The following is a 49,825-nucleotide window of genomic DNA, read 5'->3' as shown; positions in this document are numbered from 1 at the left end:
CGGTGATGCTGACGATGGTGGACAGCGTCAGCGATGCGCCGCTGTTCAGCACCGTGTGGCCGGTGACGGTGACATTGTCGTTCAGCAGCAGGTTGCCGTCGGTGAAGACCAGGTCGGACGCCAGGCTGATGGCGCCCTGGTTGGTCAGGTTGACGCCTGTCAGGGTGCCGATGGTGGCGCCACTGCCGCCGCCGATGCTCAGCGCCCCGGCGCCGCGGCCAGATATGTTGCCGGCGATGGTGCCGCTGTTGATCAGCGCGCCGATGGAACCGAGGCCCAGGTCCAGGGCACCGCTATGGCCGTTGATCAGCCCGCTGTTGACGACGGCGCCGATGGTGCCGGCATTCAAGAGCCCGACGCCGCTCGCCCCCCCCTTTATGGTTCCGCTATTGGCGATGGTGCCGATGGCGCCACTGTTGACGATACCGCCATAAAGGGTGCCGACCACGGTGCCGCTGTTGACCAGCGTGCCGACACTGGCGCCGACCGTGTTGACCAGGCCCGTCATGCCAGCGATCAGGCCGCTGCCGCTATTGGTCAGCGTGCCGATGGTGCCCCGGTTGATAAAGCCGGTGTTGGCCCCCAAGAGGGAGCCACTGTTGCTCAGGCTACCGATCAGCCCCCTGTTGAAAACGGCGCCGGCGGTCGAGCCGAACATGATGCTGTTGTTCAGCAGCGCGCCGATGGTGCCAAGGTTGTAAACGCCGATATAGGCGGAGATGGAGCCGCTGTTGACCAGCGTGCCGACACTGGCGCCGGCCATGTTGACCAGGCCCGTCATGCCAGCGATCAGGCCGCTGCCGCTATTGGTCAGCGTGCCGATGGTGCCCTGATTTCTGACCGCGGCGGTGAACCCACGAAGGGTGCCGCTGTTGGTCAGCGTGCCGATGGTGCCCTGATTTCTGACCGCGTAGGTGTTCCCAAGAAGGGTGCCGCTGTTGCTGACCGTGCCGACGCTGCCGTTCGTCGCGATGAAAAGCGCGGTTTGGACGCCGCCGATGCTGCCGGTGTTGTCCAGGCTGGCCAGGGTGCCGCCGACGTAGTCGTTGGTAACCGTCAGCAGCAGGTTGTTGCCGCTGACACCGGCACCGGCACCGGCGACGCCCGCCACGGTGACGACACCAAGGCTGGCACCGGAATAATCACTGCTCGCCCCTGCGCTGACCAGGGTGGTGGAGGTCCCCACCAGATAGTTGCCGGTGCTGGACAGGCTGGCCACCACGCTGCCCGCGATGGTGGCGGCGCCGGACACCAGCAGTTCCCCACCGGCCAGGACCAGGGTGCCAGCCGACTGCGCGACTGTGTCCGCGGTCACCGTGACCACGTTTGTCAACGTCAGCGACGCGCCGGTGTTCAGCACCGTGTGGCCGGTGACGCTGTCGTTCAGCAACAGGTTGCCACCCGCGAACACCAGGTTGGCGTTGCTCCAGATGACGCCCTGGTTACCGGTGTAACCCGTCAGCGTGCCGACCGTCCCGCCCGTGCCGCCGCTGATGGTCAGGGGCGTGCTGCCCGTATCGGTGATGGCGCCGGCGATCACGCCGCTGTTAACCAGCGTGCCGATGCTGTGATAGATGAAAACGGCACCGCCGGAGGCGCCGCTGATCGTGCCGGAATTGATCAGCGTGTCCATGCTGCTGAAGCTCAGGACAGCGGCACTGTGGCCGTTCATCGTGCCGCTGTTGATCAGCGTGCCGATGGTGTCGACATTCACGGCGCCATTGCCGCCCTGAATCAAGCCCGCGTTGATGAGCGTTCCGACCCGGACCGCACCGTAGACGCCGCTGGAGGCGCCAATCACCGTGCCCGTCGCCCCGATGGACAGCAGGTTGATGGAGCCCCCACTGGACGAAATAGCGAAACCGGCTTGTATCAGCCCGGTATTGACCAGCGTGTCGATGGTGGAAGTGTTTCGGATGCCGGTGGCGCCGGCACTGATGACGCCGCTGTTGAGAATGGAGCCAACGCTGCCGGCGTTGATGAGGGCGTACGTGTCCCCGTGGATCGTACCGCTATTGACCAGCGTGCCGATGGTGCCGCCGTTCTGGTTCTTAAAGCCGGCGTCGGCGCCACCACTGAGGGTTCCGCCCAGGCTGTTGACCACCGTGCCGATGGAGCCCTGGTTATAAAGGCCCGTGGCGACGCCGTGGATAAGGCCGGCATTGGTCAATGTGCCGATACGGCCGGCATTGTAGAGGCCGGCCGCGCTGGTCCCCCCGCTCACGGTGCCGCTGTTGTCCAGGGAACCGACGCTGCCGCTGTGGGCGACGTAGATGCCGTAGACCGTGCCGCTGAGCGTGCCGGCGTTGGTCAGCGTGCCGACCGTGCCGGTGCCTGCCACGCCGATCGCGGTGTAGGCGCTGATATTGGCGGTGTTGCCGATGGAGGCCTGGGTGTCGCCGATATAGTCGTTGACGGCGATCAGCACCAGGTTGGTGCCCAGGGTGCCAACCCCCATCTGAATGCCGTTGACCACGTTGCCGTCGATGGTGGTCGTGATGCCGGCATAGCTGGAACCGGTGCCGCCGGCCACCAGGGCATCGCCCACGGCGGATCCAGCCAGATACGTCGCGTTCGTCGACAGGTTGTTGGCGTCGACCGCCACCGTGCCACCCGACAGGCTGGCCGTCCCGCTGACCACCAGCCCGCTGGCGCCCGCGCTCAGCGCCAGGGTGCCGGCGCTCTGGCTGTAGTTGCCGGTGATGCTGACGATGGTGGACAGCGTCAGCGACGCGCCGGTGTTCAGCACGGTTTGGCCAGTGACGTCGATGTCGTCGTTCAGCAGCAGATCGCCCGACGCGAACACCAGGTTGGACTGGGTATTGTCGATGAAGCCCTTGCCGGACAGGCCGGTCAGGGTGCCGATGGTGCCGGACGCGCCGCCGGTTATGGTCAGGGAGGTCGTGGACCCATTGTAAATGGTGCCCTGCACCAGGCCGCTGTTGCTGAGGGTGCCCAGCTCGCCGCTGTTATAAATGGCGGCATTGACCCCGTTGATGGTGCCCGTATTGGTCAGCGTGTCAATGATGCCGCTGGTCCGAATGCCCTGGGGACCGGTGATCAGGCCGCTGTTGGTCAGGGTATGGATGGTGGCGCCACCACCGTCGACCCGCACGGCGGCGGACGTGCCGCCCTGGATGGTGCCGCCGACCGTGTTGTCCAACAGGGTGATGACGGCATTGGAATTGATAAGGATGCCAATGTTGCCAGCAACCAGGCCGCTGTTGCTGATGGTCGCCACGGCGGCGGTATCGCCAACGATCAGGCCGGCGTCGCTTTCACCGATGGAGGCCGCGATGGTGCCGGCGGCCTGATTGATCACCGTGCCGACACTGCTGGCGCCGTTGATCTGAAGGCCCCGGCCGTGGCCGTAGATGGTGTTGCTGTTGTCGAGGACGCCGACCGTTCCACTGTTGATTTCGATGCCGGTGGCGTCGGAGGAGATGGTGCCGCTGTTGCTGAGGCTGCCCACGGAGCCGGTGATGGCGAGACCGCGGTAGCTGAGGGCGCTGATCACGCCCTGGTTGTCCAGGACACCCAAGGTGCCGGTCACGCTGGCGCCGGTGTGGCCGCCAAATATGTTCCCCGAGGCCTGATTGATCACCGTGCCGGCCGCGCCGACGATGACGAGGCCGATATCGCCCGAAAGGGCGGCGCTGTTGACCAGCGTGCCCAGGCTGCCGGTGCTGGCCACGTAAATCGGGGTGGCGGCGCTGATCGCCCCGGTGTTGCCCAGGCTGGCCAGGGTGCCGCCGATGTAGTCGTTGCCGATGGTCAGCAGCAGGTTGTCGCCGGCACCCGTGACGCCGGCCACCAAACCGGTGGCCACGGTATCGCCCAGGACGACGGAGCCGTAGTTGGCCCCCGACCCGCTGGCCACCAGGGTCCGGTTGCCCACGGTGTAGTTGGCGGTCGTGGACAGGCCGGTCAGGACCGTGCCCGCGACGGTGGCGGCGCCGCTGGCCACCAGTTCGCCGCTCTGCCCCAGGCTCAAGGTTCCCGAGGCGCCCTGGGTGTAGGCGCCGGTGATGCTGACGATGGTGGACAGCGTCAGCGACGCGCCGGTGTTGGCCACCGTGTGGCCGGTGACGGTGATGCTGTCGTTCAGCAACAGCTTGCCACCCGCGAACACCAGGTTGGCGTTGCTCCAGATGACGCCCTGGTTACCGTTGTACCCCGTCAGCGTGCCGACCGTCCCGCCCGTGCCGCCACTGATGGTCAGGGGCGTGCTGCCCGTATCGGTGATGTCGCCCGCGATCAGGCCGCTGTTGAGCAGCGAGCCGATGGTGCGGAAGTCGAGGGCGCCAGAGGGACCGCTGATCGTGCCGGAATTGATCAGCGTGTCCATGCTGGTGAATCTCAGGACAGCGGCGCTGTGGCCGGTCATCGTGCCGCTGTTGATCAGCGTGCCGATGGTGTCGACATTCACGGCGCCATTGCCGCCCTGAATCAAGCCCGCGTTGATGAGCGTTCCGACCCTGCCGGTGCTGTAGACGCCGCTGGAGGCGCCAGTCACAGTGCCCGTCGCCCCGATGGACAGCAGGTTGATGGTCCCCCCATTGGACGCGATAGCGAAACCGGCTTGTATCAGCCCGGTATTGACCAGCGTGTTGATGGTGGAAGTGTTTCGGATGCCGGTGGCACCGGCACTGATGACGCCGCTGTTGAGAATGGAGCCAACGCTGCCGGCGTTGATGAGGGCGACCGTGCCTCCGTGGATCGTGCCGCTGTTGACCAGCGTGCCGATCGTGCTGGTGTTATTGATCGCGGTGCCGCCGCTGATGGTGCCGGCATTGCTGAGCTGACCCAAGGTGGTCAGCACGACGAGGCCGCCGACAGCGCCGCTGATCAGCCCGTTGTTGGTCAGTTGGCTGAGCCCCTGGCCACCGACGCCCACCGCGGTGCTGTTGGTGCTGACAATGGTACCGGTGACGCTGTTGACCAGGGTGCCGACGGAACCGAACAGGCCCATGCCGGCCGACGTTACGCCACGGATCACGCCGCTGTTGACGATACGGTCAACGCGGCTGCCGTCCCCCATGTAAACGCCCATGGATCCGCCGGAAAGCGTCCCGGCGTTGCTGAGCGTGCCCACGGACGCGCCGAGGGTGATTTCGGCGAAACCGCGCACGCTGCCGCTGATCGTTCCGCTGTTGGTCAGGGTGCCGACCGTGCCGGTGGCGGGGATGTAAACACCGGTCGCAACACCGCTGATGGTGCCGGTGTTGCCCAAGGACGCCAGCGTCCCGCCGATATAGTCGTTGCTGATGGTCAGCAGCAGGTTGTTGGCGCCATCGCCGCCGATGGTGGCGGCAAGGCCCGTCACCGTGTCGCCAAGCACGGCGGTATAGTTGGATCCGGTGCCGCCGGCCACCAGGGTGCCACCGCCGCCGACGGTGTAGTTGCCCGTGGACGAAAGCCCGGCCAGCACCGTGCCCGCGATGGTCGCCGCGTCGCTGACCACCAGCTCACTGGTGCCCGCGCCCAGCGACAGGGTGCCGGATGCACCCTGGGTGTAGGCGCCCGTGATGCTGACGATGGTGGACAGCGTCAAGGACGCGCCGGTGTTGGCCACCGTGTGGCCGGTGACGTTGACGCTGTCGTTCAACAGCAGGTTGCCGCCGGCGAACACCAGGTTGGACAGCGTGTTGACGATGCTGCCCATGTTGGTGACGGTCTGTCCCGTCAGCGTGCCGATGGTGGCGCCGACGCCACCGCTGATGGTCAGGGCGTTGGCGGACGCATTCACGATCTTGCCGGCGATCAGGCCGCTGTTCGTGACCGGGCCCAGCGTGGCGCCGGACGCGACAAACAGGGCGCTGGCACCGGTCACCGTGCCGCTGTTGTTGATCTTGCCGACGCCCCCGCCATTGATGGAAATGCCCACCTGCGTGCCGACGATCCGACCGCTATTGGTGATCGTTCCGATCGTACCTTGGCTGTAGATGCCCCCAGTATTGCCGCTGATCAGTCCGCTATTGGTGATCTGCCCAATCGAGGCGTCGCTCACATTATTCCCGATGCCACTGCTGGCGCCGCTGATGATCGTGCCGGTGTTGACGATGGTGGCGACGGCGCCGCTATTGGCGATGCCGCCAGCTATATACCCCCCCCCGACGGCCTCTATGCGGCCCTGGTTGGTGATGGTGCCGACCTTGGCGCCAGAGTCCAGATAAATGCCCCTGGAGTTCCCGGACAGCGTGCCGCTGTTGCTGAGGCTTCCCACCGACCCGGTGGTGGCGATGGCCACGGCGGACACCACACCGCCGATGCTGCCGGTGTTGCCCAAGGACGCCAGCGTCCCGCCGATATAGTCGTTGCTGATGGTCAGCAGCAGGTTGTTGCCGCTTGTCCCCAGGGTGGCGGCCAGCCCGGCCACCGTGCCCAGGACGGCGGCGGTGTAATTGGACTGTGCGCCGCCCACCACCAGGGTGCTGCCGCCAACCGTGTAGTTGCCGGTGGACACGGCGCCGACCACGCCCGCGATGCTGGCCGCGCCGCTGACCACCAGCCCGCTGGTGCCTGGGGTCACCGCCAGGGTGCCGGATGCCCCCTGGATGTAGGTCCCCGTGATGCTGGCGATGGTCGACAGCGTCAGCGACGCGCCGGTGTTCGCCACCGTCCGGCCGCTGGCGGTGATGTTGTCGTTCAGCAGCAGGTTGCCGGACGAGAACACCAGGCCGCTCCCGGTCAGGCTGATGGTGCCCAGGACAGTCTGGTTGGAACCGGTCAGCGTGCCCACCGTGGCACCCGACCCACCGGAAATCGTCAGCGTGTTGCTGCTGGAGTATAGGATGGTGCCGGCGATGGTGCCGCTATTACTGATGGAATTGATGACGCCGCTGCTGTTTTGAATAGCATAACTGCCGCCCTCAATCAGGCCGGTATTGATGAGGGTCCCGATTGTACCGTAAGTCAGGATGGCGGTTCGTTGACCGCTGATCCTGCCGCTGTTGACCAAGGTACCGATGGAACCGTCATTGCTGAGCGCCGTGCTGCCAGTCCCACTGCTCAACGTGCCGCTGTTGATAAGGTTGGAGATTGTCGAATTGTTGGTGAGGCCGGGGGCGATCGCCGCTTGGTTTTGGTTGAAGCCGCCGGAGACAACCACGCCGGATGCGATGGAATAGGTGGTGACAGGGGAGTCGTTGCTTAAAAAGCTGCTGGAAGACGTGATGGTGACGTCGGCCCCATGGGCGGGGCGGGGCGCGGCCGCCAGCGCGACACCCATCGCCAGCAGGGAAGAACCGGCCAGCAGCGCCTTCGTGGACTTCACACGCGTCATCGTCATTCCCCGCTTCCCCACCATGCCAGGCCCAAGGTGTGGCGCGGGACGGAAACGGTATGGCCGTTAGTGCGGGAAGGGCCCCCAGTGCCCCACCGCCAAACACCCCCACCGCGCTTTCCCAACCGCCGGCACCTGGACCCAAACCCAACGTCCCAGGCAGGCACACCTATCCAAAAGGTAGTACCCCACACCGTTTTTGGGGGAGGGAGCCATTCCTGTCAATCACATGATCATGGGATGGGGTCCGTTATTTCAGCACGCGAATGATCGTTATCCGACGAAGTCGTTTTGTTGCGCCGCGCCTGTAATTTGAGCATCAGGAAGCCATTGTTCAGCATCAGGACTTCCAGGAATTTCCCAGCCGCACGCAAGCGGGCGCCGCCCAGACAATATCCGATGGAGTAGGCGGCGACTATTATTTGCATAGATGCAATCTGTAGGCGCGCACCCAACCCCAAATCGGGTGGAGACCTACCCGAAAGGATATATGCAGCCCTCAACGCCAAGCGTAATTGAAGCTGAGGGAGATGCGTTCCTCATCCGCCCGGTTCAGCGCCACCTCATGCCGCAGCCAGCTTTCCCACATCAGCAGGGTGCCGGCCTGGGGCTGAAGGGCGATGGTGGGCTGTAGGGCGCGGTCCGCCTTCGCCTTGCGCGGCGGCGCGCCCATCATGAAGGCCAGGCGCGGATCCTCGAACTTCAGGACCGAGGCGCCGGCCGGCACGCGCACATAATAGGTGCCGCTGATGACGCTGTTGGGATGGATGTGCGACCCGTGGAAGCCGCCCGGGTCCAGCACGTTGATCCACAGGCTGTCCAGTTCCAGCTTGCGCCCGCCCAGGTCCCAGTCCTGCACCTTGGCGAAGGCCTTGGCGTGGCGGTCCAACTGGGCCTTCAGCTTCTTCAGGATGGGGAAGCGCCAGATCAGGTCGTCCAGCGAGGCGTAGCTGGTGTACCCGGTGTAGCCGTGCTTGTCCGACCAGCGCCGGCCCGCGCCGTCATCCTCCGCCGCCGTCAGGCAGCAGGCCGCCATCTCCCCGTTCAGGGGCAGCATGTCGTCCAGTTCCGCCCGGTAGACGCGGGTGACGAACAGGGTGTCGACCTGGGCGGGCGCGGGCCCAGGGGTGGTTCCAGAGGCGGGCGCGGAGGCGGGGGTGTCGTCGGTCATGCCCAGGGCTTTAACCGGGCGGTGGCGGGGCGTCAATGGCCAGCCAGGCGCGGGTCATGCCCGGCGGATTGTCCAGCCTGACCGACACGCGGACAGGGTATGGCAGTATCAGGGAAATCGATAAGCGGCCCGCCATACCCTTGGGTATAAAGGAACCGGCCGGGGCGCTTCACCGTTTCCCCATCCCGCCCCCCTTCCCCGCCACATCAACGATAAGACCGGCCCGAACGGCCGGCGCCCACCGAAGGCGCATCCCATGCAGTTGGCCCCCGACGCCGTTCCGCCGGACGTCCCCAAGAACGACCCGCATGGCGGGGTCGGCTTCACCGAATTCGTCCTGATGGTGTCGGCCATGATGGCGATGAACGCCCTGGGCACCGATGCCATGCTGCCGGCCCTGGGCCAGATCGGCCGGTCGCTGGGCGTGGTGGAGGAGGCGCGCTGGCAGTGGATCGTCACCGCCTTCCTGCTGGGCTTCGGCGGGGCGCAAATCCTGTACGGCCCGATTTCCGACCGCTACGGCCGCCGGCCCATCCTGCTGTGGGGCATCGTCTTCTACGCCCTGGGCAACCTGGCGGCGGCGCTGGCGCCCAGCTTCAGCCTGCTGCTGGCGGCCCGGGTGGCGCAGGGCGTTGCCGTCGCCTCAACCCGCATCGTCGTCGTCTCGGTCGTGCGCGACTGCTATGCCGGGCGGCAGATGGCCCGGGTCATGTCCCTGGCCTTCATGATCCTGCTGGCGGTGCCCATCCTGGCGCCCAGCCTGGGGCAGCTGATCATGCTGGTGGCGCCGTGGCAGGCCATCTTCGCCTGCCTGGCGGCCTACGCCCTGCTGGTGGCGCTGTGGCTGGCGCGGCGCCTGCCGGAGACGCTGCACCCGGAATACCGCCGGCCCATCAACGTGCGCAGCATCATGGCCGCCGTCCGCCAGACGGTGACGGCGCGGCAGGCCATCGGCTACACCCTAGCGCAGACCCTGATGATGAGCGCGGTGTTCGCCTACATCAACAGCCTGCCCCCCATCTTCGACGACGTGTTCAAGGCGCCGGCGCTGTTCCCCCTGGTCTTCGCCCTGACCGGCATGGCGCTGGCCGTGTCCGCCCTGCTGAACTCCCGCATCGTGGTGCGGGTGGGCACGCGGCGCATGTCGCACACCGCCCTGCTGGGCTTCATCTTCTTCGCCGCCGTCCACACCGGGATCGCCCGGCATGGCGAGGGACTGGTGCTGTTCACCGTCATGCAGGCGCTGACCATGTTCTGCTTCGGCCTGGCGGCCAGCAACTTCGGCGCCATGGCCATGGAGCCGGTGGGCGCCATCGCCGGCACGGCGGCGTCGGTCCAGGGCTTCATCAGCACCGTGGTGGGGGCCATCGTCGGCTTCGTCATCAGCCAGCACTTCGACGGCACCACCCTGCCGCTGGTGGGCGGCTTCCTAGCCTGCGGCCTGGGCGCGCTGGTCATCGTGCTGATAACGGAGCGGTTCCAGCTGTTCCATCCCCGCATGGGGAAGTGATACGTGGCATGAGGCTGAGCCTCATGCCGCTGATTTATCCCATCAGTCCACCCGACAGCCGAAAGTCTCCGCCACCCAATCGGCGATGTAGTCGCGGGAGATGGTGCCGTTGTCGGCGCCGCAGTGCTCCACCTCGTAATCCGTGGCGCGGAAAACATGCAGGTGGCGGTTGGGGCTGTTCACCGCCTGGTCGTAGGACTGGTGGGCGTATTCCAGGGGGATTTGGCGGTCGCCCTCGCCATGGGTGACCAGGAAGGGCACGCGGATCCTCTCCACCACCCCGTCCAGGCACATATTCGGCGCCCAGGCCATGAAGCTGTCGATGTCCGGCTTGCCGAAGACCCACATCACATGGTCCCAGTAGTGGGGCACCGGGTTCTCCCCTTCCCGCTGGCGGCGGCGCTTTTGCATCTCGCCCCAGTTGTGGTTGGCCCCCATGACGGCGCAGAGGGCGAAGCGCGGCTCCATCGCCGCCGCGCGCGGCGCGTAGTAGCCGCCCAGCGACAGGCCGAACATGCCGATGCGGGCGGGGTCCACATCGTTCCGCGTCAACAGATAATCCAGGGCGGCGGACGCCCAGCGTTCACTGTCGTGCACACCGTGCAGGCCCCGCAGGCGCAAGGCCTCCCCCGTGCCAGGCTGGTCGATCAGCAGGGTGGAGACACCCCGCTTCAGGAAGGCCGCCGGGTTGCCGGCGTAGTAGATCTGCTCCTTCATGCTGTCCAGGCCGTTGCAGCTGACCAGGCAGGGGGCCGGGCGGCCGTCGGGGCCGGGCGGCGCCTTGATGAACAGGCCGGTGAAGCTGGCGCCCTCATAGGGGATCTCGACGAATTCGCAGTTCTCGCGGCCCAGGCGGACGCGCTTGGCGAACAGGTCCAGCCCCCGGGCGTAGGCGGCCTTGCGCGGGGCGTAGTCGCGGGCTTGCATGCGCTCCGCCGTCAGGTAATAGGTCGAGGCGCGGCCGTACTTCTCCGCCGCCGACAGCAGGCGGCCAGCGGCCTCGTCGGCTTCAGCGTTCCGTTCCACCTGCTGGGCCACGGCCAGCCAGCTGTCGAAGAAGCGGGCGGTGCCCGCGTCCTCCCCCCTGGCCGCCGCCTCGCGGATGGGGCGGCAGGCGGCGTCGATCTCGCCAATATTGCCGCCGCACATCAGCGCCAGGTTGGTGGACAGGTTCCAGACGTAGTTTCCAGGAAACGGCTCGTACATGTTCGTTTTCCTCAAGCGCCGGCGCGGCCGTCCGGCCGCTTGGCTATCCTCAGTTTCCAGTCCACCGCGTTCCCCGGAAACTTCCGGCGGATGCAGTCGCATCCTAGAAGGCGGGGGGTTGCGTCCAAGGTCGCTTACTTGTGGTCCGGCTTGTCTTCGGCCAGGGGCTGGCCGTCGTGCAGGTAGGGCGGCGCCTCGATCAGCACGAAGACGATGCGGCAGACCGTGGTGGCGCTGGGGTTGCGCCACAGGTGCATGGTGCCGCGCTGGATGATGATGCCGCCGGCCCCCACGGTCTTCTTCACCCCGTCGTCCAGTTCCAGCTCCACCTCGCCGGACAGGACGATGCCGTAGTCGATGCTGTTGGTGCGGTGCATGGGCGAGGTGCCGCCCGGCAGCATGTCCACCACCCGGATGACGGACCCGTGGTTCAGGGTCAAGCCGGCCTCGCGCAGGCGGCCGTCGGTCTCGTCATTGTTGTCGGCCGGGACCGTGGGCGTGGTCCAGATCAGGGTGAAGGCGGCATCGCCGGAGGGGATGCGCCGGGTCGGGAACGCGTCGTCCGACTTGAAGATGGCGCGGGCGTCGGCGTTGTGCCCCGTCACCACGCGGCGGACGGCGGGCAGGCCGGAATCACTGGTCCCGGAATCGCTGGTCATGGTTGTCGTTTCCTTGGGAAAAAGCGGATCAGATATCGGCCAGCAACGCCGCCTGCGCCTTGGCCATCATGGCGCCCATGATCTCGGGCGAGACATGGTCCTGCTGCGCCTTGCCGATGGCGATGCTGCTTTCCACCACCAGGCGGCAGCGTTCGAAGCGCCGGTCGGTGAAGGCCCGGAAGGCGGCCGGGATGTCATTCGGCTGGCGCTCCAGCTCTTCCGCCAGGACCAGGGCGTCCTCCACCGCGATGCCGGCGCCGGACGCCAGGTGCGGGGTGGTGGCGTGGGCGGCGTCGCCGATCAGGATGCTGCGGCCCTTCACCCAGAATTCCTTGGGGAGCATCGTCGCCTCCAGCGGGCGGACGTTGACCAGGCTGTCGGGACCCAAGCCGTCCCGCACCGCCGCAACCGGGCCGCCAAAGGGCGCCAACAGTTCGGCCAGGCGCTTGTAGGCCGTGGCCTCATCCACCCAATGCATGGTGGGCCTGTTTTCCAGCAGCCACATGTACATGCGGTCCTGCGTCACCGGCACCAGGCCGCAGGTCACCGGCGCGCCGACGAAGAAGTGGGAGCGGTCGATCTCCGGCGGGCGCTTGGCCACCACGCGCCAGCAGTACTGCCCGGTGTAGGTGGGCTTGGGCGCGTCCGGGAACAGGAAGGTCCGCGCCTTGGAAAAGGCGCCATCGGCGGCCACCACGAAGTCATAGGTGCCGGTGCTGCCATCGCTGAAGCGCGCCTCGACCTTGTCGCCCACGTCCATCCATTCGGTGGCGGTCAAGCCCAAGCTGACCTTGACGCCGGCGGCGCGTGTCAGGCCGGACAGGATGGCATGCAGGTCGGGGCGCATGATACCGCCGGACACGGGCAGGTCGGGCTGGATGGGCCGGTCCTGCAAATCGGCCACGGGCGTGCCATCGGGCGCGCACAGGCGCCCGCCCTCGGTCACGTGGAAACCCTGGGCCTTCAGCTCGTCCAGGATGCCCAGGGTTCGGAACGCCCGGTAGGTGGGTCCGGTCACGGTGATGCCGGCGCCATAGACGCGCCAGTTGGGATCGGCCTCGACCACGTGCACGGGCCAACCGGCGCGGCTGGCGCTGATGGCGAAGGACATGCCGCCGACGCCGCCGCCGAGCACTAGGATGGGCCGCCCAGCCCGGCTTTGAGGGGCGCGATCATCGCGCACTGAGGTCTGAGGCATCGCCTGCTTCTCCGTTTCTTCCCTGATGCGCACTCTCAACGGGTACGTCACGGCCGATCCTAGGGGCGCCTCAGCTATTGTTAAAATTGATTTGGAAGATATCTTGGCACCTGTCCGGCAAATGGATCGCCGGCGCAACCGTTGCTATCGGGGCGGAAAAGTGATGCGTTTCAAGGGCCTGGATTTAAGCCGGTGGAAAGCGCCCACGACGCCATGATGGGCCACCCGGTCTCCGCCAACCGCCCGGCCACGCGGCTGGCCACCCGGCTGGCCTTCCTGGCCGCCGGCTTCAGCCTGTCCTGCTGGGCGCCGCTGGTGCCCTACGCCCGCGCCCGCCTGGGCGTGGACGACGCCACCCTGGGCCTGCTGCTGCTGTGTCTGGGCATCGGGTCGGTGGTGGCCATGCCGGCGACCGCCCCCTTGAGCGCGCGCTACGGCACGCGGCCCGTCATCCTGGGCGGCGGCCTGGGCATGGCGCTGGCCCTGCCGGCGCTGGCCACGGTCGACAGCCTGGCCGGCGCGGCGGCCGCCCTGCTGCTGTTCGGGGCGTCGCTGGGCACCCTGGACGTCGCCATGAACGTGCACGCGGTGGAGGTGGAGCGCGATGCCGACCGGCCGCTGATGTCCGGCTTCCACGGGCTGTTCAGCGTGGGCGGCTTCGCCGGGTCCGGCGGCATGACCCTGCTGCTGGCCGCCGGCCTGGCGCCCTGGGCCGCCGCCTGTCTCGGTGCCGCCCTGGTGCTGGTGATGCTGGCGCTGGCGGCCCCCCGCCTCCTGCGCGCCCGCCCGGTGACGGCAGGGGCGGAGGGGAAACGCGCGCCCCTGTTCGTGCGGCCGCGCGGCATCGTGGCGCTGTTGGGCGTCCTGGCCCTGGTCACCTTCCTGGCCGAGGGCGCCCTGCTGGACTGGGGCGCCCTGTTGATGACCGACCACCGCGGCGTGTCGCCAACCCAGGCCGGCCTGGGCTACACCCTGTTTTCCCTGGCCATGATGGCGGGCCGCCTGACGGGCGACCGTGTGGTGGCGGCGCTGGGCGGGCGGCGGGTGATGCTGTGGGGCGGCCTGACGGCCATCGCCGGCTTGGCCGTGCTGCTGCTGGCGCCCCAGACGCCCTCCGGGGTGTGGTTGGCCTTCGCGGGCTTTCCGCTGATCGGCGCCGGCGCGGCCAATCTGGTGCCGGTGCTGTTCAGCGCCGCCGGACGCCAACGGGTCATGCCCCCGGCCCTGGCCGTGGCGGGCATGACGGCCATCGGGTACGCCGGCATGCTGGGCGGCCCGGCGCTGATCGGCTTCATCGCGCGCGGCATGGGCCTGCCCACCGCCTTCGCCCTGCTGACGGCGCTCATGGCGCTGGTGCCGCTGTCGGCCGGACCGGTGGGCCGCGTGGGGGATCAGCCGGCGGCGTCCTGAGCCGCCGCGGCCCAGACGTCGCGCACCACGGTTTGCAGCTGCCGGCCGAAAACCGGCTTGTAAAGAATGGCCGCCGGGTGATCCATGTTGATGCGCTCCAGCGTCGCCGGTTCCCGCGACGCGGTGATGAAGATAACCTTGGAGCCCACGGATTCATGGATGGCCAGGGCCGCGTCCACCCCGTCGCCAGCACCCTTCAGGCGCATGTCCATCAACACCAGCCGGGGGCGCTGGGCCTTGGCCATGGCGATGGCGTCGGCGGCGGTGGCGGCGGTGCCGCACACCGTCAACCCCATGTCCCGGATCTGGATGCTCAGCGTCTCCGCGATCAGGAATTCGTCGTCCACCACCAGGACGCAGTCTTCCAACGTGCTCATGGCGCCGCCACCGGCGTCGGCAGGATGATGTCCGCCCGCGTTCCCGTGTCAAACCGCATCGCGATTGTTCCGTCCAACTGTGCCACCAGGCCCTTCACGATGGCGCCGCCCAGGCCGCGCCTGTAGCCGCCCGTCCTTCCCTCCGCCGCGCCATTCTTCGCCGCCCCGCTTTCCATCAGGTGCGCCCCGCCGTCGCCGTCGTCCGCGACCACCAGCAGGACGCCGCCTTCGTCCCGCCGCCGCATCGACAGGGTAATGGTGCCGGTGCCGTTGGGAAAGGCGTGTTTCAACGAATTGGTGATCAGTTCGGTGACCAGCAAGCCCAAGGGAATGGCGAAATCCAGGTTGACGATCAGGGGACAGAGGTCGAGGTCCAGGGTGATCCCCACCTCCGCCCCGGACTGCAGGATGTTGCTGGCCAGTTCCTCCAGGAAGGGGGCGATGTCGAAGGTTTCCAGGTCGGGCGATGTCATCAATTGCTGATGCACCAGGCCCAGGGCATAGACACGGCTGCGCAGCCCCATCAACGCCTGGCGGGCCTCAGGATCCGACAGTTGCAGGGACTGCATCATGACCAGGCCATCGATGACCTGCAGGTTGTTCTTCACCCGGTGATAGACCTCCCGCAGCAGCAGGTCGCGCTGTTTCAACGCCGCGGTGCGTTCAACCACCACTTGCTCCAGGTCGGCCTTGGCCACGCGCAGCGCCGCCTCCGCCTCCGCCCGTTCGGTCACGTCGATCAACACGCCGGTGGCGCGGGTCGGCGTCCAGGTGACGGGGTCGCGCGCCACGATGGCGCTGCGGTGGGACAGCCAGATCCAGGGGGCGCGATGCTCGCCTGCATCCCCGGGCGCGTCCCCGGGCGAGTCCAGGCCGCCATCGGCGCGGCGCACGCGGTACTGCATCTGCACCAGTTCAGCCGCCCCCATCTGAAGCAGGCGCAGGCCGCCGGCCCGCTCCTCCCGGTCATCAGGATGGATCCAATCGGCCCAGGCGGCGTATTCCGGACCGTCCAGGGAAAACCAGGTTTCCGCCGGCAGCGTACCGCCCGTCATCGCCGCCGTGCGCCGGTCCACCCAGCACAGACCCCGCGCCAGGTCCATTTCCCAGACGCCCAGTTTGGCGCCCTCCGCCGCCAGGCGCAGGCGCGTCTCGCTCTCCTTCAGGGCTAGGGCGGTCTTGTGCATGGTGTCGATATCCTCCACCACCGCCAGCAGCAGGGGCGGCAGCCGGGCGCTGGCCTTGCGCACCAGGGTGGCGGACACCCGCCCCCAGACGGGGGAGCCATCCCGGCGGCGGAAGCGCAGCTCCCGCACGTAGTCGTTGGCCTCGCCCGACATCAGGCGCGCGAACTCCACCCCCTCCGCCGCGCGGTCCTCCGCCCACAGCAAGGCCCGCCAGTCGACCTGGCCGGCCAGGTCCGCTGGCGCGTATCCCAGCATCCGGGCGAACGCGTTGTTCACCCGCAGCAGGCGCCCTGTCTCCGGATTCACCTGCACCTTGCCCACGGCCGCCGCCTCGAAGCTGGCACGGTACTCCGCTTCGCTGTTGGCCAGGGCCTCCAGCGCCGCCGCCCGTTCGGCCAGCACCTCCGTCAGCTGGGCGTTGGCGGCGCTGAGTTCCGCCGTGCGCGCCGCCACCCTGCGCTCCAGTTCGGAGTTGGCGGCCAGTACCCTGGCCTCGCTTTCCCGCAGCAAAGCGGCGGTGCGTTCCTGTTCCTGGATCGTGCGGGTCAGCTCCACATTCAGGCGGCTCAGCTGCCCTGGCGTGGGCAGGGCCAGGACGCGCGGCACCACGGGCCACAGCATCGCGGCGGTGGCCACCGACAGCAGTGCCGTCACCGCCTTCACCACCCCTTCCGCCCCGTAGGCGGGGACCCACAGCGTCATGATGGACAGCACGTGGGTCAGACCGCAGGCCAGGATGAAGGCCACGAACAGGTGCCCCACCCAGCGGTAGGCCAGATCATTGCGCCGGCGCACGAACCAGGCCAGCGTCAGGGGGATCGAAAAATAGGACAGGCCGATGACGGCGTCCGAACCGGCATGCAGCCAGATGAGACCGGGCAGCCAACTGAGGCAGAACCCATGGGGCGTCAGGCCGGATGGATCCAGCAACCAGTCGGAAATGGTCATGCGCCCGCCCTCCACCGCCAGGACGCCGCCCAGGCAGGGCCCGGAGGCCACTAAACCTTGGCGAGCAGTGAACGGTGGCGCGCCGCGCAAGGCCCGTCAAGTCGCGCTTTGGATGACGCGGCCGCCGTCCTGCACGCAAAAGGTGAGGGTCAGCCGGCGGCCTCGGTCACCTCCCGCCGCACCAGCTTGTCCAGCAGGGGGAACTGGGGGTCGCCCAGCCAGGCGCGCACGGCGGCCACGTCGGCCAGGGCGTGCAGGGCGGCCGTCGCCTGTTCCGCCTTGCCCACCTTCACCGAGATGCCGCCCAGGCCATGCACGCTTTCGAACGCGTGCTCGTCCGGCACGTCATCGCCGATGAAGATGGGGCGGCGGCCCTTGAACGGCTCCACCGTCATGAAGCGGTGGACGGCGTCGCCCTTCAGCGCCTGGGCCGGCATGAGTTCGACCCCGACGTTGCCCTCCACCACGCGATAGCCCTGCGGCAGGCTGGGCAGCGCCGCCTTGGCCATGCGGGTGATGTGGTCCAGGCTGTCGGGATGGGGGCCGGTGTGCAACGCCAGCACCGGGCCCTTGCGCTCGATGACGATATTGGACGCGGTGGCGAATTCCGCCTGCGCCCGTTCCGCCAGGGCGGCCAGGGCCGGCGGCTCCTCCGCCGCCACCGCGGGCTGGTCGGGTGACAGCCGCATTTCGATGCCGAACAGTCCGCCGGCGCGCAGCACCATGGGCTGGAACAGCGTGTCGATGGACGCCAGCGACCGGCCGCTGATCACCGCAAGGGCCCCCCCCAGACGTTCGTCCAAGAGCTTCAGCAGGTCACGCAGCTCATCATCCACCACCACCCCGGTGGGGTCCTTATGGTGTTCCAGCAGCGTGCCGTCGATGTCCAGGAACAGGGCCCAGCGGTCGCCAGCGGTGGGCGCCAGCCCCGCGTTCGGCCCGGCGTACGGTCCCACGTTGGGCATGGTTTCAGTAATGGCTCGGCTCAACGCTCTTTCCTTTCCCCATGCTGACCAGGCGCACCACGTTGCGGCCCAAAGGCGTGCGCCCCAGGGAGCCGCGCGCCGTATGTTGCTTCGCCAGCTTGGCCGTGACATGGGCGGTGTGGTGGCGCTTGCGCAGGCGGGCGCCGTCCAGCAGCATGTTGCCCGCCCAGCGATAGATGTTGTTCTCCCGCACCGTCTCGCGCATGCGGCGCATCCGCTCGCGCTGTTCCTCCGGCGACATGGTCAGGCCGCGCAGCAGGGCGTCGGCCATGCCGCAGGTGTCGTAGGGATTGATGATGATGCTTTCCGGCAGTTCCTTGGAGGCGCCGGCGAAGCTGCTGAGCAGCAGCACGCCCTGCTCATCCTCGCGCGCCGCCACGAACTCCTTGGCCACCAGGTTCATGCCGTCGTGCAGGCTGGTGACCATGCACAGGTCGGCGGCGCGCAGCAGCCCATAGACTTCATCCTTGCCATAGGATTCGTTCAGCATGTGGATGGGCTGGTAGCCTTCATGGCCATAACGCGCGTTCAGCTCGTCCACATAATCCAGGCACTCGCGCTGGCACTGCTGATAGGCTGGCAGGGCCGTGCGGCTGGGGGCCGCGACCTGCAGCACCACCATGCGGCCGATCCATTCCGGGTGGCGCTTGAACAGCTCCTCCACCGCGCGGAAGCGGTCGACGATGCCCTTGGTGTAGTCGAACCGCTCCACGCCCACACACAGCTTGACGTGCGGCGGCAGGTTGAAACGCTGGAAGATGTCGCGCCGGCAGGCGGCCACCGATGGCTGGCGCGACAGCGAGGCCGGCGGCCATTCGATGGAGATGGGGTGGGCGTGCACATGGGTGGTCAGACCGCCGAAGGTGACGGCCGACGAATCCCGCTCGATCCGGCTTTCCAGGAAGCGGTCCACCGTCTCGATGAAGTTGTTGCAGTAATACTGCGTGTGGAAGCCCACCACCGAACTGCCCAGCAGGCCGTCCAGGATGCGTTCCCGCCACGGGCAGATGCCGAAGATTTCGGCGTTCGGCCAGGGAATGTGCCAGAAGGTGATGATGACGGCGTGGGGCAGACGCTCGCGGATCATGCGGGGCAAGAGGGCGAAGTGATAGTCCTGGATCAGGACCACCGGCCGCTCGTCCCGCGCCTCCTCCACCACCACGTCGGCGAAGCGGCGGTTCACCGCCTCATACACCTCCCAGTCCTCGGCGTTGAAGCTGGGGCGGGTGAAGGCGACATGACACAGCGGCCACATACCATCGTTGGAGAAGCCGTAATAGTAATGCTTCTCCTCCGCCTCGGTCAGCCAGACGCGGCGCAGGGTATAGCTGGGGTTGTCGGGCGGCACGGCGATATGGTCGTCGGCGTCCACCGTCATGCGGTCGGCGGACCCGCTGCCGTGCGCGATCCAGGTGCCGGAGCAGGCGCGCATCACCGGATCCAGGGCCGCCACCAAACCGCCGGCCGGCGCCCGAAGCTTCACCTTCCCGTCCTCTTCCAGGTCGTGGATGAAGGGTTCCCGGTTGGAAACGACGATGACCTGCGCGCCCGTCAGTTCCGTCTTCAGCAAATGGCGCAGCGTGTCCGGCGTCCAGGTGCCCAGCCGGTCGGTGGCGATGCCCTCCGGCTTGGTGGACCGCAGGGCGCGCTGGGCGGCGGCGTGGGCCTCCCGCCCCTCGGCCACCGGGGAGTGGCCTTCGCGGACTTGGCGCCGCGTCTCCTCATAGCTGGGAATGACAGGCTCGGCCGCCGCGGAATGCCGGCCACGGCTCCATCGCAGCAGCAAGGTGCCGGAAAGCACAAGGGCCGCGAATGACAAGAGTAGGCTGGCCCCCACCAGGTAGACGGCGGCGGGCTCCTGCGTCAGCAACGCACCCAGATCGATGCCCATCATGGTGATACACCCATACCTATCGGTTAAGACAACTATGACCTGGTTTTATGATTGCGGTAATCAGGTCATATTCCACGCAGATCGAACAGATATAGCCGAATTGGTCATTTCCACTGATCGGCGCCTTATTATTCTTACAATAATTCTACAATCGAGATTGTGTTCCAAAAAAGGCACCAGGGGTGAAGGCGGGCCTGAAAAAGCGGATAGTCCGCCCATCCCAAGGCGGGAGCCGCCGCCGGTTCCCTGGTTCCATCGCCCTAGACCGTCCGGCGCCGGGTCCGGCGCTCAGGATCGGACGATAAGGGGCACCAGCCCTTCCTCATGGTCGGAGATGGAGGCGATGACTTGCCCGCCCATGCGCTGGAAGGAGAGGTCGACGGTGTGGTCCCCCACCGTCACGCGGCGCACGGTCAGCTGGTCGATACCGATGGGCAGCTTGGGCCGGTTGACGTGGATTTCGCCCCGCCAGCCATCGACCTCGATGCCCAGGCAGGCCTGCAACAGCATGAAGACCGAACCGGCGGCCCAGGCCTGGGGCACACAGGCGACGGGATAGGCGATGGGCGTCTCCCCCTGTTCGCGGGGGAAACCGCAGAACAGCTCCGGCAGGCGCATGCCGAAGCGCACCGCCGCCTCGAACGTGTCGCTCATCAGCTTGACCACGCCGGCGCGCACGCCGTAGCGCGCGAGGCCGGCGGCGCAGATGGCGGTGTCGTGCGGCCAGACGGAGCCATTGTGGTAGGACATGGGGTTGAAGCAGACCTCGTTGTCCGCCAGCGTGCGGATGCCCCAGCCGGTGTGGAAGGACCCGGCCAACAGCTGCTCCGCCACCCGCTGCGCCCGCTCCGGTGACGGCAGGCCCACGAACAGCAGATGCCCGACGTTGGAGGCACGCACGCGGCACGGCCGACCGTGGCCATCCAGCGCCAGGGCGTAGAAGCCCAGATCCTCCATCCAGAAATGGGTTTCCACCGCCTGGCGCAACGCCTCGGCCCGATGCTGCCAATAGGCCGCCTGCGCATCCTCCCCCCGCCGCTTGGCCAGACGCGCCAGGCCGCACCAGGCGGCGTAGACGTAACCCTGCACCTCCACCAGGGCGATGGGACCTTCCGGCAGGCTGCCGTCCGCGTGCTGGATGCTGTCGAAGCTGTCCTTCCAGCCCTGGTTGGCCAGGCCGGTTTCCTGGGCGCGCTGGTAATCGACGAAGCCGTCGCCATTCTGGTCCCCCGCCCCTTCCATCCAGGAGGCGGCGGCGCAGAGCGATGGCCACAGCTGGTCGATGAAGGCCATGTCGCCGGTGCGGTCGGCATAGACGGACGCCAGGTAGATGTAGAGTGGCGTGGTGTCGACGCTGCCGTAATAGCGGCCGAAGGGCAGCTCGCGCAGCACCGCCATTTCGCCCTTCCGCGTCTCGTGCAGGATCTTGCCGGGCTGCGCGTCGCTGAAGGGGGCCGTCTCCGTTGCCTGGTGCTGGGCCAGGAAAGCCAGCACGCCCCGCGCCAGGCGGGGGTTCAGCCACATCATCTGCAGGGCGGAGATGATGCCGTCGCGCCCGAAGGCGGTGGAGAACCAGGGAATGCCGGCATAGGGGTAGGGGCCGGTCGCGAGCTCCGTCGTCAGCAGCGCGGTGTCGGCCTGGGCCCGGGCCAGCCAATCGTTGAACACCCGGCCGGAACTGTAGACGCTGGCGCCGCGACGGCGCTTGGTGCGCATCTCCAGCCGCGCCCGCACCGCGGCGGCACGGAAGCGCACGCGGCTGGGCGTGTCCGTCCGCTCGGTCCCGACCTCGATGTACAAGACGTGGCAGCCGCGCTTGGGCAGGTTGACGTTGAACACGGCGCGATCGCCCTGCAGGCGGTCCGGCGCCTGGCTGAAGGCCAGGGTCGACTGGCGGGTCACATGGTCCAGGCCTTCATAGCTGAGCGTCACGCCATCGCCCGACAGCTGGGCCTCATGCGTGCGGCCGCGCAACTGGCGGGTGGAGCCGCGCACCTCGAACATGTCGCGGAAGTCGGCGGCGAAGATGAAGGTCAGCGGCACGACGATGTCGCTGCCGCCGAAGTTGGACAGGGTCACCCGTTCATACAGCCGGTTCTGCCAGAGGATGCGCGTGCGTTCAATATGGATGACGCCCCACAGGGTCATGCCGCCGCCGGGGGCGGGCATGGGCACGTTGGTGCTGTTGGCGGTGAACAGGATGTTGTCCTCGCTGAGCGAAGCGCCCAGCAGGGATGGTTCCTTGTCGCCGATGCGCAGCAGATAGCGGGACAGGATGCGGGTGTCGTCCACGAACAGGCCGTCACCCTGGCCCAGGATGTCGCCGTGGGCGTCGGCCACGACGAAGCAGTCGCCGTGCTTCAGCGCGAACAGCTTGAAGGTCTCCCGCGGGCCGCTGCCGTCAGGTCCGGCCAGGCCGATGGCCGGGTCCAACTGTCGTTCGTCGAGGGCTGCCATGGACGTCTCGCGGGACTCAGATCGACGGCCGGGCCGCGGCGCGCGGATCGAAGCCGGGCGCGCTGGACCCGGCGCCACCTTTCAGCAGGGCCTCATAGGCCGCGACGTAGTTGCGGGCCATGGCGGCGGCGGAAAAGCGCTCCTCGAACACCCGGCGGATGCGGGCACGATCCAGGCTCCGGGCCTTTTCCACCGCGTCCACCGCGTCGGCGATGGTGTCGACCACGAAGCCGGTGACGCCCTGGTCGATGATTTCCGGCATGGCGCCGTTGTCCCAGGCGATGACGGGGGTGCCGCAGGCGAAGGCCTCGATCACCACCAGGCCGAAAGGCTCCGGCCAGTCGATGGGCATCAGCAGGGCGGCAGCGTCGCCCAGGAAGTCCGGCTTGTGCGCGTCATCGATCTCACCCACGTGCTGAATGGCGCGGCCGTCGATGCGAGGTTCCACCTGGTCGCGGAAATAATCGCCGTCGTCGTCCCCCACCTTGGCCGCCATCTTGAGCGCCAGGCCGGACTTCTCCGCGATCTCGATGGCGCGGTCCGGCCGCTTGTCACGGGAAAAGCGGCCCAGGAAGGCCAGGTAGTCGCCGGTGCCGCCCGGCCGGCCCTGCGGCGGACGGTACAGGTCCGGCGGCAGGCCATGATAGACGGTGGCGAGCCAGTTGGCGTCGGCCAGGGGACGCCGCTGGCGGTCGGAGATGGAGATCATGGGATAGCGCGGCCACAGCCCGTAGGACGGCGCCAAGTCGACATAGTCCAGCCGGCCGTGCGGCGTGGTCACCGTGCGGTGCGCGCATTCCTTGAAAAAGGGGAAGTGCATGAAGTGGCTGAGGTGGAAGTGCAGCACGTCGAACTCATCCGCCCTGGCGCGCACCTGCTCCAGCATGGCCAGGTGCGCCGCCACCGGCGACTTCAACGGCGCGTCGTCCAGCCACAGGGCATGGGGCCGCATCGGCACCAGCGTGGCGGCGGTCTTTGACTCGGCACTGGCGAACAGGGTGACGTCGTGCCCCAGCTCTACCAGCGCCTCGGTCAAATAAGATATAACCCTTTCAGTACCACCATAGTATGTAGGCGGAACGGACTCATAAAGAGGGGCGATTTGCGCAATCCTCATCGACGGTTTTTCCCCTTATCGATGACAGGAATTTCAGCACGCCCAGCCACAAATATTGTGTGTGCAGTGCCGAAGGGACCACGGCAACCGTATCACCGGGTGGGGGTACCAACCATAATTCTTAGTGAATAGGGCGATGGGCCGGGCGGCGCGCAGACCATGCCCGGCCCTGGCGAGCACCCGGGCCTTTTGGTCTAGGCCCCAGTCGCAGGGGCAACCGCCGCGCTTGCCGGGACCGTCTAAGCGGCGTCGACGGCGGCCTTCGCCTTGGCCGCGTAGCGCTGGCGGACGGTGTCGTCGGCGGCGGGGCCGGCGGCCAGGCGGAAGTCGCGGCTGGTGGCGGGCTTGCCGGTAGCGCGGTCCACCAGCACCAGGTCGGCGGGCTGGCCGGTCTGGGTGTCGACCAGTTGCACCGACGGCCCCTCTTCCGCGAAATGACGGTTGCCCCAGGCCAGCAGGGCCAGCATGACCTCGCGGAAGTCCCGCCCCCGGTCGGTCAGCACATATTCGTAACGGGGCGGCCGTTCGCTGTACTGCCGCTTTTCCATCAGCCCGGCCTCGACCAGGGCGGTCAGGCGGCGGGTCAGCATGTTGGGGGCGATATCCAGGCTTTTCTGGAACTGGTCGAAGCGCGTCATGCCGTGGAAGGCGTCGCGCAGAATCAGGATGCTCCACCACTCCCCCACCCGTTCCAGGCTGCGGGCGATGGGGCAGGTCAGGTCTTCGAAGCTTTTGCGCTGCATGGGGCAGGCCTTTGGCATACCAGGCGGATCGGGATCCGCGACTATCATGGTGCAAGTTTACGGCCGCCGCAGCGGACTGCGCAAGGGCCTCCAGCGCGGGGCAACGTCTTCAGAACCGCAAACCCTGGAACCAGCGGAACAGAGCCTGCAGCCCGGCGTAGAGGCGCCCGGCGCCGATGGCGTCCATCCAGTCCTGCCAGGTCTGCACCCAGGCGGACAGCTGGTCGGTGGCGGAATTGATGGGCAGGCCGTTGATCCAGTCCCCCAGCGGATGGGCGCCCAGCGCCAGCGCCACCAGGGCCGCCGCCGCCAGCGAGGCCGCGACGGCGCGCAGGCGGGCCGGCCGCGCGCCCTCGATCACCTCGACGGGATTGTAGCGGGGCCGGATGGGCTGCTTGGCGGTCATGGGCTGGCCCCCGTCAGAACTGGAAGTAGATGAAAGGCGCCACACCGTCCGGCGCGCAGGCCTGGATCAGCACGATGGCCAGGCCCACGGCAGCCCCCAACGCCGCCAACGGCAGGCGGCGCACAGCGCCCTCGATACGGACCAGGCGGTCGGCCGGCAGGAACTGCGCACCCAGGGCGCCCGCGATCAGCAGGGCGGTCAGGGGCGTGATGGCGGTCGGCGGCATGGTCCAGCGCGCGAAGCCGGCCAGGAAACGACCGGCCAGGTCCACCGTTGGCGCCCGGAAGAAGATCCAGGTGAAGCAGACGAAATGGAAGGTGGCGACGATGGCCAGGCCACGTGCCCAGCCGCGGAAGGGGGGCGCCTCCCACTGCCCGATGGTCAGGGCGCGCAGCTTGTTGACCAGGTGCTCCGCCACCAGCATGCCGCCATGCAGCGCGCCCCAGATGACGAAGGTCCAGTTGGCGCCGTGCCACAGGCCGCCCAGCAGCATGGTGATCATCAGGTTGCGGCAATGCCGCCAGGTGCCGCCCTGGTTGCCGCCCAGGGGGATGTAAAGATAGTCGCGGAGCCAGGACGACAGCGAGATATGCCAACGGCGCCAGAATTCCCGCAACGAGGCGGAGCGGTAGGGCTGGTCGAAGTTCTGCGGGAAGCGGAAACCCAGCAGGGCGGCCAGGCCGATGGCGATGTCGGTGTAGGCGCTGAAGTCGCAATAGATTTGCAGGGCGTAGCCGTAGGTCGCCAACAGCAGGTCCAGGGCACCAAAGCGGTCCGGATCCATGAAGACGGCGTCCACCAGGTCGGTCGCCAGGTAGTTGGCCACCACCACCTTCTTGAACAGCCCGCCGATGATCAGCAGATAGGCGCGGGTGGCGCGGATGTCGTCCGGATCCGGCCGCTCCCCGATCTGCGGCAGAAAGTGGGAGGCGCGGACGATGGGCCCGGCCACCAGCTGCGGGAAGAAGGAGATATAGAGCACCAGGTGCATCAGCCCGGCCGGCCGCTTCAGCGTGCCCCGGTAGAGGTCCACCAGGTAGGAGATGCCATGGAAGGTGAAGAAGGAGATGCCGACTGGCACCACCATGTCCAGGAATCCCACGCGCACCGGCAGGCCCATCAGGGTCAGGGTGTCGTTGGCCGCGTGGCTGGCGAAGTTGGCATACTTGAAGAAGGCAAGCACGCCCAGGTTCACCGCCACGGCCAGCGACACCGCCAGCTTGCGCCGGGCCGGCGTCCGCTGCCGGGTGATGGCGTGGCCGGCCAGGTAGTTGAACAGCGTGCTGCCGCCCAGCAGGAACAGATAGCGCCAGTCCCACCAGCCGTAGAAGACGTAACTGGCGGCCGACAGGAAGGCCACCCGGGCGGGCGGGCGGCGCACCAGGGCCCAGGCGACGGCGAAGACGACCAGGAAAAACAGGCCGAAGTTCAGGGTGGGGAACAGCATGGGCGGATGTCCCCTACCGGCCGTCGCCGGGGTCGGTGGCCGCGGTGACGACCGGCCGGGGCGGCGTGGCCCCGGGCTGGATATAGCCCTGGTACTGGTCCATCAGCCAGGCGAAGAAAGCGTTGGCCGTCAGGGTGTAGCCTTCCTGCGTCAGGTGGACGTGGTCGGGCCGGGCCAGCGGCACCGCCTGGCGCACCCAGCGGTCCATGCCGCAGGCCCCCGGCATCAGTTGCGCCCAATCCCAGAAGACGTAGTCCCCCTTCCGGGCGCCCTGGGCCTGCAGGGCCCGCACCTTGCCCAGGGTTGGGGGCGTGTACCAGGCGCACTTGGCCGCCGGCGGGGGGGTGTCCTGGCAGGGGAACGCCGCCTCCTTGTCCGCCACCTTCTTGCAGGCGGGGGATTCGGCCTGGCCGTCCAGCGGCCCCAGCACGATGACGGCCACCGGGCCGGCGTTCACCCGGCGCAACGCCGCCTGGAAACGCTCGCCATAGGCCGCCAGGTCCAGGCCGCGGTCGAAGCCCTCATTCGTGCCATAGGCCAGGATGACCAGGTCCGGCCTGCGCTTGGCCAGCTCCAGGGCGACCGTGTCGGGGTTCCAGCGGTCCATGGTGGTGATGCGGGCGCCGACCACGCCGGCGCTGTCCATCACCACGCCGGGGCGGGCCCGGTCCAGCGACCAGCCGGCGATGTCCACCGGCCGGGCGTCGGCCGCCACCAGCTTCAGCTGCTGCGCCTGGCCGGCGGTCGGCAGGGTGATCCACTGCGCCGCGCCGGCGGGCCCCTGGGTGGAAACCTGCTTCACCACCCGGTCGTCGATCAGCACCAGCAGGTCGCCGCCACCGGGCTGCTGCACCACCGTGACGCCGGCGATGTCAAAGCCCAGCCCATCCTTGGGACTGACGGCGATGGCGGCGCCGCGCGCGTGGCTGCGCGCGACGAATCCGGTGATGCCCCAGCCCGGTGGCGGCGTGTCGCTCAGGCTGTTGAAGTACTGCCACTTGCCTTCCTGGGTCACGGCCACATCGGGCCGGCGCGATCCGATATAGGGCTTGCCCGCCGGCATGTAGCCCGGCCCGGCGGAACCGAATCGCTCCTGCAAGGCCTCGCGCAGGCGGCTGGTGAACACACCGCCCGCCGTGTGGCTGTCGCCCAATTGCAGGATGTCGACCGTGCCGCCATGGCCGGCCTCGATGGCGGCCAGACGCTGGAACAGCCGTTCAAAGCCGGGATTGCCGTCATAGGGCGACGGTGCACGCGGCGGCAAGGCCGGCGGCGGCGTCACCGCCACGGTCGGCGGGACATGGCGGGGGGCGGACGACGCGGTGCCGGGGACCGGGGCGCCACTGCACGCCGCGACTGCGGCCAGCAGCAAGCCCAAGGGAAGAAGGCGGCGGCGCATGAGATCAGAACTGCCGGGTCGCGGTGCCACCCGCGAGCACGCCGGAAGGGGCCACAGGGATGGTCGCGGGCCCGGCGGCCGGAGACGCCGTGCTAGGGGACGCGGTGGTGGGACGGGGTCTGGCCGGCACCGGCCGGGACGTGGTGGCCGCTGGCGTCACCCCGGGCACGGCCGTGGCGGGGCTCATGGGGGCGGGGGTCAAAGGAGCGGGGGCCATGGGGGCAGGCGTCACCGCCGGCTTGGGCGCCGCCTTGGCGGTGGGGGCGGGCGGCGGCTGCACCCGGGTCAGCACCTTGGTCGCGATCAGCTGATAGCCATAACCCGTGAAGTGGATGCCGTCGTCGGACCGCAGCTGCTGGCTTTTCTGCCGGCTGTCGTCAATACGCGCCATGAAGTTGCCGTCGGCATCGAGGTAATCCTGGTACAGCGGCATGAAGACCGCGCCGTACTTCTTCACCTCCGCCTCATAGAGGCCGCTCATGAACTTGGCGTCCTCATTGATTTCCGTCTTGCGCATCACGGGCAGACCCACCCAGATGGTGGTGACATGGTGGTCCTTCAGGGTCTGCAACAGCCAGTCGATACGCTGGGTGTAGACGTTGGTCCAGCCCGGCGACTTGAATAGGTAGCCCTTGCGGTTCTCATCCCGCACGCCCTGCATGTCGTTGGCGCCGAACATGATGATGGCGTAGCCGCCCTCCCCCGCCTCGTCGATCTGCCGGGCGGTTTCCGCGCGCCAGTTGACATAGTCGGGACGGGTAAGCCCGGCCCCCAGCTGGGACCGGCGCAGCAGGCGGACGTCGGGCGCCGTCTTCAGGCGCTCATAAAGGCCGCTCCACACGCCGTCGGCCAGGGAATCACCGTAAACGGAAATGGTGGCGATAGGCGCGCCCGGGGCGGCCGCCTGGGGGGCCACGGGTTCGGCATGGGCGGCGCACACGCAAAGGAACACGCTGAAGACAAGAAAAACCAGGCGGTTCATGAGCGCCCCTGACAACCGAACCCATTAATCCGATGATATATGCCGATGGCACAAATGTGCCACCGGCATCCTCATACCGGGACTTCCGGCGCCTGTCACGTGCCGGCTGGGGACGGCATGGATAGGGATCCTCAGCAGGGGGTCAAAAACAGCGCCTGTTCCCTCTGCCGGCGGGCCGCCAGGCCGGGCAGGGGCACCAGCTGGCCGTTGACGTGGGCCTTGTCCCAGACCAGGAACTGGTCGGCGGCACCGGCATAGTCGCCCTGGTTCAGCAGGCGCAGCAGGGTGGACTGGCTGAGCGAGCCGATGCCCAGGTTGAAGACGAAATCCGTCAGCGCGGCGTATTGGTTGTCATTCAGCGGCACGGTCACCACCTGCGTCACGCCGTTGCCGGCCGTGGCCAGGTCCTGGGCCAGCAGGGTCATCGCCTGGGCCTGGGTGATGGTCAGTCCAGGCGTCACGTCCGGCCCGGTATGGCCATAGCCGATGGTCAGGCGCCCGGCCGGGCACAGGTAGGCGGTCAGTTCCAGGCCTTCGGACTGTTCGGTCAGGGCGATGCCCGCCGCGTTCACGGCTCTGCTCATGTCAACTCCACACCCCTAAAGATGTACACCCCGGGCGTGCCTTTACGCCCTAGACTTACCCGTCGCCGAACCCAAAAAGCGGGACGTCCGGGCGTCAATTTGCCCAAACGGTTGCAAAACTCCGCCTTTAGGCCGCCATCCTTTGGGCACATTGGGCGCAGAGTATCGGCACCATATTATCAGTCCCTTAAGGCACCGCCCGCCCCACCCGGCGCGGACGGGGTACCCCACCGGATAGAACCGGCCTTCACGAGAAAGGTCCCACGAAATGCGCCGTCTTCACCTGGTCGCCGGACTGTTCACCGCCCTTATGGCCCTGCCCGTCGCGGCCAAGGCGGAGTACGCCTACACCGCCACCGGCACCATCCTGCGGGCGGGACCGGGCGGCGGCTATCCCGCCATCGCCAGCCTGCCGCCCGGCGCGCCGGTCAACGTCTATGGCTGCCTGTCCGGTTGGTCATGGTGCGACGCCGACTTCCAGGGTTATCGCGGCTGGATCTACGGCGGCAGCGTGCTGTACCCCTACCAGGGACAGCGGGTATATCTGCCGCAATACGGAGGCACCATCGGCCTGCCCATCATCACCTTCTCGTTCAACGATTACTGGGGCCGCTACTACCGCGACCGGCCCTGGTTCAGTGAACGCCACCGCTGGGAGCGCATCGCCCCGCCCCGTCCCATCTATCATCCGGGCCATGAGTTCCGCCCCGGCCCCGGCCCGGGCCGCCCGGGGTGGGATCATCACGACTATCGCCCGGGCCCAGGCCCAGGCGATCATCACGACCACCGCCCGGACGACCACCGCCCAGGTCCCGGACCTGGCCGTCCCGGCCCGGGCCCGGGCGGGGACCATCATGACAACCGTCCTGGTCCCGGGCCGGGCGGCGGCCACGGTGGGCCCGGCGGGGATCACCGGGGCGGCGATGACCACGGCCCCCACCATCAGCGCTGAGCCACCCTCAGTCCCTTTCCTCCATCGGGCGGCCCCAACCGGGGCCGCCCTTTTCGCATACGAATTCTTATTGTGGTCCGCCCCCCTTCCCGTGCCATGAAAGATGGAATGGCTGGACTTGCGGCTGATGGACAAGACACCGCGCGCGACGAAAAACAGCGCGGGCGAAAACGAAGAACCAGGGAGGGGACGGCATGGTGCCGGTTGCGGGCATGGCCTGGATCGACTACGCCATCGTGGCGCTGTATCTCATCGGCATCATCAGCCTGGGGCTGTACCTGGCCCGCCGCCATTCCTCGACCGAGGATTTCTTCCTGGCGTCGCGCGGCACCACCTGGCCGGTCATCGGCCTGGCCCTGCTGGCCTCCAACATCTCCTCAACCACGCTGATCGGCTTGGCGGGTGCCGCCTATGGCACCGGCATCTCGGTTTACAACTATGAATGGATGGCGGCGGCCGTCCTGGTGTTCTTCTGCGTCTTCTTCCTGCCCTTCCTGCTGCGTTCCAAGGTCTACACCCTGCCGGAGTTCCTGGAGCGGCGGTACAGCGGCCTGGCGCGCAGCTATTTCTCAGGCCTGACCCTGTTCCTGAACCTGGTGGTGGACACGGCCAGCGCGCTTTACGGCGGCGCCCTGCTGTTCAAGATCCTGCTGCCCGACGTCCCGCTGTGGGAGATCGTGATCGTCCTGGCGGTGTCGGCGGGCATCTACACCATCGCCGGCGGCCTGCGGGCCGTGATCTATACCGAAACCATCCAAGCCGTCCTGCTGCTGACCGCGTCCGCGATCATCGCCGTGCGCACCTTCCTGAAGGCCGGCGGCTGGGACGCGGTCATGGGCGCCGTCGATCCCGCCAAGCTGTCGTTGATCCGGCCGCTCAGCGATGCGGCCGTACCCTGGCCGGGGTTGCTGACCGGCGTGCCGCTGCTGGGCTTCTATTTCTGGTGCACCAACCAGTTCATGGTGCAGCGCGTGCTGTCCGCCAAGGATGAGAACCATGGCCGCTGGGGCAGCCTGTTCGCCGGCGCCCTGAAGCTGCCCATCCTGTTCCTGATGGTGCTGCCCGGCACCGCCGCCATCCTGCTGTACCCCAACCTGAAGTCGCCGGACCTGGTGTTCCCCACCCTGCTGTTCGGCCTGCTCCCGGCCGGCCTGGTGGGCCTGGCGGTGGCGGGCTTCATGTCGGCGCTGATGTCGTCCATCGCCTCCACCTTCAATTCCGCCTCCACCCTGTTCACCATGGACTTCGTGCGCCGCTGGAAGCCGGAGATGCAGGGCGCGGCCCTGGTGCGGGTGGGCCGCCTGGCCACCCTGGTGATGGCGGTGGCCGCCATGGCCTGGGCGCCGCAGATCGAGCATTTCGGATCGCTGTGGCAGTACCTGCAGGTCATCATCGCCTATGCCGTGCCGCCGGTGATGGCGCTGTACCTGGTGGGCATCTTCTGGCGCCGGGCCAACGCCGCCGGGGCCGCCGCCTGCATCGCCGCCGGCGTGCTGGGCGGTGCCGCCCTGTTCGTGGCCAACACCGTGCTGGACGTGGTCAGCATCCACTTCCTCTATGTGGCGCCCCTGCTGTTCGTGCTGTGCGCCGCCGTTCTGGTGGCGGTCAGCCTGGCCACGGCACCGGACGGGGCGGAGAAGTCGGCCGGCCTGGTCTGGACGCCCGCCTTTTTCCGGGAGGAGACGGCCCGCCTGGCGCAGGAGCCCTACTGGCGCAACTACCGGGTCCTGGCCGGCCTGCTACTGGCCGCCACCGCCGTCATCGTCTACACCTTCCGTTGAGGGATCTTCATGGGCGACCCGATGCGGGTGTTGCCGCCCGGCACCATCCGGACTGACCTAAAGGATCCCGAACCGCGACGCGCATTGCGGGGCCGCGGACCGGGTTGCTATCATCCGGCCCCAGGGGAGCACCAAGAGGTCGGAACCAAAGGGATGCGGGTCAAGCGTCCGACATCGTTCGATATCGCCGAACTGGCCGGCGTGTCGCAGTCCACCGTGTCCCGCGCCCTGCGCAACGACGCGATGGTCAGCGAGGATACCCGGCTGCGCGTGGCCCAGGCCGCCCGCCTGCTGAACTACAAGGTGGACGTCAACGCCCGCAACCTGCGCTCACAGAAGACCAATACCCTGGCCCTTCTGCTGTATGAAGACCCGGTGACCAGCCAGTCGCTGATCAACCCGTTCTTCCTGTCAATGCTGAGCAGCATCACCAAGGCGTCGGCCCGGCGCGGCTATGACCTGCTGATCAGCTTCCAGCAATCCAGCGATGACTGGAGTGCGGACTACGCCGCGTCCAAGCGGGCCGACGGCCTGATCTTCCTGGGCTATGGCGACTATCTGCGCTACGTCGACAAGATCAGCCGCCTGGATGAGGTCAGCACCGCCTTCGTGACCTGGGGCCCGGTCGTGCCCGGCCAGCCGGGGCACTTCATCGGGTCGGACAACAGACAGGGCGCCCGCGCGGGCGTGCGTCACCTGGTGGCCCGGGGCCGCAAGCGCATCGCCTTCCTGGGTGACATTTCGGAGCATTGCCCCGAATTCCGCGACCGCTACAACGGCTATGTCCAGGCGCTGGAGGAAGCGGGGCTGCCCGTGATCGAGGCGCTGTACGCCGACGCCGCCGCGTCGGAGGAGGTCGGCCACCAGGCCATCCTGGACCTGATCGACCGCGAGGGGCCGATCGACGCGGTGTTCGGCGCCTGCGACCTGCTGGCCATCGGTGCCATGAACGGCCTGCGCGAGCGGGGTTTACGGGTGCCCGAGGATGTGGCCGTGGTGGGCTTCGACGACATCGTCGCCGCCCCCTTCACCTCCCCACCCCTGACCACCATCCGCCAGGACACGGCGGCGGCGGGGGAACTGCTGGTGGAAAACCTGCTGCGCCTGATCGACGGCCGTCCCGTCGAGACAACGCAGATCGCCACCAGCCTGGTGGTCCGGAACAGCGCCTGACCCACCCTGTTTAGTTGCGATATTGCGCATGTCCGGGTGCTTGCGGTATGCCGATGGGGGGCACCGCCAGATGCGCCGCCGGGGGGCGGCCGGGCGCCCTGCCCTCACGGGAGTCGGATGTGCTGCAACGACCCAGTCACGGGCAATCCCTGATCTCCATGCTGATGGATCTGGCGGCCCCGGAAACCCGCGCCGCCGGCCTGGCGGAACTCCAATCCCAAGGCTATCTGACCCCCGAGCTACAGGACGTCTGGACGGCCGAACTGTCCAAGCCCCGCTACACCAGCCGCCACCTGAGCGGCATCATCGCCCCGGAGCGGGTGCGCATCCAAAAGCTGCTGCGCCAGGTGGGGGGCGAGCTGACAGCCGTCAAAACCCAAACCGTCATCGCCAATTTCTCCCGCGCCCTGGAGTTTGCCGGGCACGGCCATCGCCTGGAAGCGGCGCGCATCCGCCAGTCGCGCATCCTGGATTTCGGCTCCGGGGTATGGTCATCCCTGTCGGCGGCCATCATGCTGTACGCCATCGGCTTCGCGCAGGCCGACGCGTTCGAACCCTTCCCCATCGGGCCGGACATGGTCACGGAAAGCGTTTTCGAAACCATCCGCTGGCTGTACGAGACGCCGGCGTCCTTCGCCTTGCTTGGTGGCACACCGCAGGAGATGAAGCAGCGGGTGGCGGCCCTTGACTTCACCGACCTGGAGGAGAAGTTGACCCGGCTGAACGACGGCCCCGGGGTCGTCAGCTTCGGCCCCGTCCGGCTGTTCAACAACACGGACATGATGGAGAACGGCCACTACGACCTGGTGTGCAGCAATTCCGTGCTGGAACATGTTGAGGACATGCCGGGGTCGCTGGCCCGCCAGCGGGAAATACTGAAGGACGACGGCGTCTGCGTGCATACCGTGGACTTCACCGACCATCGCGCCATCGCCCCGGACCAGGATATCGCCGACTCCTTCCAGATGTACTACGACGGCATCCTGGACGAAGTGAACGGACTGAGGGCCGGTGACATGGAAGCGTTGTTCATCCTGGGGGGCTTCCAGGGCGCCACGGTGCATCTGGTAACCGCGCCGGAGGGGTATGTCGACCAGAGCCGGGTGGTCGAGCGCTTCGCCCATTACTCCCTGAGCGACCTGTCGGCGGCCGTGAACAGCTATGTGCTGACGAAGGTCTGAAACGGCCGACACCACCGACCTGACAGGCTGCGGCTCCCGGGGCCGCGCGAGGCCCCGGGAACGGCCTGCCTTCAGGGCTTGGTCGCGTAGCGCACCGCGACCGGGGCGTACATGTCCCAGACCCCGCCGTCGTGCAGGGAACGCAACAGCTTCACATATTCCGCGTGCGCCCAGGCCAAGGGCGTGGCGCTGTCGGTGCCGGCCCCCGCCTTGTAGCCGCGGCCGCCGTCGCTGCCCACGCCATCCCACACCTGTTCCGGGATCATCAAGCCCTGGTTGGCGAAACGCTCCAGGGCGCGGACATAGGTCGTGCGGATGGCGTTCACCTCCGCCGGCTTGGCGCCACCGGGCCTGGCCGCCGCCAGCGCCAGTTCATAATGCCCGCGCTCCCCCGTCAGCAGGGGCCAGACACGGCCGCGCTGGGTCGGCGTGGAGGTGCCGCTGACGGCGTAGTTGGCGCCGTTGGCCCGGTCCTCGCCATAGCCATCATTGCCGTAGCGCCGCCACCCGGGATAGGCGGTGGTGTCGCCGTCGAAATGGAAGGTGTATTTGACGCGGAGGTTCTCCGGCAGCGTCTCGTCATCCAGCACGGCCAGGCTGGCCTTGATGACGGGGTCGCCGGGTGCGCGCACGCCATAGCGCACCAGCTCCAGGAAGCCGCCATCGACGTAGGCGTCCTCCGTCAACGCCTGCTGGCCGTTGCGCACCGCCAGCGGCGTATGGGCGTTCGGCTGGCCGGTGGGCGCGATGCGCAGGTAGTATCCGGCCTTGCTTTCCTTGGGCGCCAACTGGCCGTTGGTGGTGACGGTCGCCTTCTCCAAACCGGCGGAGTAGGCGTCGGCGGCGGCGTAGTAGCGCTTCACCGCCGCCTCGTCCCCCGCCTGGCCCGCCAGCTCCGCCGCCGCCGCCAGCCCGGCGATGACCGCCGCGGTGGTGGAGGGGGAGTTGCCGGCCTGTTCCTCCCAGCGTTCCTGCTGGGTCGCGGGCGGGCGGATGGTCTCCTTGTTCCAGCCGATGCCGGCGGTGCCGCCCTTGACCAGGAAGTCGGCGGCGGGCTTCACCATGCTGGGGTAGAGCGCCGCCACGTCGGCGTCGCTGATGACGCCGTTGCGCCACAGGCGCCAGGCCAGCATCAGGGGCATGGCCGTCTGGTCCAGCTGCACCCCCACCCATTCCGGCGTGCCGTCCACGTGCGTTTTCTGCAGGAACCAGCCGCCATCGCCATGGTTGCCCGGCGTCTTCGGCCCCACCTGGATGGTCTTGAGATAGCTCAGTGCCGCCTTGGGCGTGTCGGTGTCGCCCAGCGCCAGCAGGGCCATGGCGCACTGGTAGAAGTCGCGCGGCCAGACGGCCTTGTAACCGGTCGCCGGCTTGTCCGCCTTCTGGGTGTCGCCCCAGGGGGCGGACAGGGAGGCGATCAGCGCGCCGGGATGGGTCTTGTCCTCCTGCGCCTTCAGCACCAGGGCGCTGGCGTACAGCAGCTTGCCGCCGTCCATCGCCTCCTTCGCCAGGTCGGGCAGGGGCGCCAGCTTGGCCTGGTAGCCTTCCCAGCCGGCGTTGTAGGCGGCCAGCACGGCGTCGTGCCCGCGCTTCAGCGTGGCGCTGGCGGCGGCGTCCGCCGCCTTGGCGCTGTCGCCGAAGCCGACGACGATGTCGAAGGTAGCCTCCCCCGTCACCGGCGCCAGGGCGCCGGCCAGGGCGACGTTGCCGGCCTTGTCGCCGGTGGTGGTGTAATCGGCGTCGAGCTTGCCACCGGCCTTCAGCTGGCTCAGCCCGTCGGAGGCGCCGACGAAGCCCACGCTGGCCGCCTTGAATCCCTGGGCCGCGCGCACCACCAGGTGGCGGCCGCCCTCATAGGCATGCAGGGCGCCATCGATCACATCGGCCTTGTCGCCACCGCCGGTGCCGGCCATCTGCGGGTCGACCAGCAGATAGGGGGTGACGGTGCCCCCCTTCAGCGCCCGCACCGTCACACGCACCACCAGCGTATCGGCGGCGGGGTCGGTGAAGACCTGCTTCTCGATCTCGTACTTGCCGTTCCTGGCCTTGTTGGCGACGCGATAGGCCAGGGAGCGCGGACGGCCGGCGGCATCCACGTCCAGATAGCTGGTGGTGCTGTCGGTGTCCGCGTCCTCCACATCCAGGAAGCCCTCGCCCTGGATGGCGAACTTCAGCTCACGCAGTTGCACCTCATGGATCAGGCCGTACATGGTCTCCGTGACCACGCCCTTGGCCAGCGAGAACCAGACGCGCGACGGCACCGCCTTGCCGGCCTGCGCGCCATAGGCGTGATACGCGGTGCCGATGCCGGTCTTGCCCGCATAGGCCCCCATCGCCGCCTGTCCCGGCGCGCCCGGCGCCACCCCGGCCAGCGCCGTGGTTCCCATGGTGGAGGCCAGCAGCATCGCCACCAGCGCCATGGCCCGTTTCCGTCCCATCATCTTGTTGTTCGTCATTCCATCACCAGGCTCAAAAAGACAGCAGGCCCCACTGTCCCCCGCAGTGCACCGCACAAGGCCTTGAATACGTATGGGACGCGCGGGACGGAAGGAGGAAATACGTATGGGGGCGGCGGCGATGGCGGGCAGGGCAGGCGCGCGCTCTGATCAGTGGATGGGAGTTTCCCTCAAAAGGTCGAGGAACAAGCGCGATGACCATCACCGCGAGAACGACATTAATGCAACTTTAAGACATTATTAATTGCGGAAATGTCAATGAATGCGCTAAGATGGTATACGGTAATATTTTTACACGTAAATGACCAAGCGGTTCTCTTTAGACTCCCAAGAACGACCCCCATTCCACCCTCCAATTCACCAATAAAATTGAAATGATGATCGTCGAAATTTACCAAGAAAAACGAAAGGAATATGAAAATGACATCTGTATCTAAACTAATGAGCGCCATATTCGCGATGGATTCGTACAACAGGGGATATGACGAAGGCATTGATATCGGTGGCCCTAATAAGCTGGGAATTTACGATATAAAGACAGATTTTGGTCTTTTTGATTATCTCAGCGGTTTTTATGCAACTGCCTACGAAAATGGAAGCGACAAGATAATATCGTATAGAGGAACGGATAATAGCGGAATATTATCAACAATTCAAGACATCATATTTGGATGGACAAGCGGCGCCGGCATTCTCGCTCCACAGGCGGCGATTGCAGAAAGCTTTTATAAAGAAATCACAGGGCATTCAATATTTGATGGAAGAGACAATAATGTTCTTCTAACCGGGCATTCTCTTGGCGGTGGCCTTGCCGGCTATATAGGAGCACTTTCCGGCGATGATGCCATCGTTTTCGATACGATGCCTTTTTCAGCTGCAGCTCTAAATAGATCTATAAATGAAGACGTAACTCGCTCATTTACAGATTTCCTAGCCTTGCTAACTGGAGCTACACCAGCGGGCTCGGTACCTTTGCCAAACGCTTCCAATGTACAGTCGATAGCCATATCGGGCGAAATTCTAACAACCGTCAGGGATTTGGCCCCAATAGGCGAAGCCGCAACCATTACCGCATTGTTGACTCCCATATTAGGTGCCTCAGAGGCTCTTGTATTGGGTAATGAGGCAGCTGCCCTTGCTGCCGCAATTGCAGCACAATCGCCTAGCATCGCGATTGACGCCCACGCGGATGGCCAATCCTCAACTCATCTCCATAGCATGGCCTTGATGGTGCTGCAGCAATACGCCATTGCGACGGATCGGACAGCATGGACCAATATAGGCACTCAACTGGCAAACGCGTATTTCAATCCCGCCATCGGAGAGGCCTTTGGGCTAAAGGCAGGAGTGACAGGCACGGCCTCTTCCGACGCTCAGTTGCTGAGCATGATTGCCTATTCCGCCGTCGAGAATGGCGAAACGCCTTTCGGTAACACGGGCATCAAGGCCCTATTCGACGACGCTGATGAACTGGGCCAACTCGCAGCGTCCGGCCTCTCCGGCGCGCTCACCGGCGCCACCGTGACCACCGACTTGGCTGATATCATCGTGGAGTACGCGGGCCTTCTGGCCAAAGGCAAAGATACCGATCTGTCGCATACGAGCGGCGTCCTGACCTACGATCCGACAAAGGCCAGTCTCACGGCCAATCTTTCCAGCGCGATCTGGAAAGATGTCACAGCGGCGAACATCGTCGGCCGAAGCGATTTGCTCACCACGCTGGCAAGCGGCATGACATATCTGCCGAGCACGGACAGCGTCGACGACCTGGTTCTGGCGACGACGAATGTCGGCTCCACACTGACAGCGTCCGGCACCCTCACTTCCAGCGACAGCGCGCTGATCATTGGCAGCAGCGGCAACGACAGCATCACAGGCTCCGCCGGTAATGACATTCTGGTCGCCGAAGGGGGACAGAACGTTCTGGATGGCGGCGGCGGCACGGCAGACGCCGCTTATTTCAGCGGCGACGCCATCGACTACGACATCATCCACAATCCGGATGGTTCCTGGTCCGTCAATCACGTCCGCAACGGCGGTGACGACAGCACAGCCACCCTGACCAACATTGAATACGCGGCCTTCGGCGATGGCCAGAAATTCGCCCTGCAACCCAATGCCATTCTGGATCAGACGGATTTCGCCTTCGTCATCGACACCACCGGCAGCATGGGCCCGTACATCGGCGGGGTGAAGGCCGATGCCATCAACCTGATCAATACGCTGTTCACGAACGGCAATACGGACGCGCATATCAGCGTCATCAGTTTCAAGGACCCGGACGAGGGCGATCCGAACGCCGTGGTCCTGCCTTTCACCACCCAGACCGACCTGGATGACCGGGAAAGCGCGGCGCTCAGCGCCATCAACAGCCTCTATGCGTACGGTGGCGGCGACACACCGGAGGCCGACAATGCCGGCCTGCTGCTGGCCCTTGACGGCAGCGCCGGCCAGTGGCGGGACTCTGCCGCCGTGCGGCGCATCGCCCTGTTCACGGATGCGCCGGTCAAGGACACGTACCTGGCGGAAACCGTCAGCCAGTACGCCCATAACCTGGGCGTGACCATCAGCGGCCATACCATGGGTACCATCCCCATGGGCACCAGCGTTGACACTTTCTCGATCTCGGCGGCCGCCACCGGCGGCGCCAATTTCCAACTGCAGATCTATACGATTCAGGTCGGATACGACTCCTCGGCCACCGCCAGCCTTCAGGACATCGCGACGGCAAACGGCGGCACATTCTTTTCCGCCCCGTCGCCCAGCGACCTCACCGAGGCACTAACGCGCATCATCATTGCACCACAGATCAACGGGGCCGTTGCCGGCCAGGTGATCAGCGAAACGGATGCAGTGACACCCTTTGCGGGCATCACCCTTCTGGATCCATCCGTGGGTGAGACGGAGACGGTGACCGTCACCCCATCGTCGTCCTTGAACGGTACCTTCACCAATCTTGGTGGCGGCAGCGTCAATGCGACAACGGGCGTCTACTCCATCAGCGGATCGGTCGAGGCCGTAACCAATGCCCTGGCTAATCTGGTGTTCACCCCGACCCGTCATCAGGTGGTTCCAGGCGCGTCCGTCACCACCAGCTTCACCGTCACGGACTCCTCAAGCAGCGGCGCCGCCGGCAGCGACAGCAACACCAGCGTGACCGTCTACGCTACCCTGGACAACCCGGTGATCGCCGGCACCATCGCCAACCAGGCGGTATCGGACGCGGGCTCCATCCGGCCATTCACCGGCGTCACTTTCGCCCAACCGGATTTCGGCCAGACCGAAACCGTGACCATCGCCCTGTCCAACGCGAGTAACGGCAGTCTGTCCAACCTCGGCGCAGGCAGTTACGATCCCACGACCGGCATCTATGCGATAACGGGCACAGCGGCCGCCGTCACCAGCACCGTGTCCAACCTGGTCTTCACGCCGACCAGCCATCAGGTGGCACCGGGGTCATCGGTAACCACCGGGTTCACCATTACCGACACCTCAACCAGTGGCGCTGGCAGCAGCAACGCCGCCACCAGCGTCGTCGCCACCGCCGCCGCCGTTCCGGGCTTCTCGGTTCTGGATGCGTCAACGGGCCTGCCGCTACCATCCGCCGTTCATCCCTATACCGGCCCGGTCGCCGGCATCGCCAACGAATATCTGAACTTCACCCCGGACAACTTGGTCATCGCCGCCAGCACGGATAACTGGTTCATTCATTCCGGTGACGGCACGGACGCCATTTCAGTGCAAAGCGGCACCAACGTGCTGGATGGTGGCGCGGGGTCCAACTTTCTGGGCGGCGGCAGCGGCATAGACACATTCTTCATCGACGACCGCAGCCCTTCCTCCGATATTTGGAGCACAGTGGTCAACTTCGGCGCTGGTGATGCGGTGACCGTGTGGGGAATTACGCCAAGCGGATCGGACTCCCTCTGGGCGGACAATGAAGGTGCCGCCGGCTACCAGGGACTGACACTGCACCTGTTGACCACCGGCCACCCCAGCGCCTCGTTGACACTGACCGGATTCACCAAGGCGGACTTCGACAGCGGCCGGCTTTCCCTCAGCTACGGAGCCGATCCAGCCGGCACCAATCCTTATCTGTACATCCACGCCAACGGTTAAGGACAGCTCCCGGATAGCGTGCCAACCGGGGCCGCGCGGCGGGTCAGGCGGTCGTGGCTCAGCGCCCCTTCCCCGCCACCAGTTGCACCGCCGCCCCACCGCCGCGCGCCAGCGGCAGGGTCAGCGTGTCGCCCTGGTGCACGGTGCGGTTCTCGACCGTCATGGGGTGGCCGTCGGTGTGCCAGTCGGCGTTGGGGCCGTCGCGATAGATGTGAGCGGTGTAGTCGCGGCCGGCGTCCAGGAAGTCCAGGGCCACGGTCAGGGTGCGGGGCTGGTCGTCGCCCACGCTGCCGATGTACCAGTCGTCCCCCCCATTGGCGTTATGGGCCCTATCCTTGCGGGCGAAGGTGGCGTACTGCCCAATCTCACCGTTCAGCACCCGGGTGTCGGACCAGTCAACGGGCACCGCCTTGATGAAGGCCAGGGCGTCGGGATACTTGGCGTAGTTCTCCGGCAGGTCGGCCAGCATCTGCACCGGGCTGTAGAGCACGACATACAGCGCCAATTGCTTGGCCAGGGTCGAGGCGATGGGGGTATCACCCTTCCCGCGCAGGCTGACGATGCCGGGGGTGAAGTCCATGGGGCCGGACAGCATGCGGGTGAAGGCCAGCGTCGCCTCATGGTTGGGCGGGTTCTTCGGCTCCCCCCACGCATTGTATTCCATGCCCCGCGCCCCTTCCCGCGCCACCCAGTTGGGGTAGGTGCGGCGCAGGCCCGTGTCCTTGATGGGCTCATGGCTGTCGATGGCGATGTGGCGCTTGGCCGCCTCCGTCACCACCAGCAGGTGATGGCGGGCCATCCACTGACCGTCATGCCATTCGCGCAATTGCGTGCCGTTGGGATCCACCCGTTCCACCTGGCCGGCGTCGGCGACGTAGCCGGTCTTGATGACGCCGATGCCCAGGCCCTGGGCATAGTCCAAGGCCGCGCCTAGTTGGCTTTCGTAATGGCTGACGCCACCGCCCGTCTCATGATGGCCGACGATGCTGACGCCCTTGGACTTGGCGTAGGCGGCGACGCCGGGCAGGTCCAGGTCGGGCGTCGGCTTCTTGAAATCGAAATCGTTGCCGTTGCCGAACCACTGGCCGTCCCAGCCGACGTTCCAGCCCTCCACCAGCACGCCGGGGATGCCGTTGGCGGCGGCGAAATCGATGTAGCGGCGGACATTGGCGGTGGTGGCGCCATGCTTGCGCCCGGTGGACCAGGTGCTGCGGTCCAGGTGCATCTCCCACCACACGCCCACGAACTTCTGCGGCGTGAACCAGCTCACATCGCCCAGCGTGTTGGGTTCGTTCAGGTTCAGTTCCAGGTGCGACTGGTAGAGGCCACCGGCGCTGTCGGCGAAGATCAGGGTACGCCAGGGCGTAGCGAAGGGCGCTGCGCGCACCACCTTGGCCCCTTGCGCGCCCGGGGCCAGCACGGCCTTGAACCGCGTGCCCTCCACCCGCCGCAGCCACATGGCGGAATAGTCCACCAAGGCCGCCTCGTGCACCGCGATGTGGGTGCCGTCGGCCAGGCGGATGGTCAGCGGCGTGTGCGCCTGGCCAACCGCGTCCGGGCTGGTGTGCTGGTACAGGTATTCGTACCGGTTCCACTCGCCCCCAGGAATCCACCACGCCTCTCCCTTGCCAGCGACGGCGAACTCCGTCAGTTCGTCGGCGATGCGCACGGTCTTGAGCTGGGGTTGATCGGGGAATTCGTAGCGGAAGCCGACGCCGTCGTCGTAGACGCGAAACACCACGTCCAGTTCCCGCGCGGGCAGTTCCCGCACGGGCGCCGCCTTTTCCTTCAGGCGCACCCGCAGCTCATTGAAATGGTTGGCGATGGTGCGCCATTCGCCCCAGGGCTGCTCCCACGTCTCATCCACCGTACGGGTGGACTGGCCGGCCAGGGCGAAGCCGCGTTCCATCTTGGGCTGGTCGGTGAACAGGAATCCCAGGCGGGAAGGGGCGACGATGTCCGTCCCACGCCGGGTGATGGCGTAGGCTGGGCGCCCCTCACCATCAAGCTCCACGCGTACGGCCAAGGTGCCAGCGGGCGATGCCACGGTGGCCACGACCTTGGCCGTTTCCGCCAACGCCGGCACTGCCACCAGCAGCACCGCCAAAGCCGCCAGCGCCCACAGGCGCGCCATCATGCGCATCATCCCGCCCTCCGTTTTATTCTTTTGCGGTCACAGCCCCTCAGGGCCGCGACAGCACCAGCCCACCAAAGGGCGGCAAGGTCCAGCCCTGGGTGCCGGACTGGGGCTCGCCCACGGCATGCACCACCGGCCAATTAGCGCCTTCGGGTGTTGTCCAGGCCTCGGGCCCGAAGTTGAACAGGCACAGCAGCGTCTCATCCCCATGGCTACGCTCGAAGGCCAGCACATGCTCCCCCGCCTCAACGAAGCGCATGTCGCCCACGGCCAGCGCCTCGTGGGCCTTGCGCAGGCCCAGCACCCGGCGGGTCAGCGCCAGGTGGGACTGGGGGTCGGCCTGCTGCCGGTCCACCGCCAGGGCGTCATGGTCGGCGCCCACCGGCAGCCAGGGCTGGGCCGTGCTGAAACCGGCGTTGGGGGCGCCGGAGGTCCAGGGCATGGGCGTGCGGGCGCCGTCGCGGCCCAGGGTCAGGGGCCAGTTGGCGATGGCCTCCGGGTCCTGCAACTGCTCGAAGGGGATGGCCACCTGGGTCAGCGCCAATTCCTCCCCCTGGTAGAGGAAGATGTTACCGCGCAGGGTGACCAGCAGCAGCGCCGCCATGCGGGCGAAGGCCGCGCGGTCGGCCGGCTTGGCCCAGCGGGAGACGCAGCGCGGCGCGTCATGGTTGGAGAAGGCCCAGCTGGGCCAGCCCAGGCCGGGCTCGTCCGGCCACAGCTCCAGCGCCTTGCGCACCAGGGCGGGCGTCAGGGTATCGGCATAGAGGAAGCTGAAGTCGTAGGCGCTGTTCAGCCGCCGGTCGCCGGCGGTGAAGGCCTTCATCTCCCGGTCCGCGTCGGGGCCGCCCACCTCCGCCACCGTGAAACGGTCGCCGCCGTAGCTGTCCAGCACGCCCCGGATGCGTTCCAGGAACTTCGGGATGTCCGGGTGGGACATGTTCTTGGAATGCAGCTGGAAATCGAAGGGCCGCGTGCGCACGGCGTGCGTATCCGGGTTCACCGGGTTGTCGGTGAAATCCTGATCGTGCATGGAGAAATTGATGGCGTCCAGGCGGAAGCCATCCACCCCCCGGTCCAGCCAGAAGCGCGCCACGTCCAGCAGGGCGTCCTGCACCACCGGATTGTGCACGTTCAGATCCGGCTGCTCGGTCAGGAAATTGTGCAAGTAGTACTGGCGCCGGCGCGCATCCCAGGTCCAAGCCGGGCCGCCGAAGACGGATTGCCAGTTGCAGGGCGGCGAACCGTCGGGCTTGGCATCCGCCCAGACGTACCAGTCGGCCTTGGGATTGGTGCGGTCCCGCCGGCTTTCCTGGAACCAGGCGTGCTGGTCGGAGGTGTGGGAATAGACTTGGTCGATAATGACCTTGAGGTTCAACTCATGCGCGCGGGCCACCAAGGCGTCGAAGTCAGCCAGGGTGCCGAACAGCGGATCGACATCGCGGAAATCGGACACGTCATAGCCGAAGTCCCGCATGGGGGAGGTGAAGAAGGGCGACAGCCAGATGGCATCCACGCCCAGGCTGGCGACATGGTCCAGATGCCGGGTGATGCCGGGCAGGTCGCCCACCCCGTCATTGTTGGCGTCGGCGAAACTGCGCGGATAGATCTGGTAGATCGCCGCCCCGCGCCACCAGGGTCGGGGGCCGCCCGGTCCGGTATGGGTGGGGTGTTCCATGGTCATGAAGCCTCTCCAGATGCGCAGACAACGTAATCAAGCGGGGCCACCTGGACAGCATAGCTGCCAGGGGCCGTTGGGGCAGGGCCGCATCGGCCGTGCAGGGCGGTGAAACTGGTCCATTGGCTGCCGACCTCAACCTGGGCGTTCACCATCTGGGTCGAGGTGTTGACGGCCACCAGCACCTCCCGACCCGCATCGGGCCCAGAGGCGGAAAGGATACGGGACACGGCGAACAGACCCGGCTTTTCGCTGGCGAAACGCAGGACGCTGCGGCCGTGGCGCAGGGCGGGCTCCGCCTCGCGCAAGCGGGCCATCTCCGCCAGGGCTTTATAGAGCGGGTGGTCCGGGTTGAAGCTGGGGGTGGCCGTGGTGGCGGTGGCCCCCACCAAGTGTTCCGCGTTGTAGGCCGGGACCCGGCTGCCGAACATGTCCTCACGGCCCGCGCGGTCCTCCCCCCCGCTGAAGCCCTGCTCATCCCCAGCATAGACCACGGGGACGCCGCGCTGGGTGAACATCAGGGCGTTGGCCAGGATGACGCGTTTCAGGATCTCATCCTCCCCCGCGTCGGGAAAGGCCTTGCGGGCGAAGAAGGCGAAGCGGCCGTGGTCGTGGTTGCTGACGAAGGTGGGCAGCTGGCGCGCCGCGTCCTCACCCCCCTCATACAGGGCATCGCCGTCCAGCATCAGGGCCAGCCGGTCGGTGCCCTTGGTGCCCGCAACCGTATCGACCACGGCGCGGCGGAAGGCGAAGTCCAGCACCGCCGGCAGCTTGTCCACCCGGGTGTGCCGGGCCAGGATCGCCACCCGGCCATCGGTGTCCGCCACCTCGCCAAAAATATGAAAGTGGGGGATGCCCCGGGATTTGGCACGCTCCAGCATGGCGGGCACGAAGGCTTGCCAGAATTCCGGATTCACATGACGGGTGGTGTCGATGCGGTAGCCATCAATGCCGTAGCGGTCGATCCAGCCGCCATAGATGTCGATGAAGCCCCGCACCACGGCCGGATGCTCCGTCATCAGGTCGTCCAGGCCGCCGAAGTCCCCATCAAGGGAGCTTTCGCCCTTGAAGGTGGAGTTGCCACGATTGTGGTAGTAGCGCGGATCGTTCAGCCAGTCCGGCACCTTCACATGCGCCTCGGCCGCCGGCACGACGGGGGTGTAGGCGTAGGCGGGGTCGGTCAGGTGGGCGAAGTTATCCTCCGTCCGCACGTCATCGCCCCGAAAGCCGGCGTTGATAGCGGGACCGCTGACGCCGCCCTTGCGGGTGTAGGGGTAGTCGGCCTTGGAGCGATAAGGGCAGGGCTTCCCCTGCCCGTTTACAGGGGCACACTCCTTGTACTGGATGACGTCGGCGGTGTGGTTGATGACGATGTCCAGATAGACCTTCATGCCACGGGCGTGCGCCGCGTCCACCAGGGCCTTGAAGTCGTCGTCCGTGCCGAAATGCGGATCGACATGGGTGAAGTCGGTGATCCAATAGCCGTGATAGCCGGCGGACTGGTGTCCTGGGGCACCCTGCACCACCTTGTTCTTGAAGACGGGCCCCACCCACAGGGCGGTGGCGCCCAATCCCTGGATGTAGTCCAGCCGCCGGATCACGCCCTTAAGATCGCCGCCATGGTAATAGCCGCTGTCGGTGGGATCGTAGCCGGTCACCGAGCGGTCGCCCGTCAGCCCGCCCCTGTCGTTGGCGGTGTCGGCGTTGTCGAAACGGTCGGGTAGCAGGAAATAGACGATTTCATCCTCAGCCAGCCGGTCGCGGAAGTCCGCCGCGCGGGCGGCCGACGGCAGGGCCCCGGCGGCGATGATCATGGTGGAGGCAAGCAGCGCCAGGCGGCGGTTGAACGCTTTCATGCGGTCCTCATAAGGCTGTCGGCCTTGCAGTTCCGGGCGATGAAGTCGGCGTGGGTGGGCATGGCGTCCACCTCCCGCGCCACGGCCGCCTTCATGTCCTCCAGGAAGCCGCGCAGATCCTCCGGCGACAGCTGGTCGGCCAGGGGGTGATGGTCGCGCGGCCAGATGCCCTGGCCCAGGAAGACGTGCAGCCAGCTGACCTCGCTGAACAGTTCGTCATGGTCGCGGGAGACGCGGCCCAGGGCCTGGAAGACGCGGATTCGGCGCGCCAATTCCGCCGGGATCTCCCGCACCCGGCACTCGCGCCATAAGGGGCTGTCCACCCGTTCCGTGGCCGCGTAGTGCAGGATGATGAAGTCGCGGATGCGCTCATACTCGATGGCGGTGGCGCGGTTGTATTCCTCAACCACCGCCGGATCGACGCCATGGTTGGGCAGCAGGGTGATGAGGCGGGAAATGGCAGACTGCACCAGGTGGATGCTGGTGGATTCCAGCGGCTCCAAGAAACCCGACGCCAGGCCCACGGCCACCACGTTGCGGTTCCAGAACCGGCGCCGGCGGCCGGCCGTGAAGCGCAGTTGCCGGGGTTCGGCCAGCGCCTCGCCATCCAGGTTGGCCATCAGGGTGGCCGCCGCCTCGTCATCGCTGACGTGCCGGCTGCTGTAGACGTAGCCGTTGCCGATGCGGTGCTGCAGCGGGATGCGCCATTGCCAGCCGGCGGGCCGGGCGGTGGAGCGGGTGTAGGGCGTGAACTCCCCCCCATTGGCGCAGGGCACCGCCCAGGCGCGGTCGCAGGGCAGCCAGTGCGACCAGTCCTCGAACCCGGTGTTCAGCGCGCCCTCGATCAGCAGGCCACGGAAGCCGGAGCAGTCGATGAACAGGTCGCCGCGCACGCGGGTGCCGTCCGCCATTTCCACCGCGTCGACGAAGCCGTCATGGGACCGCAGCACGGTGCGGACGATCTTGCCCTCCGTTCGCCGCACGCCGCGCTGTTCCGCGAACTGGCGCAGATAGCGGGCGTAGAGGCCGGCATCGATGTGGAAGGCGTGGGCCAGGGGCTCCAGCGGGCTCTGCCGCCGGGGATCGGGCCGGGCGAAGCGGCCGCGCCGGGCCGCCACGCTGTTCAGGATGTAGGGTTCCCAGTAGTCCGTCATGCCCAGGCGATGGGCCCGCAGCCAGAAGTCCTGGAAATGGCCCAGGCCCAGCGGCCGGCCGAAGGCGCCGAAACTGTGCAGGTAGCGGTGGCCGGGCCGCAGCCAGTCCACGAATTCGATGGCCAGCTTGATGGTGCCCTGGGTGTGGCGCAGGAAGTCGTTCTCATCCAAGCCCAGGGCGCGGTTGAACACGCCGATGGGGGGGATGGTCGCTTCTCCCACCCCCACGGTGCCGATCTCCTCCGATTCCACCAGGTGGATGCGGTGGCCGCCCGGCCCCAGGATGTGGATGAGCAGGGCCGCCGCCATCCAGCCGGCGGTGCCGCCGCCGACAATGACGATGTCGCGGAGGGCGCCGGTCCCCTGCCCGGCGTCCATCTTCTCAAGCGCGGGGGCGGTCGTCATGGGCCTGTGGTCCGCATCGCTGGTGCCGGGTGGGGCGGGCGGGTTGGCCATGGGCGCCGGCATGACGTGCCGCGGGTGCCCATGGCCAACCTGTCCGGGTGTCCGGGACGGTGGGGGAAAAGGTGAGGCGGGCCAGGGTCCACCTGGGCCCGGGCCCGCCTCACGAGGGCTCGGGGAGAAAGGTCGAGAAGCGCCCCGCCGGCACGGACACCGGCGGGAAACCCCAACCCTATCGGTTCAGTACTTGTAGGAAGCACCGAACAGATAACGCGTGCCGTACTTCTGGTACCGCCAATTCTGGGTGGCATCACCGTTGTAGTAGGTGATGACCGGCTCATCCGTCAGGTTCTGGGCCTGCAGGACCACGGACAGGCCCTTCAGCGCGCCTTCGGTGAAGTCGTAGCTGACCTGGGCGTCGACCAGCGTCTCCGGCACCGCCATGTCGAACTCGCGCCCCTGGCCGAAGCCCGTCTGTTCCGACAGGTAGCCGGAGCGGTGGGTGACCGAGACGCGGGCACCGAAGCCGCCGTTCTCATAGTAGAGCGTGCCCTGCTCCGTCCATTTGGAGTAGCCGGCCACCGGCAGGGTGCTGTTGCCGCTGCCCACGCCCTGCGACCCCGCCTGCAGGTCGGTTTCCGTCCAGCCGGCGGCACCGTTGATGCCGAAGCCCTGCAGCTTGGACCACACCAGGTCCAGCGGCATGGCGAACGCGGCCTCCACGCCCTCGATCATGCCGCCCGCACCGTTCACCGGAACGGTGACATAGCCGAAGTTGGTGGCCGGCGTGGCGGCGGAGTTGGTGTTGATGCCGGTGAAGTCGGTCAGCGTGCTCTTGTTATAGATGTTGTTTTCCAGATGCTTGTAGAACGCCGCCAGGGACAGGTAGCCGGCCTTGTTGAAGTAGTATTCGTAGGACAGGTCGACCGCGTCGGCGTACCAGGGCTTCAGGTAGGGATTGCCGCCGGTGCCGCTCCACGGGCCGTTGTTGGGATTGGAAATCCCGGCCTTGGAGGCATCGAAGCCGTAGGACAGGTTGGCCTGCATCTGGTCCATGCGGGCCCGCATCATCTCACGGGCCGCCCCCAGGCGGATCTGGTGGTCCGGGTTGGGTAGGGCGAAGGCCAGGTTCAGGCTGGGCAGCAGGTCGGTGTAGGCGACGCCCTGGGTGCGGTCCTGGTACTTGTTGGCGGCGACGATGGCGACGCCGGTGGACGACTGGTCGGTATGGACCAGTTGCAGGCCGACGTTGCCTGTCACCTTGATGGCGCCCAGGTTGCCGTCCAGGTCCGCCTTGACGAAGCCGGTCGTCACCTTCTCATCCACGGTGTAGTGGCTGTCGCTGGTGCAGTTGGCGCGGTACTGGGCGCAGGGGACCAGGCTGTAGACGCCGCGGGACAGCAGTTCCACCGGGTTGTAGGCGACGGTGTTGCCCAGGCCGATCCAGCTGAGGTCGGCGGTGCCCACCATGGCCCAGGACGGAATGGTGGCGCTGGCGCCCTTCACCCCGGTGAGGGGATCGACGGCGGCGGTCAGGTTGGACGTCAGGGTGACGTACCATTCCGGCTGGTAATATTCCTTGTTGCGCTCGGTGTAGTTCACACCGATGTCGATGTCCTTGAGCAGGCCGAAGTCGTGGAAATCCTTCTTCAGGTCGCCCTTCAGCGAGTACAGGTCATCATGCACCCGCGGCTTGTTCAGGTAGCCGTTCTGGGCATAGGGGGTGGTGCCGCCGTTCCAGTTATTGGGATCGGTCAGCTTGATCAGGTTGGGATCGGCGTAGTTCAGGTTGTGGGTGTACTGGTAGCCGGCGACGTCGGTGCCGACGTTCTTGAAGCCGATGGTGTCGGTGGCGCCGGTGGAACCGCTGGAGCCCGTGCCGAAGTAGGATTCGAAACGGGTGGTGGTGCGGTCGGCCAGGCTGTAGCCGGCGTCCAGGGGGCCGGTCCAATCCCCCTTTGGTGTACTGGCCG

General features: G+C 67.0%; 30 protein-coding genes. 7 read left to right on the top strand and 23 right to left on the bottom strand.

Features of this window, described 5'->3' with window-relative positions; translation table 11 throughout:
* Both I55_RS24790 and I55_RS24785 read right to left on the bottom strand, forming a co-directional pair.
* Positions 1–7,291 (bottom strand): S-layer family protein (locus I55_RS24790; protein ID WP_044563388.1); only part of this gene is annotated, 7,291 nt, incomplete at its 3' end.
* A gap of 493 nt (positions 7,292–7,784) precedes the next feature.
* Entirely contained in the window at positions 7,785–8,456 is a 672-nt protein-coding gene (locus tag I55_RS24785; RefSeq protein ID WP_044563387.1) for a TIGR02466 family protein, read from the bottom strand.
* Between the two features lie 256 nt (positions 8,457–8,712).
* Between I55_RS24785 and I55_RS24780 the strand changes: the two genes are divergently transcribed.
* Positions 8,713–9,966, top strand: coding sequence for a multidrug effflux MFS transporter (locus I55_RS24780; RefSeq protein ID WP_044563386.1), 1,254 nt, complete (start codon positions 8,713–8,715; stop codon positions 9,964–9,966).
* 42 nt (positions 9,967–10,008) lie between these two features.
* Here the strand turns inward: I55_RS24780 and I55_RS24775 are convergent, their stop codons facing one another.
* From I55_RS24775 to I55_RS24765, 3 genes are all read right to left on the bottom strand, one after another.
* Positions 10,009–11,172: a S9 family peptidase gene (locus I55_RS24775; protein ID WP_044563385.1), complete on the bottom strand. Its 1,164-nt coding sequence runs from the start codon at positions 11,170–11,172 to the stop codon at positions 10,009–10,011.
* 134 nt (positions 11,173–11,306) lie between these two features.
* Positions 11,307–11,831 (bottom strand): cupin domain-containing protein, encoded by a 525-nt coding sequence (locus I55_RS24770; RefSeq protein WP_044563384.1) that lies wholly within the window; start codon positions 11,829–11,831, stop codon positions 11,307–11,309.
* A gap of 28 nt (positions 11,832–11,859) precedes the next feature.
* Entirely contained in the window at positions 11,860–13,029 is a 1,170-nt protein-coding gene (locus I55_RS24765) for an FAD-dependent monooxygenase (protein ID WP_044563383.1), read from the bottom strand.
* Between the two features lie 192 nt (positions 13,030–13,221).
* Between I55_RS24765 and I55_RS24760 the strand changes: the two genes are divergently transcribed.
* Positions 13,222–14,439, top strand: a complete 1,218-nt coding sequence (locus I55_RS24760; protein ID WP_252181305.1) for an MFS transporter — start codon at positions 13,222–13,224, stop codon at positions 14,437–14,439.
* Here I55_RS24760 and I55_RS24755 read toward each other — a convergent pair.
* The 12 genes from I55_RS24755 to I55_RS24695 all read right to left on the bottom strand — a co-directional run bounded on the left by I55_RS24755 (position 14,421) and on the right by I55_RS24695 (position 28,966).
* On the bottom strand, positions 14,421–14,816 hold the full coding sequence (locus I55_RS24755) for a response regulator (RefSeq protein WP_044563382.1): 396 nt from the start codon (positions 14,814–14,816) through the stop codon (positions 14,421–14,423). The two genes, I55_RS24760 and I55_RS24755, sit on opposite strands and share 19 nt — an antisense overlap.
* Positions 14,813–16,951: a sensor histidine kinase gene (locus I55_RS33470; protein WP_148293941.1), complete on the bottom strand. Its 2,139-nt coding sequence runs from the start codon at positions 16,949–16,951 to the stop codon at positions 14,813–14,815. Before I55_RS33470 ends, I55_RS24755 begins: the two co-directional genes overlap by 4 nt.
* 149 nt (positions 16,952–17,100) lie before the next feature.
* Positions 17,101–17,940 carry a trehalose-phosphatase gene (otsB, locus tag I55_RS24740; protein WP_199902709.1) on the bottom strand — a complete coding sequence of 280 codons (840 nt, stop codon included), beginning with the start codon at positions 17,938–17,940 and terminating at the stop codon, positions 17,101–17,103.
* Complete coding sequence (locus tag I55_RS24735; protein WP_044563381.1) at positions 17,921–19,831, bottom strand: trehalose-6-phosphate synthase; 1,911 nt, start codon at positions 19,829–19,831, stop codon at positions 17,921–17,923. The genes otsB and I55_RS24735 overlap by 20 nt, the downstream gene beginning before the upstream one ends.
* A 288-nt stretch (positions 19,832–20,119) precedes the next feature.
* Positions 20,120–22,288 (bottom strand): amylo-alpha-1,6-glucosidase, encoded by a 2,169-nt coding sequence (locus tag I55_RS24730; protein WP_044563394.1) that lies wholly within the window; start codon positions 22,286–22,288, stop codon positions 20,120–20,122.
* 16 nt (positions 22,289–22,304) lie between these two features.
* Positions 22,305–23,405 carry a glycosyltransferase family 4 protein gene (locus I55_RS24725; protein WP_044563380.1) on the bottom strand — a complete coding sequence of 367 codons (1,101 nt, stop codon included), beginning with the start codon at positions 23,403–23,405 and terminating at the stop codon, positions 22,305–22,307.
* A gap of 239 nt (positions 23,406–23,644) precedes the next feature.
* Positions 23,645–24,148 (bottom strand): helix-turn-helix domain-containing protein, encoded by a 504-nt coding sequence (locus tag I55_RS24720; protein ID WP_044563393.1) that lies wholly within the window; start codon positions 24,146–24,148, stop codon positions 23,645–23,647.
* 109 nt (positions 24,149–24,257) lie between these two features.
* Entirely contained in the window at positions 24,258–24,554 is a 297-nt protein-coding gene (locus tag I55_RS37355; protein WP_044563379.1) for a hypothetical protein, read from the bottom strand.
* Positions 24,555–24,567: 13 nt separating this feature from the next.
* Complete coding sequence (locus I55_RS24710; protein WP_044563378.1) at positions 24,568–26,001, bottom strand: MBOAT family protein; 1,434 nt, start codon at positions 25,999–26,001, stop codon at positions 24,568–24,570.
* Between the two features lie 13 nt (positions 26,002–26,014).
* Positions 26,015–27,400 (bottom strand): GDSL-type esterase/lipase family protein, encoded by a 1,386-nt coding sequence (locus I55_RS24705; RefSeq protein ID WP_044563377.1) that lies wholly within the window; start codon positions 27,398–27,400, stop codon positions 26,015–26,017.
* A gap of 4 nt (positions 27,401–27,404) precedes the next feature.
* Positions 27,405–28,382 carry a DUF459 domain-containing protein gene (locus tag I55_RS39150; RefSeq protein WP_044563376.1) on the bottom strand — a complete coding sequence of 326 codons (978 nt, stop codon included), beginning with the start codon at positions 28,380–28,382 and terminating at the stop codon, positions 27,405–27,407.
* Between the two features lie 131 nt (positions 28,383–28,513).
* The gene (locus I55_RS24695; RefSeq protein ID WP_044563374.1) at positions 28,514–28,966 is read right to left on the bottom strand and encodes a lysozyme; all 453 of its coding nucleotides are present in this window, start codon (positions 28,964–28,966) and stop codon (positions 28,514–28,516) included.
* A 268-nt stretch (positions 28,967–29,234) separates the two neighbouring features.
* On the opposite strand from I55_RS24695, the gene I55_RS24690 reads away from it, so the two are divergent.
* The 4 genes from I55_RS24690 to I55_RS24675 all read left to right on the top strand — a co-directional run bounded on the left by I55_RS24690 (position 29,235) and on the right by I55_RS24675 (position 34,053).
* The gene (locus tag I55_RS24690) at positions 29,235–29,918 is read left to right on the top strand and encodes an SH3 domain-containing protein (protein WP_044563372.1); all 684 of its coding nucleotides are present in this window, start codon (positions 29,235–29,237) and stop codon (positions 29,916–29,918) included.
* Positions 29,919–30,112: 194 nt separating this feature from the next.
* Positions 30,113–31,699, top strand: a complete 1,587-nt coding sequence (locus tag I55_RS24685; RefSeq protein ID WP_044563371.1) for a sodium:solute symporter — start codon at positions 30,113–30,115, stop codon at positions 31,697–31,699.
* Between the two features lie 153 nt (positions 31,700–31,852).
* Positions 31,853–32,872: a LacI family DNA-binding transcriptional regulator gene (locus I55_RS24680; RefSeq protein ID WP_044563370.1), complete on the top strand. Its 1,020-nt coding sequence runs from the start codon at positions 31,853–31,855 to the stop codon at positions 32,870–32,872.
* Between the two features lie 119 nt (positions 32,873–32,991).
* Positions 32,992–34,053: a methyltransferase domain-containing protein gene (locus I55_RS24675; RefSeq protein WP_159107267.1), complete on the top strand. Its 1,062-nt coding sequence runs from the start codon at positions 32,992–32,994 to the stop codon at positions 34,051–34,053.
* Positions 34,054–34,124: 71 nt separating this feature from the next.
* Here I55_RS24675 and I55_RS24670 read toward each other — a convergent pair whose 3' ends face one another.
* Positions 34,125–36,509, bottom strand: a complete 2,385-nt coding sequence (locus tag I55_RS24670; RefSeq protein WP_085940101.1) for a glucan 1,4-alpha-glucosidase — start codon at positions 36,507–36,509, stop codon at positions 34,125–34,127.
* 420 nt (positions 36,510–36,929) lie between these two features.
* On the opposite strand from I55_RS24670, the gene I55_RS24665 reads away from it, so the two are divergent.
* Complete coding sequence (locus tag I55_RS24665; RefSeq protein ID WP_159107266.1) at positions 36,930–40,628, top strand: VWA domain-containing protein; 3,699 nt, start codon at positions 36,930–36,932, stop codon at positions 40,626–40,628.
* Positions 40,629–40,686: 58 nt separating this feature from the next.
* Here the strand turns inward: I55_RS24665 and I55_RS24660 are convergent, their stop codons facing one another.
* The 5 genes from I55_RS24660 to I55_RS24640 all read right to left on the bottom strand — a co-directional run.
* Positions 40,687–42,765, bottom strand: a complete 2,079-nt coding sequence (locus I55_RS24660; RefSeq protein WP_252181304.1) for a glycoside hydrolase family 97 protein — start codon at positions 42,763–42,765, stop codon at positions 40,687–40,689.
* Positions 42,766–42,811: 46 nt separating this feature from the next.
* Entirely contained in the window at positions 42,812–44,446 is a 1,635-nt protein-coding gene (locus I55_RS24655) for an alpha-glucosidase family protein (protein WP_044563367.1), read from the bottom strand.
* The gene (locus I55_RS24650) at positions 44,443–46,296 is read right to left on the bottom strand and encodes an alpha-amylase family glycosyl hydrolase (RefSeq protein WP_199902707.1); all 1,854 of its coding nucleotides are present in this window, start codon (positions 46,294–46,296) and stop codon (positions 44,443–44,445) included. Before I55_RS24650 ends, I55_RS24655 begins: the two co-directional genes overlap by 4 nt.
* Positions 46,293–47,855, bottom strand: coding sequence for a tryptophan halogenase family protein (locus I55_RS24645; protein ID WP_252181303.1), 1,563 nt, complete (start codon positions 47,853–47,855; stop codon positions 46,293–46,295). The genes I55_RS24650 and I55_RS24645 overlap by 4 nt, the downstream gene beginning before the upstream one ends.
* A 237-nt stretch (positions 47,856–48,092) precedes the next feature.
* Positions 48,093–49,825, bottom strand: a 1,733-nt coding sequence (locus I55_RS24640) for a TonB-dependent receptor domain-containing protein (RefSeq protein WP_044563366.1), incomplete at its 5' end; no start/stop codon positions are given.

This window comes from Azospirillum sp. B4, assembly GCF_000333275.1.
Lineage (GTDB): Bacteria > Pseudomonadota > Alphaproteobacteria > Azospirillales > Azospirillaceae > Nitrospirillum.
The sequence above is the reverse complement of the archived record's forward strand: the minus strand, read 5'-3'. Positions and strand labels throughout refer to the sequence as shown.

Excerpts from the sequence above, each read along its gene's own strand:
- I55_RS24785 (WP_044563387.1), bottom strand. The coding sequence starts at position 8,456 with ATGACCGACGACACCCCCGCCTCCGCGCCCGCCTCTGGAACCACCCCT.
- I55_RS24780 (WP_044563386.1), top strand. The coding sequence starts at position 8,713 with ATGCAGTTGGCCCCCGACGCCGTTCCGCCGGACGTCCCCAAGAACGAC.
- I55_RS24775 (WP_044563385.1), bottom strand. The coding sequence starts at position 11,172 with ATGTACGAGCCGTTTCCTGGAAACTACGTCTGGAACCTGTCCACCAAC.
- I55_RS24770 (WP_044563384.1), bottom strand. The coding sequence starts at position 11,831 with ATGACCAGCGATTCCGGGACCAGTGATTCCGGCCTGCCCGCCGTCCGC.
- I55_RS24765 (WP_044563383.1), bottom strand. The coding sequence starts at position 13,029 with ATGCCTCAGACCTCAGTGCGCGATGATCGCGCCCCTCAAAGCCGGGCT.
- I55_RS24755 (WP_044563382.1), bottom strand. The coding sequence starts at position 14,816 with ATGAGCACGTTGGAAGACTGCGTCCTGGTGGTGGACGACGAATTCCTG.
- I55_RS33470 (WP_148293941.1), bottom strand. The coding sequence starts at position 16,951 with ATGACCATTTCCGACTGGTTGCTGGATCCATCCGGCCTGACGCCCCAT.
- I55_RS24735 (WP_044563381.1), bottom strand. The coding sequence starts at position 19,831 with ATGATGGGCATCGATCTGGGTGCGTTGCTGACGCAGGAGCCCGCCGCC.
- I55_RS24730 (WP_044563394.1), bottom strand. The coding sequence starts at position 22,288 with ATGGCAGCCCTCGACGAACGACAGTTGGACCCGGCCATCGGCCTGGCC.
- I55_RS24725 (WP_044563380.1), bottom strand. The coding sequence starts at position 23,405 with ATGAGGATTGCGCAAATCGCCCCTCTTTATGAGTCCGTTCCGCCTACA.
- I55_RS24720 (WP_044563393.1), bottom strand. The coding sequence starts at position 24,148 with ATGCAGCGCAAAAGCTTCGAAGACCTGACCTGCCCCATCGCCCGCAGC.
- I55_RS37355 (WP_044563379.1), bottom strand. The coding sequence starts at position 24,554 with ATGACCGCCAAGCAGCCCATCCGGCCCCGCTACAATCCCGTCGAGGTG.
- I55_RS24710 (WP_044563378.1), bottom strand. The coding sequence starts at position 26,001 with ATGCTGTTCCCCACCCTGAACTTCGGCCTGTTTTTCCTGGTCGTCTTC.
- I55_RS24705 (WP_044563377.1), bottom strand. The coding sequence starts at position 27,400 with ATGCGCCGCCGCCTTCTTCCCTTGGGCTTGCTGCTGGCCGCAGTCGCG.
- I55_RS39150 (WP_044563376.1), bottom strand. The coding sequence starts at position 28,382 with ATGAACCGCCTGGTTTTTCTTGTCTTCAGCGTGTTCCTTTGCGTGTGC.
- I55_RS24695 (WP_044563374.1), bottom strand. The coding sequence starts at position 28,966 with ATGAGCAGAGCCGTGAACGCGGCGGGCATCGCCCTGACCGAACAGTCC.
- I55_RS24690 (WP_044563372.1), top strand. The coding sequence starts at position 29,235 with ATGCGCCGTCTTCACCTGGTCGCCGGACTGTTCACCGCCCTTATGGCC.
- I55_RS24685 (WP_044563371.1), top strand. The coding sequence starts at position 30,113 with ATGGTGCCGGTTGCGGGCATGGCCTGGATCGACTACGCCATCGTGGCG.
- I55_RS24680 (WP_044563370.1), top strand. The coding sequence starts at position 31,853 with ATGCGGGTCAAGCGTCCGACATCGTTCGATATCGCCGAACTGGCCGGC.
- I55_RS24670 (WP_085940101.1), bottom strand. The coding sequence starts at position 36,509 with ATGACGAACAACAAGATGATGGGACGGAAACGGGCCATGGCGCTGGTG.
- I55_RS24665 (WP_159107266.1), top strand. The coding sequence starts at position 36,930 with ATGACATCTGTATCTAAACTAATGAGCGCCATATTCGCGATGGATTCG.
- I55_RS24660 (WP_252181304.1), bottom strand. The coding sequence starts at position 42,765 with ATGATGGCGCGCCTGTGGGCGCTGGCGGCTTTGGCGGTGCTGCTGGTG.
- I55_RS24655 (WP_044563367.1), bottom strand. The coding sequence starts at position 44,446 with ATGACCATGGAACACCCCACCCATACCGGACCGGGCGGCCCCCGACCC.
- I55_RS24650 (WP_199902707.1), bottom strand. The coding sequence starts at position 46,296 with ATGAAAGCGTTCAACCGCCGCCTGGCGCTGCTTGCCTCCACCATGATC.
- I55_RS24645 (WP_252181303.1), bottom strand. The coding sequence starts at position 47,855 with ATGACGACCGCCCCCGCGCTTGAGAAGATGGACGCCGGGCAGGGGACC.